Annotated in this window: 52 protein-coding genes and 1 pseudogene; 27 read left to right on the forward strand and 26 right to left on the reverse strand. The window is 70.0% G+C overall.

Features of this window, described 5'->3' with window-relative positions; translation table 11 throughout:
• Positions 1-138 precede the first annotated feature (138 nt).
• The 3 genes and pseudogenes from uvrC to VF612_RS01465 form a co-directional block, all read right to left on the reverse strand.
• Positions 139-2,097, reverse strand: coding sequence for an excinuclease ABC subunit UvrC (uvrC, locus tag VF612_RS01455; protein ID WP_408658071.1), 1,959 nt, complete (start codon positions 2,095-2,097; stop codon positions 139-141).
• A gap of 279 nt (positions 2,098-2,376) precedes the next feature.
• A pseudogene (gene uvrA / locus VF612_RS01460) lies at positions 2,377-5,340 on the reverse strand (excinuclease ABC subunit UvrA); the annotation flags it as partial.
• A gap of 255 nt (positions 5,341-5,595) precedes the next feature.
• Complete coding sequence (locus VF612_RS01465) at positions 5,596-6,273, reverse strand: uracil-DNA glycosylase (RefSeq protein WP_408658072.1); 678 nt, start codon at positions 6,271-6,273, stop codon at positions 5,596-5,598.
• Between the two features lie 73 nt (positions 6,274-6,346).
• Here VF612_RS01465 and VF612_RS01470 point away from each other — a divergent pair, with 73 nt between their 5' ends.
• Both VF612_RS01470 and VF612_RS01475 read left to right on the forward strand, forming a co-directional pair.
• Entirely contained in the window at positions 6,347-7,603 is a 1,257-nt protein-coding gene (locus VF612_RS01470) for a DUF4032 domain-containing protein (RefSeq protein ID WP_408658073.1), read from the forward strand.
• Positions 7,600-8,259 (forward strand): MBL fold metallo-hydrolase, encoded by a 660-nt coding sequence (locus VF612_RS01475; RefSeq protein WP_408658074.1) that lies wholly within the window; start codon positions 7,600-7,602, stop codon positions 8,257-8,259. The genes VF612_RS01470 and VF612_RS01475 overlap by 4 nt, the downstream gene beginning before the upstream one ends.
• A gap of 110 nt (positions 8,260-8,369) precedes the next feature.
• On the opposite strand, the gene VF612_RS01480 is transcribed toward VF612_RS01475, so the two are convergent.
• Positions 8,370-8,711 carry a metallopeptidase family protein gene (locus tag VF612_RS01480; RefSeq protein ID WP_408658075.1) on the reverse strand — a complete coding sequence of 114 codons (342 nt, stop codon included), beginning with the start codon at positions 8,709-8,711 and terminating at the stop codon, positions 8,370-8,372.
• Between the two features lie 157 nt (positions 8,712-8,868).
• On the opposite strand from VF612_RS01480, the gene VF612_RS01485 reads away from it, so the two are divergent.
• Both VF612_RS01485 and VF612_RS01490 read left to right on the forward strand, forming a co-directional pair.
• Entirely contained in the window at positions 8,869-9,054 is a 186-nt protein-coding gene (locus VF612_RS01485; RefSeq protein ID WP_408658076.1) for a hypothetical protein, read from the forward strand.
• Between the two features lie 55 nt (positions 9,055-9,109).
• Positions 9,110-9,496 (forward strand): hypothetical protein, encoded by a 387-nt coding sequence (locus VF612_RS01490; RefSeq protein WP_408658077.1) that lies wholly within the window; start codon positions 9,110-9,112, stop codon positions 9,494-9,496.
• 127 nt (positions 9,497-9,623) lie between these two features.
• On the opposite strand, the gene VF612_RS01495 is transcribed toward VF612_RS01490, so the two are convergent.
• From VF612_RS01495 to VF612_RS01505, 3 genes are all read right to left on the reverse strand, one after another.
• Positions 9,624-10,010, reverse strand: a complete 387-nt coding sequence (locus VF612_RS01495; protein ID WP_408658078.1) for a bleomycin resistance protein — start codon at positions 10,008-10,010, stop codon at positions 9,624-9,626.
• Between the two features lie 262 nt (positions 10,011-10,272).
• Positions 10,273-12,387 carry a hypothetical protein gene (locus tag VF612_RS01500; protein ID WP_408658079.1) on the reverse strand — a complete coding sequence of 705 codons (2,115 nt, stop codon included), beginning with the start codon at positions 12,385-12,387 and terminating at the stop codon, positions 10,273-10,275.
• 407 nt (positions 12,388-12,794) lie between these two features.
• Positions 12,795-13,202 carry a hypothetical protein gene (locus VF612_RS01505; RefSeq protein WP_408658080.1) on the reverse strand — a complete coding sequence of 136 codons (408 nt, stop codon included), beginning with the start codon at positions 13,200-13,202 and terminating at the stop codon, positions 12,795-12,797.
• Here VF612_RS01505 and hrpA point away from each other — a divergent pair, their 5' ends adjacent.
• A complete protein-coding gene (gene hrpA, locus VF612_RS01510) occupies positions 13,203-17,339 on the forward strand; it encodes an ATP-dependent RNA helicase HrpA (RefSeq protein ID WP_408658081.1) in 4,137 nt (1,378 codons plus the stop codon). It begins immediately after the preceding gene.
• On the opposite strand, the gene VF612_RS01515 is transcribed toward hrpA, so the two are convergent.
• A complete protein-coding gene (locus tag VF612_RS01515) occupies positions 17,319-17,975 on the reverse strand; it encodes a flavin reductase family protein (RefSeq protein WP_408658082.1) in 657 nt (218 codons plus the stop codon). The two genes, hrpA and VF612_RS01515, sit on opposite strands and share 21 nt — an antisense overlap.
• 172 nt (positions 17,976-18,147) lie before the next feature.
• Between VF612_RS01515 and VF612_RS01520 the strand changes: the two genes are divergently transcribed.
• The 6 genes from VF612_RS01520 (at position 18,148) to VF612_RS01545 (ending at position 23,854) form a co-directional block, all read left to right on the forward strand.
• Positions 18,148-18,699 (forward strand): nitroreductase family protein, encoded by a 552-nt coding sequence (locus VF612_RS01520; RefSeq protein WP_408658083.1) that lies wholly within the window; start codon positions 18,148-18,150, stop codon positions 18,697-18,699.
• A gap of 59 nt (positions 18,700-18,758) precedes the next feature.
• Entirely contained in the window at positions 18,759-19,961 is a 1,203-nt protein-coding gene (locus tag VF612_RS01525; protein WP_408658120.1) for a homogentisate 1,2-dioxygenase, read from the forward strand.
• A gap of 14 nt (positions 19,962-19,975) precedes the next feature.
• Positions 19,976-20,803 carry a hypothetical protein gene (locus VF612_RS01530; RefSeq protein ID WP_408658084.1) on the forward strand — a complete coding sequence of 276 codons (828 nt, stop codon included), beginning with the start codon at positions 19,976-19,978 and terminating at the stop codon, positions 20,801-20,803.
• Positions 20,800-22,014 carry a fumarylacetoacetase gene (fahA, locus tag VF612_RS01535; protein WP_408658085.1) on the forward strand — a complete coding sequence of 405 codons (1,215 nt, stop codon included), beginning with the start codon at positions 20,800-20,802 and terminating at the stop codon, positions 22,012-22,014. Before VF612_RS01530 ends, fahA begins: the two co-directional genes overlap by 4 nt.
• 105 nt (positions 22,015-22,119) lie before the next feature.
• Positions 22,120-23,520 carry a transaminase gene (locus tag VF612_RS01540; protein WP_408658086.1) on the forward strand — a complete coding sequence of 467 codons (1,401 nt, stop codon included), beginning with the start codon at positions 22,120-22,122 and terminating at the stop codon, positions 23,518-23,520.
• A 46-nt stretch (positions 23,521-23,566) separates the two neighbouring features.
• Entirely contained in the window at positions 23,567-23,854 is a 288-nt protein-coding gene (locus VF612_RS01545; RefSeq protein WP_408658087.1) for an antibiotic biosynthesis monooxygenase family protein, read from the forward strand.
• A 99-nt stretch (positions 23,855-23,953) separates the two neighbouring features.
• Here the strand turns inward: VF612_RS01545 and VF612_RS01550 are convergent, their stop codons facing one another.
• The 3 genes from VF612_RS01550 to VF612_RS01560 all read right to left on the reverse strand — a co-directional run bounded on the left by VF612_RS01550 (position 23,954) and on the right by VF612_RS01560 (position 25,938).
• The gene (locus VF612_RS01550; RefSeq protein ID WP_408658088.1) at positions 23,954-24,397 is read right to left on the reverse strand and encodes a hypothetical protein; all 444 of its coding nucleotides are present in this window, start codon (positions 24,395-24,397) and stop codon (positions 23,954-23,956) included.
• A 419-nt stretch (positions 24,398-24,816) separates the two neighbouring features.
• The gene (locus VF612_RS01555) at positions 24,817-25,389 is read right to left on the reverse strand and encodes a hypothetical protein (protein ID WP_408658089.1); all 573 of its coding nucleotides are present in this window, start codon (positions 25,387-25,389) and stop codon (positions 24,817-24,819) included.
• 123 nt (positions 25,390-25,512) lie between these two features.
• On the reverse strand, positions 25,513-25,938 hold the full coding sequence (locus VF612_RS01560; RefSeq protein WP_408658090.1) for a VOC family protein: 426 nt from the start codon (positions 25,936-25,938) through the stop codon (positions 25,513-25,515).
• 31 nt (positions 25,939-25,969) lie between these two features.
• On the opposite strand from VF612_RS01560, the gene VF612_RS01565 reads away from it, so the two are divergent.
• The 5 genes from VF612_RS01565 to VF612_RS01585 all read left to right on the forward strand — a co-directional run bounded on the left by VF612_RS01565 (position 25,970) and on the right by VF612_RS01585 (position 33,183).
• Positions 25,970-26,875, forward strand: a complete 906-nt coding sequence (locus tag VF612_RS01565; RefSeq protein WP_408658091.1) for a pseudouridine-5'-phosphate glycosidase — start codon at positions 25,970-25,972, stop codon at positions 26,873-26,875.
• Positions 26,872-27,768, forward strand: coding sequence for a carbohydrate kinase family protein (locus tag VF612_RS01570; protein ID WP_408658092.1), 897 nt, complete (start codon positions 26,872-26,874; stop codon positions 27,766-27,768). Before VF612_RS01565 ends, VF612_RS01570 begins: the two co-directional genes overlap by 4 nt.
• A gap of 424 nt (positions 27,769-28,192) precedes the next feature.
• Complete coding sequence (locus tag VF612_RS01575) at positions 28,193-28,375, forward strand: DUF6229 family protein (protein ID WP_408658093.1); 183 nt, start codon at positions 28,193-28,195, stop codon at positions 28,373-28,375.
• Positions 28,376-28,392: 17 nt separating this feature from the next.
• Positions 28,393-31,257 carry a type 2 lanthipeptide synthetase LanM family protein gene (locus VF612_RS01580; RefSeq protein ID WP_408658094.1) on the forward strand — a complete coding sequence of 955 codons (2,865 nt, stop codon included), beginning with the start codon at positions 28,393-28,395 and terminating at the stop codon, positions 31,255-31,257.
• A gap of 9 nt (positions 31,258-31,266) precedes the next feature.
• On the forward strand, positions 31,267-33,183 hold the full coding sequence (locus tag VF612_RS01585) for an ABC transporter ATP-binding protein (RefSeq protein ID WP_408658095.1): 1,917 nt from the start codon (positions 31,267-31,269) through the stop codon (positions 33,181-33,183).
• A gap of 56 nt (positions 33,184-33,239) precedes the next feature.
• Here VF612_RS01585 and VF612_RS01590 read toward each other — a convergent pair whose 3' ends face one another.
• From VF612_RS01590 to VF612_RS01610, 5 genes are all read right to left on the reverse strand, one after another.
• Entirely contained in the window at positions 33,240-33,947 is a 708-nt protein-coding gene (locus tag VF612_RS01590; protein ID WP_408658096.1) for a DUF2993 domain-containing protein, read from the reverse strand.
• Positions 33,944-34,135, reverse strand: coding sequence for a VOC family protein (locus VF612_RS01595; RefSeq protein WP_408658097.1), 192 nt, complete (start codon positions 34,133-34,135; stop codon positions 33,944-33,946). The genes VF612_RS01590 and VF612_RS01595 overlap by 4 nt, the downstream gene beginning before the upstream one ends.
• Positions 34,132-36,279 carry an excinuclease ABC subunit UvrB gene (uvrB, locus tag VF612_RS01600; protein WP_408658098.1) on the reverse strand — a complete coding sequence of 716 codons (2,148 nt, stop codon included), beginning with the start codon at positions 36,277-36,279 and terminating at the stop codon, positions 34,132-34,134. The genes VF612_RS01595 and uvrB overlap by 4 nt, the downstream gene beginning before the upstream one ends.
• Positions 36,280-36,358: 79 nt before the next feature.
• Complete coding sequence (locus VF612_RS01605) at positions 36,359-37,222, reverse strand: PPK2 family polyphosphate kinase (protein ID WP_408658099.1); 864 nt, start codon at positions 37,220-37,222, stop codon at positions 36,359-36,361.
• 42 nt (positions 37,223-37,264) lie between these two features.
• Positions 37,265-37,732, reverse strand: a complete 468-nt coding sequence (locus tag VF612_RS01610) for a GreA/GreB family elongation factor (RefSeq protein WP_408658100.1) — start codon at positions 37,730-37,732, stop codon at positions 37,265-37,267.
• A gap of 182 nt (positions 37,733-37,914) precedes the next feature.
• On the opposite strand from VF612_RS01610, the gene VF612_RS01615 reads away from it, so the two are divergent.
• The 4 genes from VF612_RS01615 to VF612_RS01630 are packed head-to-tail and all read left to right on the forward strand — an operon-like array spanning position 37,915 to position 42,266.
• Entirely contained in the window at positions 37,915-38,745 is an 831-nt protein-coding gene (locus VF612_RS01615; protein WP_408658101.1) for a dihydrofolate reductase family protein, read from the forward strand.
• A gap of 25 nt (positions 38,746-38,770) precedes the next feature.
• A complete protein-coding gene (locus tag VF612_RS01620) occupies positions 38,771-39,847 on the forward strand; it encodes an ATP-dependent DNA ligase (RefSeq protein WP_408658102.1) in 1,077 nt (358 codons plus the stop codon).
• Positions 39,848-39,856: 9 nt separating this feature from the next.
• Complete coding sequence (locus VF612_RS01625; protein ID WP_408658103.1) at positions 39,857-41,425, forward strand: alpha/beta hydrolase; 1,569 nt, start codon at positions 39,857-39,859, stop codon at positions 41,423-41,425.
• Between the two features lie 7 nt (positions 41,426-41,432).
• Positions 41,433-42,266 carry an EamA family transporter gene (locus VF612_RS01630; protein WP_408658104.1) on the forward strand — a complete coding sequence of 278 codons (834 nt, stop codon included), beginning with the start codon at positions 41,433-41,435 and terminating at the stop codon, positions 42,264-42,266.
• Positions 42,267-42,281: 15 nt separating this feature from the next.
• Here the strand turns inward: VF612_RS01630 and VF612_RS01635 are convergent, their stop codons facing one another.
• The 7 genes from VF612_RS01635 to ligD form a co-directional block, all read right to left on the reverse strand.
• Positions 42,282-42,845 (reverse strand): NACHT domain-containing protein, encoded by a 564-nt coding sequence (locus tag VF612_RS01635; RefSeq protein ID WP_408658105.1) that lies wholly within the window; start codon positions 42,843-42,845, stop codon positions 42,282-42,284.
• 673 nt (positions 42,846-43,518) lie between these two features.
• Positions 43,519-43,713 carry a hypothetical protein gene (locus tag VF612_RS01640; protein WP_408658106.1) on the reverse strand — a complete coding sequence of 65 codons (195 nt, stop codon included), beginning with the start codon at positions 43,711-43,713 and terminating at the stop codon, positions 43,519-43,521.
• Positions 43,714-43,957: 244 nt separating this feature from the next.
• Complete coding sequence (locus VF612_RS01645) at positions 43,958-44,494, reverse strand: GNAT family N-acetyltransferase (RefSeq protein WP_408658107.1); 537 nt, start codon at positions 44,492-44,494, stop codon at positions 43,958-43,960.
• Positions 44,491-44,766 (reverse strand): DUF1778 domain-containing protein, encoded by a 276-nt coding sequence (locus VF612_RS01650; RefSeq protein WP_408658108.1) that lies wholly within the window; start codon positions 44,764-44,766, stop codon positions 44,491-44,493. Before VF612_RS01650 ends, VF612_RS01645 begins: the two co-directional genes overlap by 4 nt.
• Before the next feature lie 84 nt (positions 44,767-44,850).
• On the reverse strand, positions 44,851-45,765 hold the full coding sequence (locus VF612_RS01655) for a DUF5996 family protein (RefSeq protein ID WP_408658109.1): 915 nt from the start codon (positions 45,763-45,765) through the stop codon (positions 44,851-44,853).
• 115 nt (positions 45,766-45,880) lie between these two features.
• Positions 45,881-46,363: a hypothetical protein gene (locus tag VF612_RS01660; RefSeq protein WP_408658110.1), complete on the reverse strand. Its 483-nt coding sequence runs from the start codon at positions 46,361-46,363 to the stop codon at positions 45,881-45,883.
• A 61-nt stretch (positions 46,364-46,424) separates the two neighbouring features.
• A complete protein-coding gene (ligD, locus tag VF612_RS01665) occupies positions 46,425-47,462 on the reverse strand; it encodes a non-homologous end-joining DNA ligase (RefSeq protein ID WP_408658111.1) in 1,038 nt (345 codons plus the stop codon).
• 60 nt (positions 47,463-47,522) lie between these two features.
• Between ligD and VF612_RS01670 the strand changes: the two genes are divergently transcribed.
• The 3 genes from VF612_RS01670 to msrB all read left to right on the forward strand — a co-directional run bounded on the left by VF612_RS01670 (position 47,523) and on the right by msrB (position 49,134).
• Positions 47,523-48,314, forward strand: a complete 792-nt coding sequence (locus tag VF612_RS01670) for a maleylpyruvate isomerase family mycothiol-dependent enzyme (protein WP_408658112.1) — start codon at positions 47,523-47,525, stop codon at positions 48,312-48,314.
• Between the two features lie 100 nt (positions 48,315-48,414).
• Entirely contained in the window at positions 48,415-48,651 is a 237-nt protein-coding gene (locus tag VF612_RS01675; RefSeq protein ID WP_408658113.1) for a hypothetical protein, read from the forward strand.
• Between the two features lie 39 nt (positions 48,652-48,690).
• Positions 48,691-49,134, forward strand: a complete 444-nt coding sequence (gene msrB, locus VF612_RS01680; protein ID WP_408658114.1) for a peptide-methionine (R)-S-oxide reductase MsrB — start codon at positions 48,691-48,693, stop codon at positions 49,132-49,134.
• Positions 49,135-49,179: 45 nt separating this feature from the next.
• On the opposite strand, the gene hemQ is transcribed toward msrB, so the two are convergent.
• Genes hemQ through hemE form a run of 3 tightly spaced genes read right to left on the reverse strand, consistent with a single transcriptional unit; the run spans position 49,180 to position 52,342 of the window.
• The gene (gene hemQ, locus VF612_RS01685) at positions 49,180-49,875 is read right to left on the reverse strand and encodes a hydrogen peroxide-dependent heme synthase (protein WP_408658115.1); all 696 of its coding nucleotides are present in this window, start codon (positions 49,873-49,875) and stop codon (positions 49,180-49,182) included.
• Positions 49,876-49,880: 5 nt separating this feature from the next.
• The gene (gene hemG / locus VF612_RS01690) at positions 49,881-51,272 is read right to left on the reverse strand and encodes a protoporphyrinogen oxidase (RefSeq protein WP_408658116.1); all 1,392 of its coding nucleotides are present in this window, start codon (positions 51,270-51,272) and stop codon (positions 49,881-49,883) included.
• A 2-nt stretch (positions 51,273-51,274) separates the two neighbouring features.
• Positions 51,275-52,342, reverse strand: coding sequence for a uroporphyrinogen decarboxylase (gene hemE / locus VF612_RS01695; RefSeq protein ID WP_408658117.1), 1,068 nt, complete (start codon positions 52,340-52,342; stop codon positions 51,275-51,277).
• A gap of 199 nt (positions 52,343-52,541) precedes the next feature.
• Here hemE and VF612_RS01700 point away from each other — a divergent pair, with 199 nt between their 5' ends.
• The 4 genes from VF612_RS01700 to VF612_RS01715 all read left to right on the forward strand — a co-directional run.
• Positions 52,542-53,108, forward strand: coding sequence for a DUF3000 domain-containing protein (locus tag VF612_RS01700; RefSeq protein ID WP_408658121.1), 567 nt, complete (start codon positions 52,542-52,544; stop codon positions 53,106-53,108).
• Complete coding sequence (locus VF612_RS01705) at positions 53,098-54,486, forward strand: ribonuclease D (RefSeq protein WP_408658118.1); 1,389 nt, start codon at positions 53,098-53,100, stop codon at positions 54,484-54,486. Before VF612_RS01700 ends, VF612_RS01705 begins: the two co-directional genes overlap by 11 nt.
• Positions 54,487-54,674: 188 nt before the next feature.
• Positions 54,675-55,865 (forward strand): thiolase family protein, encoded by a 1,191-nt coding sequence (locus VF612_RS01710; RefSeq protein ID WP_408658122.1) that lies wholly within the window; start codon positions 54,675-54,677, stop codon positions 55,863-55,865.
• A 20-nt stretch (positions 55,866-55,885) separates the two neighbouring features.
• Positions 55,886-56,866, forward strand: a 981-nt coding sequence (locus VF612_RS01715) for an enoyl-CoA hydratase/isomerase family protein (RefSeq protein WP_408658119.1), incomplete at its 3' end; no start/stop codon positions are given.

The raw sequence follows: 56,866 nt of genomic DNA on the forward strand, positions 1-56,866 counted from the left end.
GAGCAAAGCATTAGCGTGGGACACGAAGACCTCCGGGTAGAGGAGCGGTTCCTAGACAGCTCCACACCTCACTCGGAGGTCTTCCTCATGTCACGACGCCATGCCGAACAGCGTCACCAACGTCTGTGGTCAATACAGCTAACTGAGTACCTCGCCGGTGGTCATGTTGACCGCAGGCTCGCGGTTCGCGGCGCTGGCGGCCACCGCGTCGGCCACCCGCTGGGCCAGCTCCGGCCCGAAGCCGGGCACCTCGGCGATCTCGTCCACCGAGGCCGCGCGCAGTTTCCGCAGCGAGCCGAACCGGGTCAGCAGCGCCTTGCGACGGGCCGGGCCCAGGCCGGCGATGCCGATCAGCTCGGACTCGGTCATCGACTTCGACCGCTTCTGCCGGTGGAAGGTGATGGCGAACCGGTGCGCCTCGTCGCGGACCCGCTGGAGCAGGTACAGCGCCTCGGAGGCGCGCGGCAGGATCACCGGGAAGTCGTCCTCGGGCACCCACACCTCCTCCAGCCGCTTGGCCAGGCCCACCAGCGTCACGTCGGTGATGCCGAGCTCGACCAGGACGTTCTGGGCGGCCGCCACCTGGGGCGCGCCGCCGTCGACCACCACCAGGTTCGGCGGGTAGGCGAACCGCTTGACCGGCTTCGGCGCGGCCCCGCTCTCCCAGTCCGAGGCGGCGGCGGCCAGCTCGGCGGCCTGCTCCTGCAGCTGCCGGGCGAACCGGCGCCGGATCACCTCGGCGATCCAGTCGGTGTCGCCGCCGGTGCTCTGCATGGTGAACCGCCGGTACTCGCTCTTGCGCGCCAGGCCGTCCTCGAACACCACCATGCTGGCCACCACGTTGGTGCCCTGGACGTGGCTGATGTCGAAGCACTCGATCCGCAAGGGGGCGTCGGGCATGCCGAGGGCGTCCTGCAGCTCGGCCAGCGCCTGCGAGCGCGCGGTCAGGTCACTGGACCGGCGCAGCTTGTACTGCAGGAACGCCTGCTGCGCGTTGCGCTCCACGGTCTGCATCAGGGCGCGCTTGTCGCCGCGCTGGGGCACCCGCAGCGACACCCGGCTGCCGCGCCGCTCGCTGAGCAGCTCCGCCAACGCCTCGTGGTCCTCGGGCAGCTGGGGCACCAGCACCTCGCGCGGCACGACGGCATCCTCCTGACCGTAGAACTGCAGCGCGAACTGCTCCACCAGCTCGCCGATGGATGCCTCCTCGTCCAGCGCGCCGGTCGAGTCGACCACCCAGCCCCGCTGGCCCCGGACCCGCCCGCCCCGGACGTGGAAGACCTGGACGGCCGCCGACAGCTCGTCGGTGGCGAAGGCGACCACGTCGGCGTCGGCGCCGTCGGTCAGCACCACCGCCTGCTTCTCCATGGACCGGCGCAGCGCGCCGAGGTCATCGCGCAGCCGGGCGGCCCGCTCGAACTCGAGGTTGTTGCTGGCCTCGGCCATCTGGCGTTCCAGCCGGCGGATCATGGTGTCGGTCTTGCCGGCCAGGAAGTCGCAGAAGTCCTCGACGATCGCCCGGTGCTCGGCGGCGCTGACCCGTCCGACGCACGGCGCGCTGCACTTGCCGATGTAGCCGAGCAGGCAGGGCCGGCCGATCTGGCCGGCCCGCTTGAACACCCCGGTGGAGCAGGTGCGGGCCGGAAACACCCGCAGCAGCAGGTCGAGGGTCTCGCGGATCGCCCAGGCGTGGGCGTACGGGCCGAAGTACCGGACCCCGGGCTTCTTCGGCCCGCGCATCACCTGCAGCCGCGGGAACTCCTCGTTCAGGGTCACCGCCAGCGACGGGTAGGACTTGTCGTCGCGGTAGCGGACGTTGAACCGGGGATCGAACTCCTTGATCCAGTTGTATTCCAGCTGCAGCGCCTCGACCTCGGTGGTGACGATGGTCCACTCGACGCTGGCAGCCGTGGTGACCATCTGCCGGGTACGCGGGTGCAGGGCGCTGATGTCGGCGAAATAGGAGTTCAGCCGGGAACGCAGGCTCTTCGCCTTGCCCACGTAGACGACGCGGCCGGTGGCATCGCGGAACCGGTACACGCCGGGTTCGACCGGAATCGTGCCCGGAGCCGGACGGTATGAGGACGGGTCAGCCACGGGACAAGCCTAGTGAGCCAGGGGGCAGGACGGCGCTCAGAAGCCGTCGGCGCTCGGCGGCCGGAGGGCGGTCTTCGGGCGGGCCGTCCGGGTGCTCGAAGTCGCCTTGGCCGTGCTGGTTGCCTTGGTCGCGCTGGCGGTCCTGACCGTGCTGGTTGCCTTGACCGTGCTGCTCTTGGCGGCGCTGGTTGCCTTGACCGCTCGGGCAGTCCTGGTCGCGGCAGCAGGCTTGGCCACGGCGGCAGTCTTGGTCACGGCGGCAGGCTTGGTCACGGCAGCCTTGGCCTTCGCCACCGCCTGCTTCGCCGGGGACCCGACTGCCGCTGCGACCGGCTGGCGCACCTTGCGGGCCGGCCCGGCGGACGTAGCGGTCCGCTTCGCCCCGGCCTCGGCTTCCAGCCGGTCGGCGAGGATCTCGGCCAGGAACTGCCCGGTGTAGGAGCCGGAGACCCGGGCCACGTCCTCCGGAGCGCCCTCGGCGATCACCCGGCCGCCGCCCGAGCCGCCCTCGGGCCCCATGTCGATCACCCAGTCGGCGGTCTTGATGACATCGAGGTTGTGCTCGATCACCATCACCGAGTTGCCCTTGTCGACCAGGGAGTGCAGCACGCCCAGCAGCTTGGAGACGTCCTCGAAGTGCAGGCCGGTGGTCGGCTCGTCGAGCACGTAGATGGTGCGGCCGGTGGAGCGCTTCTGCAGCTCGCTGGCCAGCTTCACCCGCTGCGCCTCGCCGCCGGACAGGGTCGGCGCCGGCTGCCCGAGCCGGACGTAGCCGAGCCCGACGTCCACCAGGGTCTCCAGGTGCCGGGCGATCTTGGAGATCGGCCGGAAGAACTCGGCCGCCTCCTCGATCGGCATGTCCAGCACCTCGGAGATGGTCTTGCCCTTGTAGTGCACCTCCAGGGTCTCCCGGTTGTACCGGGCGCCCTTGCACACCTCGCACGGGACGTAGACGTCCGGCAGGAAGTTCATCTCGATCTTGATGGTGCCGTCGCCGGCGCAGTTCTCGCACCGGCCGCCCTTGACGTTGAAGGAGAACCGGCCCTGCTGGTAGCCGCGGACCTTCGCCTCGGTGGTCTCGGAGAACAGCTTGCGGATGTTGTCGAAGACCCCGGTGTAGGTCGCCGGGTTGGACCGCGGGGTGCGCCCGATCGGCGACTGGTCGACGCCGACCACCTTGTCCAGCTGCTCCAGGCCGGTGATCCGCCGGTGCCGTCCGGGCGGCATCTTCGCGCCGTTGATCTTGTTCGCCAGCGTTGAGTACAGGATGTCGTTGACCAGCGTGGACTTGCCCGAGCCGGACACGCCGGTCACGGCGACGAACACCCCGAGCGGGAACCGGACGTCGATGTTGCGCAGGTTGTGCTCGCGGGCGCCCTCGACCACCAGCTCACGGCCGCTGGTGACCGGCCGGCGGATCACCGGCACCTCGATCGCCCGGCGGCCGGCCAGGTAGCTGCCGGTGATCGAGCCCGGGCAGGAGACGAGGTCGTCGTAGGTGCCCGACACCACCACCTGGCCGCCGTGCTCGCCGGCCTGCGGCCCGATGTCGACGATCCAGTCCGCGGCCCGGATGGTGTCCTCGTCGTGCTCGACCACGATCAGGGTGTTGCCGAGGTTGCGCAGCCGGATCAGGGTGTCGATCAGCCGGCGGTTGTCACGCTGGTGCAGGCCGATCGAGGGCTCGTCCAGGACGTAGAGCACCCCCACCAGGCCGGCCCCGATCTGGGTGGCCAACCGGATCCGCTGCGCCTCGCCGCCGGCCAGGGTGGCCGCGGCCCGGTTCAGCGACAGGTAGTCCAGGCCGACGTCGACCAGGAAGCCGAGCCGGGAGTTGACCTCCTTGACCACCCGGACGGCGATCATCTCCTCGCGCTCGGTCAGCCGCAGGCCGGCCAGGAACTTCGCCGCCTCGCCGATCGACAGCGCGCAGACCTCGGCGATGGACTTGCCGGCCACCGTGACCGCCAGCACCTCGGGCTTGAGCCGGGTGCCGCCGCAGGTCGGGCAGTCCACCTCGCGCATGAAGCCCTCGTACTTCTCCCGGCTCCAGTCGCTGTCGGTCTCGGCATGCCGGCGCTCCAGCCACGGCACCACGCCCTCGTAGCTGGCGTAGTACGAGCGCTCGCGGCCGTACCGGTTCTTGTACCGGACGTGGACCTGCTCCGGGCTGCCGTGCAGCACCGCCTTCTGGGCCCGGGCCGGCAGCCGGTCCCACCGGCTCTGCACGCTGAAGCCGAGCTGGGCGGCCAGGCCTTCGAGCAGCCGCAGGAAGTAGTCGTTGTTCTGGCCGTTGGCCCACGGGGCGACGGCGCCGCCGGCCAGGGACTGGGACGGGTCGGGCACCACCAGCTCCGGGTCGACCTCCTTGCGGGTGCCGATGCCGGTGCAGGCGGGGCAGGCGCCGAACGGGGCGTTGAACGAGAAGACCCGGGGCTCCAGCTCGTCGATCGCCAGCGGGTGCTCGTTCGGGCAGGCCAGCCGCTCGGAGAACCGGCGCTCGCGGTGCGGGTCGTCGTCGGGCAGGTCGACGAAGTCCAGGATCACCATGCCGCCGGCCAGCCCCAGCGCGGTCTCCACCGAGTCGGTGATCCGCTGCTTGCTGGTGGCCTTGGCGGTCAGCCGGTCCACCACCACCTCGATGGTGTGCTTCTCCTGCTTCTTCAGGGTCGGCGGCTCGGTGAGCGGGTAGTTGGTGCCGTCCACCCGGACCCGGGAGTAGCCCTTGGTCTGCAGGTCGGCGAACAGGTCGACGTACTCGCCCTTGCGCTCCCGGATCACCGGTGCCAGCACTTGAAAACGAGTACCGGGTTCCATTTCCAGGATGCGGTCGACGATCTGCTGCGGGGTCTGCTTGCTGATCGGCTCGCCGCAGATCGGGCAGTGCGGGTGCCCGATCCGGGCGTAGAGCAGCCGCAGGTAGTCATAGACCTCGGTGATGGTGCCGACGGTGGACCGCGGGTTGCGCGAGGTGGACTTCTGGTCGATCGAGACCGCCGGCGACAGGCCCTCGATGAAGTCGACGTCCGGCTTGTCCATCTGGCCCAGGAACTGCCGGGCGTAGGCCGACAGCGACTCGACGTACCGGCGCTGGCCCTCGGCGAAGATGGTGTCGAAGGCGAGCGAGGACTTGCCCGAGCCGGACAGCCCGGTGAACACGATCATCGCGTCCCGGGGCAGGTCCAGGTGGACGTCCTTGAGGTTGTGCTCGCGGGCGCCACGGACGATCAGACGGTCAGCCACAGTCTTCTTTCTGGTCAGCAGGCGGTGGTGCTCGGCTTCAGGGGATCTTGCGGGACTTGGGTGCAGGGTTGACGTGCAGGGGCTCGACGTACTCGAAGCGGTGGCCGTCACCAACCTGGAAGCGGCTCGCACTGGAAGAGTAATAGCGGGATACGACATCGGCGCTGCCAGTGGCCGGTTGCCGCCGATCGGCCCGTTATGTCAGCGCTGGACGGGCCGCCGGCATTCCCGCTGCGACACCGAACCGCGGGTCGGTCAGTCCAGCCGCCAGTCGACCGGCTCGCCGCCGTGCTCGGCCAGCAGCGCGTTGGCCCGGCTGAACGGGCGGGAGCCGAAGAACCCGCCGCTGGCCGACAGCGGTGACGGGTGCACCGACTTCAGGCAGAAGGCGTCCTCCAGCAGCGGCTCCAGCGACTGCGCCTGCCGTCCCCACAGGATCGCCACCAGCGGCTGGTCCCGGGCGGCCAGCGCCCGCACGGCCTGGTCGGTGACCCGTTCCCAGCCCTTGCCGGCGTGCGAGCCGGACTTGCCCGGCTCCACCGTCAGCACCCGGTTGAGCAGCAGCACGCCCTGCTTGGTCCACGGCGTCAGGTCGCCGTTCGACGGGATCGGCACGTCCAGGTCGTCGCGCAGCTCGCGGTAGATGTTCTGCAGCGAGCGCGGCACCGGCTGCACGTCCGGGGCGACCGAGAACGACAGGCCGACCGGGTGCCCCGGCGTCGGGTACGGGTCCTGGCCCACGATCAGCACCCGCACCTCGTCGAAGGGCTGGCTGAAGGCGCGCAGGACGTTCTCGCCGGCCGGCAGGTAGGACCGGCCCGCGGCGAGCTCTGCCCGCAGGAAGTCCCCCATCGCCCGGATCTCGGCAGCCACCGGCTGCAGCGCCCTGGCCCAGCCGGCTTCGACGATGTCTTCCAGGGGACGCACAGCCATGAGGCACACCGTAGCGCCCGGCGTTCGGCACTACGCTTCGACGGTGTCGTCCGGCACTACGCTTCAGGGTGTCATGGGCAACTACACGATCACCACGCTCGGGACGGCGACCGAGCTTCTCGATCTGCCCTTCGACAAGCCGCTGGAGGAGTGGAACGACCCCCGGCTGGTGCAGGTCCCGCGTGGCATCTCCCGGCACGTGGTGCGCTTCATCCGGGCGCACAACCAGATCTACGCGATCAAGGAGGCCACCGAGCGCTACGTGATGCGCGAGCATCACCTGCTGCGCGAGCTGGCCTTGGCCTCGGTGCCGGTGGTCGATGCCTTCGGCACGGTGGTGGACCGCAGCGATCACGAGGGCCACCGCCTCGACGGGCTGCTGATCACCAAGCACCTGCCCTACTCGCTGCCGTACCGGTCGCTGTTCACCGAGCGGTCGCTGCCCGACCTGCGGTCCCGGCTGCTCGACGCGCTGGCCCAGCTGTTCGTCCGGCTGCACCTGACCGGGTTCTTCTGGGGCGACTGCTCGCTGTCGAACACGCTGTTCCGGCGCGACGCCGGCGCGCTGGCGGCCTACCTGGTGGACGCCGAGACCGGCGAGAGCCACCCGCAGCTGTCCCGGGGCCAGCGGTGGCACGACCTGACCATCGCCACCGAGAACATCGCCGGCGAGCTGATGGACCTGCAGGCCGGTGGCTACCTCTCCGCCGACGACGACCCGATCGAGACGGCCCAGGGCCTGCAGCCGCGCTATGACCAGCTGTGGGCCGAGCTCACCGACGACGAGATCTACCCCACCACCGAGAGCTACCGCATCGAGGAACGGGTCCGGCGGCTGAACTCGCTCGGCTTCGACGTCTCCGAGATCGGCATCCGGACCGAGGACGCCGGCAGCAAGCTGCGGTTCGAGACCCACATCGTGGAGCCCGGGCACCACCAGCGCCGGGTGTACGCCCTGACCGGGCTGCGGGTGCAGGAGAACCAGGCACGGCAGATCCTGTCGGACCTGGCCAGGTTCCGCGCAAAATGGATCGAGGGTGTCGAGCACGACATCCCCGAGGACCTGGCGGCGCGCAAGTGGCTGGACGAGAAGTTCTACGGGGTGCTTTCGATGGTGCCGCCGGAGCTGCGCCGGCGGCTGCCGGACGCGGAGCTGTTCTGGGAGATCGCCGAGCACCGGTGGCTGATGTCCGAGCAGCTCGGCCGGGACGTCGGGCGGCAGGCCGCGGTGGAGGACTACGTCAAGACCGTGCTGTCGAAGCTGCCGGACGCGTCCGTGCGGGTGCTGACCGATCCCATTACTGAGGAGCTCCCGGTGATCCGAGAATGACCTACACGGGTGAGGTTTCGGTGGGTGGCCCGGTCGATGTCCGCGAGCTGACCGGGCTGAGCATCGCCAAGCTGGCGGTCGGGCCGATGTCGAACAACGCATACCTGCTGCGTTGCCGGGCCAGCGGGCAGGCTCTGCTGATCGACGCCGCCGCGGAGCCGCAGCGGCTGCTGGAGCTGGCCCGGCTGGGCGGCCCGGCGGCGGAGGCGGTGCTCACCACCCACCGGCACGCCGACCACTGGCAGGGCTTGGCCGCCGTGGTGGCCCAGACCGGCGCCCGGACGCTGGCCGGGGCTTCCGATGCGGAGGGCATCCCGGTGCCGACCGGCCGGCGGCTGGAGCACGGCGACTGCGTGCACGTCGGCGACGCCGAGCTTTCCGTGATTGTTTTGCGGGGCCACACTCCGGGATCGGTGGCGCTGTACTACCGCGACCCGGACGGCTCGGGGCACCTGTTCACCGGCGACTCGCTGTTCCCCGGCGGGCCGGGGCGGACCACGTCGCCCGCTGACTTCACCTCGCTGATGGACGACCTGGAGCAGCGGATCTTCGACGCTTACGACGACGAGGTGTGGTTCTATCCCGGCCACGGCAACGACTCGACCCTGGGCGCCGAGCGGCCGCACCTGGAGGAGTGGCGCGCCCGCGGCTGGTGAGGCCGGATTCGGCGCTGACGCTGCGCCGCCCCACTGACGCTGCGCCGACTCACTGACGCTGCGCCGACTCACTGATGCTGCGCCGCCTCACCAGCCCAGCTCGTGCAAGCTCACCAGCCCAGCTCGTGCAGGCGATCGTCGTCGATGCCGAAGTGGTGGCCGACTTCGTGGATCACCGTCCGGCGTACCTCCTCCACGACCTCGGCCTCCGTGCCGCAGATGGAGCAGATCGCTTGGTGGTAGATGGTGATCTGGTCGGGCAACGCGCCGGAGTACTGGCTGGTGCGTTCGGTCAGCGGGATTCCGCGGTAGAGCCCCAGCAAGTCCGGCGGGCCGGGGTCGTGCTCGACGACGATCGCCACGTTGCGCATCAGCCGGCCCAGCTCGGGGGGCAACCCGTCCAGCGCTTCACCGACCATCGCCTCGAAGCGGGCGGGATCTACCTCAACCATGCATCCAGTGTGGACCGACGCAGCGGGATCGGAGCTCATCGCGGCGTGTGCAGTGGTGCGGCCCACAGCTCCCCCCGTCCCCTCTTGCCGAAGCCGGCAGCCGCTGGCCTTCGACAACGGGTGCGTTGGGCGGCTGGAGGAGGCGCATACTCCGAGCATGGATGCGACTGAGGAAGAACCAGACGCCATCGAGCCGGCAGCGGACTCGCAGCGGTTCAAGCGGCTGCCTGAGCGCGTGAGAGTGGAAGACACCACAGAGAGCAAGGACACGAACGTCGCACGAGATCCTGAAGGCGGACGCGACACCGACCGCGACTTCATGATCCGTTATTCGGGCGGCTGACGCGGGCCTGCCCCCTGGCGATTGCCGCGTCCGGTTAGACACTGAGGTGACTCGGATGAAGATCGATTCCACGAAACGATGGGTACGAACGGGTGTTCGGATGCGCGCTGGCTGTACCTACCGGCTCACCGCGAGCGGAGCGTGGACCGACCTGGCGATGACGTGTGGCCCCGAGGGCTATGCAAGCCGTGACTATCCCAACAAGATCGCAAGTCGGATCCTTCGAGTTATCGAATGGACACGCCGCGTGCGGCAGGCAAACTGGTTTGCGCTCATCGGTGCCGTTGACTCGGACCGCCGAAGGAAGTTCGTGATCGGACGGGCTTGCTCAGTCACCCCGAGGCGTGACGGCGAATTGCTGTGCTTTGCTAACGATTTCTGGTTCGCGTACCTCAATAATTCTGGCTCAGTGGATCTGGAGATAGAAAGGGTCGAACAGTAGGTCATATCGTGCCGGTGGCCAGGTGTCATCGAAGGTGAAACAGGCCGCGGACGAAGCCCGCCACCAGGCCGAGAACGCCGCAGATCAGCGCGGCCCGGCCGACGATCCAGCCCGCCGGGGCGGATTGTCATGCCCGTGCCGGCCGTTCATAGAGGGTGATCAGGTTGTTGTCCGGGTCCAGGACGGCGAACTCCCGCGTTCCCCAGGGCTTCTCGCTCAACGGCCCGTTGGGGTGGGCCACGCCAACCGCTTGGCAGTGCCGGTAGAGCTCGTCGATGCCGGTCACCTCGATGCGGCAGGAGACGGTGCCGGCCAGGTGGCGTTCGGCGCCCGGGGCGCTGCCGTCGGCCACCCAGACGTGTAGCTCGACCTCATCCCGCCGCAGGATGCCCAGCCCACGGCCCTCGTGCGTCAGCTCCACGAAGCCCAGCGCGTCCTGCAGGAACGCCACCGCCCGCCGCTCGTCGGAGACCGCCAGCGCCGGCACCGCGGCCAGGAACCGAGGCTGGTCCACCTGCCGACCTCCCCGCCTCAGCGCTGAAGGTCAGTATGAGGGTCCAGGCAGCCGGGGCGGAACGGGTAGAGGCAGGTAACGCGGTCAGGCCGATGTCGAACAACGCATACCTGCTGCGCTCGGCGGAGACGGTGCTGACTACCCACCGACCCTGGTTACCGCCCCGTCGTCAGATTGCGTCAGCCGCGCAGCGGGGTGATCCGCAGCGGAGCAGGTGCCGTGACGTGCGCGACACCCGCTCCGCTGCGGACTGTGATCGTGGCTACAGCCCCAGGCAGAACCCGACATCGTCATAGCCGAGGTTGTGGGCATTCGGCCAGCTGTCGACGATCGAGCGGTCATAGACCCACAGCTGCACGACGTAGCCGCACTGCGCCCAGGTGCCGTCCGTCTGCAGCGACCAGGCGCCGGTGGTGACCGGTGACGTGGTCGACAGCGGAACGTGCGCCGGTGCAGGCGGATTCAGGCTCGCCGGCAGTGTGTCGAGTGAGTACGAGCCGAAGTACGGATCGGTCGCGACGAACGTGCCCTGCACGAGATCGCCAGGTGTGGCCTTGTTGCAGGGCGTGCCGCTGCTGAGCGTCAGATCCGCCGTCGGCGCGGTGTTGTCGACCCGGATCGGGAACCACCCGGTGGCCCCGAGCAGGGTGAGCGACGCATCGACCATCTCCAGCCTGATCTCATACGTCCCGTCCACCACCGCATTCCGGGTACGCCATGCGGCGAGCTGACCCATCGGGTTCAGCACGGTCGGCAGGTAGGGGGTGTAGCCGGTCACCGGATCGGGGTTGCGGGTCACCACCGGGAAGAAGCCCGTCACGAAGGGGTCCGTCACCGGGTTTCCCGGACCGAACGTGCCAGCCGGACGCCACATCGCCCGGTAGGAGTAGCCGGCCGCCGCGAACGCGTCGTTGGTGTAGGCGTGCACGGTGACGGCGCCACCGAATGGGCAGGCCCGGTCGAGGAAATCGGCCGCCGAGCCGAACTCGATGAACTTCACGCCCGCCCCGGCGAGAGTGAGCCCGTTGGCGTCGATCGACTGGACCGGAATGCGGCCCAGCGCACGGATCTCGGGATTGTTCGAAACGGGACGTCGGGGCGGGATCTCGATGTGGGTCTCGATCGCGTTCCCCCACCGCGGCATCAGATAGGGATCGGTGGTCGAGGGCGGGGTATTCCACGACAGCACCGCGCGGATTCGCCCGACCCTGGGCTCCTCGCAGGACCCCGCGTGGTCAGCCGTCTTCGCGGGCACACCCACCCAGTAGTGCAGACCGTCAGCGGGCAGCGGGTTGTAGTCGTGCACCAGCACCTTGGCGGTGTCGAGGTAGGTCCACCGGCAGGTGTTGTCGTAGTCCACCCAGAACGAGACGTACTCGACCGAGCCGGGAGCGCATGGCGGGCCGGAGAAGCCGCTCGGCAGCTTGACCTGAAGGGTTCCGACCAGCAAGTCGCGGTTGTAGTCGAGGCCGAGGCAGTTCAGCTGCTCATAGGTGCTATCGCCTTGATTGGACGTGTACTGCTTGAACAGCTCCGCCCAGTCGATGTCCAGGTCCTTCAGTTCGGCGATCGTAGCCAGCAGTTTCTGCTGCGACAGCGATGTCTCAGCGACAGCGTCGGCCAGCATCGGGGTGGCGAACCGGTGCGCCGGAATCTTGTCCGCACGGGCAACCTTCACCGCGTCGGCAAGGGAGAAGGGAGCCGGGTCCGGCTCGGGAATGGGCTGCGGGAGCACCGCCTGCAGATACTTCGGCAGGACCGCCAGATCGACCTCGAGCTGTTCGATCACATCTCGCAGGATCAGCGGTCGGGGCTTGATCTGTACGTGGTGCTCGATCCGGTTGCCCCAGACCGGTAGCCAGTTCGGCTGCCCGGCCGGCGGCATGACCTGCCAGGACAAGATCGCCCGCACGAGCGGTAGGACCGGACGGGCGCATCGTCTGCGCAGCGGCTCGCTGAGCGGAAACGCCACCGTGTAGATCAGTGGTTTGGTCTTCTGCTTGCCGCAGTCGATCGAGTCCGGGAGGTCGTGGGCATTGAACGATCCGAGGCCGACATCGGACCAGGTCGCGCCTTCGTCGTAGGAGATGTAGAAGCGAACCCACTCGGTGCTGCCGGGGCTGCAGAGATCGCCGCCATAGCCGAACGGCAGCTTGATCTGCACGGTCGCTTCGAGCACGTCGACGTCCGGGTTGAGCCCGAGACACGTCGCCTGCTCGAACGAGACGTTGGTGACGATCTTGGAGATGGGCTCGAATCCGGATTCGCTCAGGTTGCCGAAGTAGTTCGGGTTCTCGGCAAGCAGCAGGTGCAGCGACTGCCGCAGCTTCACCAGCTCGTCGGCAGGAAGCTCGCGTTCGCCCTCGTGTTCGGTCATTTGTCCTCCTCGCGGCCAGCCCGGCGCAGGGGCATGTTGCCTAAGCGTCTGGACCGCATGTGGCTAGCTAGGGGGAGTGCGGCGGAGCGGCACGGATACATCAGGACGGCAATCGAGCCATCCGCAACGCCGTCTTGTCTGGCACAAACGATCTTGGCTGCGATCTGACGGTTCTAGCGGAGGTTCGCCGGGCGAAGGGTCTAGGGGCGACAGTCCGCAGCATGCCTCACTTGGCTAACCACACACGCGGCCGATGAAGCGCCAGTGACATCGGACTGTCATGCTCCCGGGTCGCCCTAGCGCCCGCTGAGCATCACAGTCGCCTGGGACCGGCCCAGAAATGGACGGTGCCGCCGGCTGGAACCGCCGGCGGCACCGTATATAGCGCGTTGCGCGCAAAACCTAGATCACTTCTTGCGGGCGACCACCGACACCAGGGTCTGATTGCCGCACTGGGACAGCTCGCGGATCGCCCACCGGCCGTCGAACTCGGTCGAGGACCAGTCGGACTCGGCGTCGTGCGGCTCGGACTCGCCGTTCTTGGGCGTGAAGCCCTTGGCCGACAGGTCGGTCTGCAGCCCCTTCAACACGTCCTTGAAGCCGGTGGCGGTCACGCCGCTGATCACCAGGCCGCCCGCGCCGCGATCCTCAGCGGACGTGACGACCATGCCGGCCGGCAGCGGGAAGGCCGACGGAAAGCCCGCCGGCGGCTGCCCGGCCTTGGCGTCCTTGGCTCCCCTTTCAGTGCCACTTGTCCGGCCTGACCGATCGGCGGCCCGAAACTCGACGGTGGCCGGCACTACCCTGGAAGGCACATGTCCTCGCCTGCCCAGCCGTCCGAGCCGCCCCGGTCATCCCGGTCGCGGCGGTCCCGGTCATCCCGCCGGCCGGCCGGTTCCGACCAGGCCCGCTCTAACCAGGCCCGCTCCGACCAGGTCCGCTCCGGCCAGGCCCGCTCCGACCAGGCCCGCTCCAACCAGGCCCGCTCCGACCAGACCCGCTCCGAGCAGGCCCGCGAGCTGGCCCGCCGGATCGGCGAGCTGGGCCCCCGGGACTCCCACCAGCTGGGCCGCCGGCTGACCGACGCGGGCTCCGATCCCGCCCGGCTGGCGGCGCTGACCGCCGACCTGGAGCGCGCCGAGCACCGGCTGGCCCAGCGCCGGGCCGCCGTCCCCTCGATCAGCTACCCCGCCGACCTTCCGGTCAGCCAGCGCCGGGACGACCTGCTGGCGGCGATCGCCGAGCACCAGGTGGTCGTGGTGGCAGGCGAGACCGGGTCCGGCAAGACCACCCAGCTCCCCAAGCTGTGCCTGGAGCTCGGCCGCGGCGTCAAGGGCATGATCGGGCACACCCAACCCCGCCGGATCGCCGCCCGGGCGGTCGCCGAACGGGTCGCCGACGAATTGGGCACCGAGGTCGGGCAGGCCGTCGGGTTCGCGGTCCGGTTCACCGACCGGGTCAGCGACACCAGCCTGATCAAGCTGATGACCGACGGCATCCTGCTCGCCGAGATCCAGCGGGACCGGATGCTGCGCCAGTACGACACGATCATTCTCGACGAGGCCCACGAGCGCAGCCTCAACATCGACTTCCTGCTGGGCTATCTCAAGCAGCTGCTGCCGCGCCGTCCCGACCTGAAGCTGATCATCACCTCGGCCACCATCGACCCGCAGCGCTTCGCCGAGTACTTCGACGATGCCCCGGTTCTCGAGGTGTCCGGCCGCAGCTACCCGGTCGAGATCAGGTACCGGCCGATCGTCGATCCGGACGTCGAGGACGGGACTGCGGGCTCCAAGGAGGACCGCGACCAGGTCACGGCCATCTGCGACGCCCTCGCGGAGCTGGCCGCCGAGCCGGCCGGGGACGTCCTGGTGTTCCTGTCCGGAGAGCGGGAGATCCGTGACACCGCGGACGCGATCAACGCGATGAAGCTGCCCGGCACCGAGGTGCTGCCGCTGTACGCCCGGCTCTCGGCCGCCGAGCAGCACCGGGTGTTCGCCGGCCACCGCGGCCGGCGGGTGGTGCTGGCCACCAACGTCGCCGAGACGTCGCTGACGGTGCCCGGCATCAAGTACGTGATCGACGCGGGCACCGCCCGGATCTCGCGCTACAGCCATCGCACCAAGGTCCAGCTGCTGCCGATCGAGGCCATCTCCCGGGCATCGGCCACCCAGCGGGCCGGCCGGTGCGGGCGGACCTCCGAGGGCATCTGCATCCGGCTGTACTCGGAGGAGGACTTCCTCGGACGGCCCGAGTTCACCGACCCGGAGATCCTGCGGACCAACCTGGCCTCGGTGATCCTGCAGATGGCCTCGCTGGAGCTGGGCGCGGTGGAGCGGTTCGGCTTCCTCGACCCGCCGGACGCCCGCCAGATCGCCGACGGCATCGGTTTGCTGACCGAGCTCGGCGCGCTGCAGGCGACCGCGCCGGAGCCGGACGGGACGCGGTCGGCGGGAACCCAGCCGGCCCGGAAGTCGGCGCCGTCCCAGCCGAGGCTCACCGAGCTGGGCCGGCGGATCGCCCAGCTGCCGGTGGACCCGCGGCTGGCGCGCATGATCATCGAGGCCGACCGGCGCGGCTGCGTGCGCGACGTGCTGGTGCTGGCCGCGGCGCTGTCCATCCAGGACCCGCGGGAGCGCCCGGCCGAGCACCAGCAGGCAGCCGACCAGCAGCACGCCCGGTTCGCCGACCCGACGTCGGACTTCGCCAGTTATCTCACCCTGTGGCGGCACGTCCGCGAGCAGCAGGAGCAGCTGTCGTCCAGCCAGTTCCGCCGGATGTGCCGGACGGAGTACCTGTCCTACCTGCGGATCCGGGAGTGGCAGGACCTGTTCGGCCAGCTGCGCCAGATCGTCAAGACGATGGGCGTGCGGATCGGTGACCAGCCGGCCGATCCGGAGCAGGTGCACCGCAGCCTGCTGTCGGGCCTGCTGTCCCACGTCGGCCTGAAGGACACCGCCCACCGGGACTACCTCGGCGCCCGCAACGCCCGGTTCGCGATCTTCCCGGGCTCGGCGCTGTTCAAGAAGCAGCCGACGTACGTGATGGCGGCCGAGCTGGTGGAGACGTCCCGGCTGTGGGCTCGGGTGAACGCCGGCATCAAGCCCGAGTGGGCCGAAGAGCTGGCCCCGCACCTGGTCAGGCGCACGTACAGCGAGCCGCACTGGGAGCGCAACCAGGGCGCGGTGATGGCCTTCGAGCGGGTCACCCTGTACGGCGTGCCGCTGGTGGTCGCCCGCAAGGTCGGCTACGCGGCCGTCGATCCCCCGCTGTGCCGGGAGCTGTTCATCAGGCACGCCCTGGTCGAGGGCGACTGGCAGACCCGGCACCATTTCTTCGCCGCCAACCGGGCGCTGGTGGCCGAGGTGCAGGACCTGGAGAACCGGGCCCGCAGGCGCGACATCCTGGTCGACGACGAGTCGGTCTTCGCCTTCTACGACCAGCGGATCCCGGCCTCGGTGGTGTCCGGCCGGCACTTCGACGCCTGGTGGAAGAAGGCCCGGCACCGCCAGCCCGACCTGCTCGACCTGTCCACCAGCCAGCTGGTCCGTCCCGGCGCCGAGGGCATCTCGGCCGAGCAGTTCCCCGACCGCTGGACCTCCGGCGACTTCGAGCTGGAGCTGAGCTACCGCTTCGAGCCGGGCGCGGTCACCGACGGCGTCACGGTCGGGGTGCCGCTGCCGGTGCTGAACGAGGCCACCGCCGCCGGCCTGGACTGGCAGGTGCCGGGGCTGCGCACCGAGCTGGTGGCGGCGATGCTGCGGACGCTGCCCAAGCACCTGCGGCGCTCGGTGGTCCCGGTGCCCGACACCGCGGCGGCGCTGGTGTCGGCGCTGCCCGAGGATCTCGGAGCGGCCCGGCTGACCAAGGTGCTGAGCGCGGAGCTGCGCGAGCTGCGCGGGGTCGACATCGCCGAGGATGCCTGGGACCTGGACAAGCTGCCCGAGCACCTGCGCCCGACGTACCAGGTGCTCGACGAGCAGGGCCGGGTGCTCGGGCAGAGCAAGGACCTGGCCGAGCTGCAGGCCCGGTTCGCCCCGGCCGTCACCGCGACCCTGGAGAGCGTGACCGCCGACCTGGCCCGCGACCGGCTGGCCGACTGGGACTTCGACTCGCTGCCCCGCTCGGTACGGCGGGAGGTGGCCGGCTACCCCGTCACCGGCTATCCGGCGCTGACAGCCGAGGACGGCCAGGTCTCGATCCGGGTGTTCGACACCGAGGCCAAGCAGCGGCGCCAGATGGCGGCCGGCACCCGGCAGCTGCTGATCAACACGACGCCCTCACCGGTCAAGCAGCTGATCCGCGGCCTGAGCCTGCACCAGCGGCTGACCCTGAGCCGGGCGCCGCACGGCTCGCCCGCGGCGCTGCTGGCCGACTGCGTCGCCGCGGCGGTGGACCAGCTGATGGCCGCGGCCGGTGGCCCGCGCTGGGACCGGGCCGGCTTCGCCGAGCTGCGCAGGCAGGTGGCTGCCGAGCTGCCGGCCACCGCCGCCGGGATCGTGGCGACCGTGGAGAAGGCGATGGCCGCGGCGCAGGAGGTGGAGGTGCTGCTCGACACCGTCGCCGCGCCGCTCAAGCCGGTGGCCGCCGACGTCCGCGCGCACCTGGACAGCCTGATCTACCCGGGCTTCGTCACCGACACCGGCGCCGTTCAGCTGCCGCAGCTGCGGCGCTACCTGCGGGCGATGGCGCAGCGGCTCACCGACGCGCCCGGCAACCTGGCGCGCGACCGCGACCGGCAGGCCCAGGTCGAGGTGGTGCTGCGGGACCTGGCTGAGCTCCGGGCGAAGCTGGGTGAGGATGTGCCGGGCCTTGCGGAACTGCGCTGGATGATCGAGGAGCTGCGGGTCAGCCTGTTCGCCCAGAAGCTGGGCACCGCCTATCCGGTGTCAGTCCCGCGGATCCACAGCGCGATGGACGCGCTGGAGGAGTCAGCGGACGTTCTCCACTGACCCGACCGGCTCTGCTGTTGGGACCGGCCCTGCTGTTTCGATGGGCTCTGCTGTTTTGACGGGCTCTGCTGTTTCGACGGGCTCTGCTGTTCCAACAGGCTCGGTCGACTCCATGGCCGCGGTCATGCCCTGGTAGTACCGGCCGCGGAAGAACACCAGCGGCTCGGTGATCTCCCAGTGCACGTTCATCCGCTCGATCTCGGCGATCACCACGGTGTGGTCACCGGCCGCCGACTCACTCTGGACGGTGCACTCCAGCCATCCCAGCGCGTCGTGCAGCAGCGGCGCCCCGTTCTCCCCGACCGACCAGGACGCCTCGCTGAACCGGTCCACGGCCTTGGCGGCGAACTTGCGGCTGACCGCCTCCTGCCCCGCCGACAGGACGTTGATCGCGACCCGGCCGACCGCGCGCAGCGCCGGCCAGGTGGTCGACGACGTCGCCGGGCAGAACAGCACCAGCGGCGGATGCAGGGACAGCGAGGTGAAGGAGTTCATCGCCATGCCCACCGGGCCGTGCTCGGTGTGCGCGGTGATCACCGCCACGCCGGTCGGGTAGTGGCCGAGCACGTGCCGCAGCAGGTCGGCGTCCGGGCCGCGCAGGTCGGGTCGGAAGGCCGGCACCGGGTCGTCGCTCACGAGGCCAGCGTAGCCAGCCGCTGTCTGCGGCACTCATCTCCACCGTGCTCACCGGCGGGCGTGGCGTTGCTCTCAGCCGGGTGGGAACCAGTCGACTTCCGCGCCGGCCGGGTGAGAATCAGCGAGTCGGGCACCGGCCGGGTGCGCACAGAGGACTGAGCAGGGGACATCGATGGAACTGATCGACGCGATCCGGCTCCGGCGCAGCACGGCTCCGGTCACCGGCGCTGCTCCCACTGACGCCGACCTCTACGAGTACCTGGCGCTGGCCGCCCACAGCCCGGACCATGCCAGCCTGCGGCCATGGCGGCTGGTGAGCCTGCGCGGCAGCGACCGGGAACGGCTCGGGGCAGCGCTGGCAACCGGCTTCGGCGATCCGCCGGGCAGTCCCGAAGCGGCCCGGACGGCGGCCAAGGCGCTGCGCGCCCCGCTGCTGCTCAGCATCATCGCCTCCCCCGTCCAGCATCCCAAGGTGCCCGCCTGGGAGCAGCTGGCGGCCACCGCCGCGTTGATCAGCACGCTGCAGCTGGTGCTGTTCGAAGCTGGCTGGACGGCCATGTGGCGGTCCGGGCCAGCGGTCGAGCTGCCCCAGGTCCGGCAGCTGATCGGGGTCGGCGATACCGAGCAGCTGCTGGGCTGGCTCTACATCGGCGGCCGGACCGAGATCGGGCCCGATGCCCGCCCGGACCCCGACGTCAGCGGCAAGATCTCGACGCTGCCGTGATCGGCGCCGGGCGATAACGTCTGTAGGTGCACTGGAGCAGCGACAAGGGAGTCGATCAGATGGCGCACTACCGCAGCGTGGGCACGGTTCCGCACAAGCGGCACACCCAGCACCGGGACCCGGCCGGCAACCTCTACTTCGAGGAGCTGATGGGCGAGGAGGGCTTCTCCTCCGACTCCTCGCTGCTCTACCACCGCAACATCCCGTCCGCGATCACCGATGCCTGCGAGTGGCGGCTGCCCGACCAGCGCCGGATCCCCAACCGCCCGCTGCTGCCCCGGCACCTGGTGCTGCCGGCGCTGTTCGACGACGACACCGCGGCCGACATCGACGCGGTGACCGGCCGGCGGCTGGTGCTGGCCAACGCCGACGTCCGGATCAGCTACGTGCTGGCCGGCAAGGCCTCGCCGTTCTACCGCAACGCGGTGGGTGACGAGTGCGTGTTCGTCCAGACCGGGGCCGCGCGGGTCGAGACCGTGTTCGGAGCGATGGAGGTCGGTCCCGGCGACTACCTGATCATCCCGCGCGGCACCACCCACCGTTGGCTGCCCACCGGCGACCAGCCGGTGCGGCTGTACTGCATCGAGGCCAACTCCCACATCACCCCGCCCAAGCGCTACCTGTCGCGGTTCGGCCAGCTGCTCGAGCACGCCCCGTACTGCGAGCGGGACCTGCGCGGCCCGACCGAGCCGCTGTTCGGCGAGGGCAGCGACGTCCCGGTGTACGTCAAGCACCGCGACCCGACCGCCCCCGGCGGCATCGGCGGCACCGTGCACGTCAACGCCCACCACCCGCTGGACGTGGTCGGCTGGGACGGCTGCCTGTACCCGTACGCGTTCAACATCGCCGACTTCGAGCCGATCACCGGACGGGTGCACCAGCCGCCGCCGGTGCACCAGGTCTTCGAGGCCGACAACTTCGTGATCTGCAACTTCGTGCCCCGCAAGGTCGACTACCACCCGCTGTCGATCCCGGTGCCGTACTACCACTCCAACGTCGACTCCGACGAGGTGATGTTCTACGTGGCCGGGGACTACGAGGCCCGCAAGGGCTCGGGCATCGGCCCGGGCTCGATCTCGCTGCACCCGGGCGGCCACTCGCACGGCCCGCAGCCGGGCGCCTACGAGCGCAGCATCGGCGCCGAGGCCTTCGACGAGCTGGCGGTCATGGTGGACACGTTCCGGCCGCTGGAGCTGGGCGAGGGCGGCCAGGCCGCTGACGACGGCCGCTACGCCTGGAGCTGGTCCGGCGGTCGCGGGTGAGCGGAATTCCGCCTTTGTCGCCCTTGTTTAGCGGCTTGTTCGACGACGCCGCCCTGTTCCCGCCGGGCAATGCCGCGATGCCGGACGCCGTCCGCGGCCATGCCGGCTACCGCCAGGGCTGGTACGCCGGCCTGGTCGCCCGGTTCGTCTGCCCGGCCGGACGGCTGCCCGAGCTCGACGCAGCGCTGGCAGCGGCGGGCCTGGGTTCGCCGGAGATCTCGATGACGGTTCCCGGCGGGCCGGACGGGCTTGCTGCCGCGCTGGCCGCGGCCGGAGAACGCCCCCAGCTGCGGCTCGGGGCGGTGGAGCTGCCGGTCTCCGCTGCCGAGCTGCCCGGGGCGCTCGATGAGCTGGGGCGGGCCGCGCGAGGAGGGATCGACGTGTTCGCCGAGGTCCCGGTCGCCGAGGTGACCACCGACCTCGCGGCGCAGCTGCGGGCCGCGGGCCTCGGGCTGAAGCTGCGCACCGGGGGCGCCACGGCCGCCGCCTTCCCCGCGGCCGGGCCGCTCGGCGCCGCTCTGCAGGCGGCGGTCGCCGCCGGCGTCCGGTTCAAGTGCACCGCGGGGCTGCACAACGCGGTGGCTCATGACGATCCGGCGACCGGCTGGTCCCATCACGGCTTCGTCAACGTCCTGCTCGCGGTGCACGCCGCCCAGACGGGCCGCGCCGCGCCCGCCGAGCTGCTCGCCGACCGGGACGCCGCCGCGCTGGCCGAGCGAGCCCGTACCCTCTCCCCCGCCGAGGTCGCCGACGTGCGGACCCAGTTCGCCTCGATCGGCAGCTGCAGCATCCTCGAACCCCTGACCGACCTGATCGACCTGAAACTGGTGATCGCCGAATGACCGACTGGCTGGGCCTAGCTGCCGACGATCCGTTCGGCATTTCCACGCTGCCCTACGGCGTCGTGCTCATCGACGGCCAGCCGCAGCCGGCCGTCCGGATCGGCGGCTCGGCGCTGCTGTTGCGCCCGGCGGTCCAGGCGCTGCTGCCCGAGCACGCCGACCTGTTCGCCGGGCCGAACCTGGACGCCTTCCTGGCCGCCGGCCCGGACAGCTGGCTGGACGTGCGGACCGCGGTCACCACCTGGCTGATCGACGAGACCTATCGTGGCCAGCTCGAGCCGCTGCTGCGGCCGCTGGCCGGCCTGCCGACCGTGCTGCCGTTCTCGGTGGCCGACTACGTCGACTTCTACGCCTCGGAGAACCACGCCCGCAACGTGGGCCGGATCTTTCGTCCCGACGCCGAGTCGCTGCTGCCGAACTGGAAGCACCTGCCGGTGGGCTACCACGGCCGGGCCGGCACGGTGGTGGTCTCGGGCACCGAGGTCCGCCGCCCGCTGGGGCAGCGCCAGGCCGGTGACGGGGTTGAGTTCGGGCCGTCCCAGCGCCTGGACATCGAGGCTGAGGTCGGCTTCGTAGTGGGCCCCGGCTCGTCGCAGGGCCAGCCGGTGCCGATCGCGGACTTCGACCGGCACGTCTTCGGGGTGGTGCTGCTCAACGACTGGTCCGCCCGTGACATCCAGGCCTGGGAGTACGTGCCGCTGGGCCCGTTCCTGGGCAAGTCGTTCGCCACCTCGATCTCGGCCTGGATCACCCCGCTCGCCGCGCTGCAGACTGCCCGGGTGCCGGCCGTGCCGCGCGACCCGGCGCCGCTGCCGTACCTGGACGACACCGGCGACTCGTGGAACCTGGACCTCAGCATCGAGGTGCGCCTGAACGGCGAGCTCATCTCGCGGCCGCCGTTCGCGACCATGTACTGGACGGCCGCGCAGATGATGGCGCACATGACCGTCAACGGCGCTTCGCTGCGGCCCGGCGACCTGTACGGCTCGGGCACCGTCAGCGGTCCGGAGCCCGACCAGCTGGGCAGCCTGCTGGAGTTGAGCTGGGGCGGCAGCCGGCCGTTCGCACTCGCCGACGGCTCGCAGCGCAGCTACCTGTCCGACGGGGACGAGATCGTGATGACGGCCACCGCTCCGGGACCGGACGGAGCCCGGATCGGCATCTCGGAGGTCCGCGGCCGGATCGTCCCGGCGCTCGACGGACCGGCCTAGGCCCGGGAGCCTTTGCGATGGCCTGGAGTCCCGCGATGGTCCGGAGTCCCGCGATGGCCCGGAGTCCCGCGATGGCCCGGAGCTCCGCGATCGTCTGGAGGCAGCATGGCCGCCCCTGACGGTCCACCGGGTGATCAGCCGGCGATGCCTCGCGACCGGCTGCACCGGCTGATCGCGCGCGAGCGGGAGCGCTACGTCGACAGCCACCCGGCGTCGCTGGCCCTGTTCCGCCAGGCCGGCCACCTGATCGGCCGGGTGCCGATGACCTGGATGAGCAAGTGGTCCGGGGGCTTTCCGCTCTACCTCGACACTGCCGCCGGAGCGACGGTGACCGACGTCGACGGCCACCGCTATGCCGACTTCGCCCTCGGCGACACCGGAGCGATGGCCGGGCACTCAGCACCCGCCGTGACAGCGGCGATCAGCCGCCGGGCCGTGGAGCAGGGCGGTATCACCGCCATGCTGCCGACCGAGGACGCCGAATGGGTCGCCGCCGAGTTGGCCCGGCGATTCGGCCTGCCGCTCTGGTCGTTCTCGCTGTCGGCCACCGATGCCAACCGCTGGGCGATCAGGCTGGCCCGGCTGGTCACCGGGCGGAGCAAGATCCTGGTCTTCTCCTACTGCTACCACGGCAGCGTCGATGAGACCTTCGTGATTCTCGACGAGACCGGCGCCGTCCGGTCGCGGCCGGGAAACGTCGGCCCGGCGGTCGACCCGGTCAGCACCACCCGGGTCGCCCACTTCAATGACCTGGCGTCGGTGCGGGCCGAGCTCGAGCACGGCGACGTCGCGGTGATCGTCACCGAACCCGCGCTGACCAATATCGGCATCGTGCTGCCCGAGCCGGGATTCTTGGACGGGTTGCGCCGGCTGGCCACCGAGCACGGCGCGCTGCTGCTGATCGACGAGACGCACACGCTGTCGGCCGGTCCCGGCGGGATGACCGGGACCGAGCGGCTGCAGCCTGACATCGTGGTGGTCGGCAAGTCGATCGGCGGCGGGATCGCGTGCGGCGCGTACGGGATCACCGCGCAGGTCGGCGCCCGGGTCGCCGAGCACACCCGCTCCGGGGCTGCCGACATCGAGGACGTGGGCGGCGTCGGCGGCACCCTGGCGGGCAATGCCCTGTCGACCGCCGCGATGCGGGCCACCCTGTCCGAGGTGCTGACCGAGCAGGCGTTCGGGTCGATGATCGAGCTGGCGGCCCGGTACACGGCGGGGGTCCAGGCGACCATCGACCGGCACCGGCTGCCGTGGTCGGTCAGCCGACTCGGCGCCCGCGCGGAGTACCGGTTCACCTCGCCCACGCCCCGCACCGGCAACGAGTCCGCGGCAGCCGCTGACCCCGACCTGGACGAGTATCTGCACCTGTACCTGGCCAATCGCGGCGTGCTGCTCACGCCGTTCCACAACATGGCGCTGATGTGCCCGGCGACCGAGGCCGCCGACGTGGAGCTGCACACCGGCCTGTTCGCCGACGCAGTCGCGGACCTGCTCGGCCACTGAGGCAGGTGGCGACACCCGAACCGGAGCGGTCTGCGAGGATCAGGCCATGGTCCTTGAAATCGCAGAGTTCGATGTCCGTCCTGGCGCCGAAGCCGCTTTCGAGGCCGGCTATCGCAGCGCCGTCGGCGCGGTGCGCGAGTCGGCCGGCTTGCTGAGCCTGCGGATGACCCAAGGAGTCGAGACCCCCACTCGGTTCGTGCTGCTGGTGGAGTGGGAATCGCTGCAGGCGCATCAGGCGTTCCGGGACTCCGACCGGTTTCCGGTCTGGCGTGCCGGGATCGGGCCGCACCTGGCCCAGCCGCCGCACGTGGAGCACTTCATCAACGTCGACTGATCCGCGTCCCGGCCGAGGAAACTTCGTCCTATGCCTGATCAGACGTCATAAACAGGGACACCGCGGTGGCGTAGCTCACGCCACCGCAGCCCCCGTCTCCTACTTGGTGATCTCGATCGTCGCGTCGTCCGTCTCTTGGCCACAGGTGCTCTCCATACAGCCATAGAGGTTCGAGGTCGCGATTGCGATTCCCCGTGCATACGGGGAACTGGTGCTTGAGACGACCCTGACCGCTACTCGTTGCAGGCTTCCGGTGCACTCGAACCGGGTGTAGCCGTTCCCACTGACGATCTTGCTGCCGACCCGCTCGTTCACCACGGTCTCCAGGTAGGCGGGGTACCTGGAGTTGCAGGTGACGTCGATGAATAGATCGATGGCGACGCCCCGGGCGACCAGGGTGGCAGGCGACTGCACGGCGAGGTGGAGGTACATGCCGTCGAAATCGTAGGCCAATGCCGGTGCGGCGGGACTGAGCAGCGCGAGCGCGGCTCCTGCGGCCAACGTGCCGCCGAGCACAGCTGCCTTCGTGCGGTTGTTCTTCAATTCGTGCTCCTTTTGCGAGGTCTCCCCCGTCGGTTGGCCGGTGCAGCCGTATCTGATTCGGCAGCGCCCGGGCAGGGCGAACGCCAGCAATGCAGACCGGGTTGAGCGGATCGTGCCGGTCGCACATGCTCGCCGAGCACATCCAGTCCGCGTTCTACATTGCTACTAGCTAAGACGCCTGATGGCCGGCTCGGTTGGAAGTCGCCGGTGTCTTTCCGGTAACGATGCGCCGCCGGCCCACCAGCTCAGGGCCGGCCGGGATGGCGCAGCAGCACCTCGACCCGCCGCACCTGGCCCAGCCGCCGCACGTGAAGCACTTCATCAACGTCCCGACCGAGGAAGCATGTCTCATGCCTGATCAGACGTCACCAACAGAGACACCGCGGTGGCGTAGCTCACGCCACCGCAGCCCCCGTCCCCTACTTGGTGATATTGATCGTCGTGTCGTCCATCTCTTGACCACAGGTGGTCTCGGTGCAGCCGTAGAGGTTCGCGGTCGCGACTGCGATTCCGCGTGCGAACGGCGTTCCGGTGCCTGAGACGACCCTGACCACTACTCGTTGCAGGCTTCCGGTGCACGTCACATAGGTGTAGCCGTGCCCAGTGACGATCCGGTTGCCGACCCGCTCGTTCAGCAGGGTGTCCAGGTAGGCGGAGTTCGTGGAGTTGCAGGTGACGTCGATGGATACATCGACGGCAGCGCCCCGGCCGACCAGGGTGGCAGGCGACTGCACGGCGAGCTGGAGGTACAGGCCGTCGGAATCGTAGGCCGATGCCGGTGCGGCGGGACTGAGCAGCGCGAGCGCGGCTCCTGCGGCCAACGTGCCGCCGAGCACAGCTGCCTTCGTGCGGTTGTTCTTCAATTCGTGCTCCTTTTGGCGAGGTCTCCCCCGTCGGTTGGCCGGTGCAGCCGCATCTGATTCGGCAGCGCCCGGGCAGGGCGAACGCCAGCAATGCAAGGACGGGTTGAGCAGATCGTGCCGGTCGCACATGCTCGCCGAGCACATCCAACCCGCGTTCTACATTGCTACTGACTAAGACGCGCGGTGGACGGCGCGGTTGGCAGCCGCCGGCGTCTTTCCGGTAACGATGCGCCGCCGCCGGCCCCCACCAGCTCAGGACCGGCCGGGATGGCGCAGCAGCACCTCCACCCGGTTGCCGGCCGGGTCGCTGAGCTGGGTCCCGTAGTACTGCAGCCGATCGGACTCCCAGTCCCGCGGCGCCTGCACGACCGGGATGCCGGCCTCCCGCGCCGTGGCATGCACGGCCCGCACGAGCGCCGGCTCGGTGACCGCGAGCGCCAGATGCGCGCCGGTGGTGGCGGCCGTACCGGCGACCAGCCACAGCAGCAGCCGGCCGGCGGCATCGCTGTAGCCGACCGCCGCGACGGCGTTGGTGTCGTCGGAGTCGCCTTCCGGGTCCTCGAAATCGACGGTCGGCGCCAGCCCCAGGCAGCCGAGCAGGGCGTCATATACTGCCCGACTGGCCTGGAAGTCCTCGGCGACGATGGTGACGTGGTCCAGAGTCGTGCTTACCGGCATGACCTCATCTCTACCGGATCGAGAGAACCAAGTGCAGCTGCACCCCGAAGTGACGTCCGCGATCGCGGCGGGACGCCCGGTCGTCGCGCTGGAGAGCACGATCATCAGCCACGGGCTGCCCCGGCCCGGCAATCTCGGCATCGCCCGCGAGATCGAGCAGGCGGTCCGCGACGGTGGCGCCGTGCCGGCCACCGTCGCCGTCGTCGCCGGCCAGCCCCGGATCGGCCTGGACGACGAGGCGTTGCGGGTGGTCGCCGGTTCCGAGGACGTGGCCAAGGTCAGCGTCCGTGACCTGGCCACCATCGCCGCCCGCAACGGCACCGGCGCCACCACGGTGGCCTCGACCGCACACCTGGCCGCACGGGCCGGCATCGCGGTGTTCGCCACCGGCGGCATCGGCGGCGTGCACCGGCAGGCCCGCGAGTCCTGGGACGAGTCGGCCGACCTGGGCACCCTGTCCCGGACCGCGATCACCGTGGTGTGCGCCGGGGTGAAGTCGATCCTGGACGTGGCGGCCACCCTGGAACGGCTGGAGACGCTCAACGTCGGCGTGCTCGGGTACCGCACCGACGCCTTCCCCGGCTTCTACCTCGCCGACTCCGGGCACCGGCTGGACTGGCGGGTCGACTCCGCGGCCGAGGTGGCCGCCGTGATGCGGGCCCGGACGGAGCTGGGCACCGACCGGTTCGGGCTGATCGTGGCCAACCCCATTCCCGCGGCCGACGAGCTGGACCGCGCGTTGCACGACCGAACCCTGGCCGCCGGCCTGGCCGCGCTCAGCCGCGCCGGAATCACCGGCAAGCAGGTGACGCCGTTCCTGCTCGACTACTTCCACCGGGAGACCCACGGCGCCTCGCTGACCGTCAACGTCCGGCTGGTGCTGAACAACGCCCGGGTCGCGGCCGAGATCGCCGCTGCCTACGCGGACCTACGGTGATCCCAGGCGGCGGCCGGGTGGTCTGCCTCGGCGACGTCATGCTCGACATCGCCGCGGTGCTGCCGGCGCCGTTGGCGCTGGCTTCGGACACCCCCGCGCCGATCAGGTTCTCCCACGGCGGCTCGGCGGCCAATACCGCGGCCTGGCTGGCCGTCCTCGGGGTGCCGTGCGTGTTCGCAGGCCGGGTCGGCGACGACCCGTTCGGCCGGGATGCCGTCGCCACGCTGAGCTCCCACGGGGTGATCCCCCGGGTGTCGATCGATCCCGTCACCGCCACCGGGGTGTGCCTGGTGCTGATCGGCCCGGACGGCGAGCGGACCATGGTGCCGTCGGCGGGCGCCAACGCCACCCTCGCCGATGCTGATCTGGGCGCGGATCTGCTGGGCGCCGCCGACCACCTGCACCTGTCGGGGTACGCCCTGCTGACCGAGGGCTCCCGGGCGGCGGGGCTGTTCGCGCTGCGCCAGGCCGGCGCGGTGGGCGCCTCGGTGTCGGTCGACGCCGCGTCGGCGGGGCCGATCCGGACCGTCGGGCCGGAGCGGTTCCTGGGATGGATCCCCGCAGGCGCCCTGCTGCTGGCCAACGCCGACGAGCTGGCCGCCCTCACCGGGACCGATGATCTGGCCGCCGGCGTCGCAGCCCTGGTGGCGCGGGGCCTGGACGTGGTGGTCAAGCGCGGTGGGCAGGGCAGCCTGCTGGCAACCGCGGCCGGGACTTGGCACTGTCCTGCCGAGCCTGCCGAGGTCTTGGACTCCACCGGCGCCGGCGATGCCTTCGCCGCGGGGCTGCTAGCGGCCCGGTGGGGCGGCGCGGAGCTGGTCGAGGCGCTGAGCCAGGCCAACCGGCTCGGGGCCATGGCTGTCGGCAAGCTGGGAGCCCGACCGATTATGTAGCTGTCGCAGGCGGCCGAGGACTGCGACGTACTGGTCGGTTGCTGGGAGCTGGACACCGCCTTTGACCTGGGGCTGGCGCCGCCCGGCCTGCGCCGGGAGAGGTCGCCGCCTACCTGCTCGGCAGCCTTTAAGAGCACGGCCCGGTCAGCGGCGTCGCCCGCAGGCGTTCTTACCTGGGCTGTTGCCTGGCCTCAGCGGCGTGGTCTACCAGCTGCTGCGGATGAACCCCCGACTGCGATGCGGGTCGGTGCTGGTTCCGGGCTTGGCGCTCACGTCCGTCGGCTCACCAAGCTGACGCATCCGGCAGCCGTTATTGATGCGAGTTATTTAGCGGGTATTTCGTATTGTTTATTTGATTTAACTCATTTACCGTGAAAGTTCGGTTCTTCACTCGAAGGGCTGTTTCCCATCAAAAGGAGCTGCTATGAACACCGCACTGCTGACCCGTCCGGAAGACCTGGTAGCCCAGTGGCGTACCAGCGGCGACGACAACCCGGCCGGCCCGTTGTTCACGACCGCCTTCACCGAAGGCGACCTGACCAGCGCTCCGTCGGTCGAGACCATGTGCTCGACGTGCACGGCCTCGAAGACGCGCGAATGCTGCTGAGCCGAGGCTAAGAATCCGTGCACACCGAGGAGGGTGATTTCGACGCCAGCTTTCGCTGCTTGATCGACCCGGCGCTCACTGAATTGGCAGCAGAGCTGAATCACATCACCCTCCTCGGCGCCGCTGAGCGGCAGGCGGTGGTGGCCGGCGCCTCGGCGGCGATCACCGACGCGGTGCGCCGCAAGGTGAGCCGGTTGCTGCTGCTCGAACTCAATGCCGCCCGTGTCACCGGCACCTTGCAGGGCAAGGACAGCGCCGCTCGCTGGTCGGAGTTTCTCGAACGGGCCGCGCACCGGAGCTTCTGGGAATCGCTCACCCCGCATTATCCGACCTTGCTCTCGCGGCTGGACGTTCTGATCCGCGGTCGAGCCGCCGCGGCGTCAGAGTTCGCAGGTCGTTTCGCCGCTGACCGCGGTCGGCTTGGCATGCTGATTCCAGGGGCCGGCGAACTCAGCCGGGCGAGCTTCGGCGCGGGCGACAGCCACCGTGGCGGCCGGTCTGTGATCGTGCTGGAGTTGCATGACCAACGGTTGATCTACAAGCCCCGGGCACTTGGGATCGATTCGGCCATCAGCGCCTTCCTGGGTCAGCTGTACAGCTCGATCCCTGCTGCGGACCGGATCCGGGTTCCCGAGGTGATCCTGTGTGGCGCCTACGGCTGGTCGGAATTCATACCGCACCGTTATTGCGAGTCCGCCGCCGAACTTCGCACCTACTACACCCGCCTGGGTCACTGGCTTGCCCTGGCCAGGTTCTTCGGCACCACAGATCTGCATGCCGAGAATCTCATCGCATGTGGCCCGACGCCGGTGGTGATCGACTGCGAGACGCTATTCACGCCGAGTCAGACGGTCAAGCCAGCCGGAATGGGCGACGCCTTGGACCAGGCAGCGGCTTTGTTGGCCGGCACGGTGCTCCGATCCGGACTGCTGCCCGGCCGAGGGGTGGACCTTGGCTGGCGAGGGGTGGACATCTCGGCCGCCGGCGCGCTGCCGGGCCAGCAACCGACGATGCAGGCCCCGCAGATCGTCGATGCCGGCACAGACCTGGCCCGGCTGGCGATGGCGCCGGTGCCTGGCTCGATCGCCCTGAACCATCCGAGCCCTAGTCCCGACCTGGATCTCTACTGGCCGAACGTGCTGGAAGGGTTTGATGAGCTCACCGGCAGGCTGCTTGCCCTGGACAAGGCCGGGTCCCTGGAACCAGCCTTCGCCGCATTCCGAGACACCGATATCCGAGCGGTGCTCCGTTCGACCGAGGCATATTCCGAGATCGGCCGAATGCTGTGGCACCCGGTGTCCCTACATGACGAGGCCGGCGCAGTGGCACGGGCTACCGCGCTCCTGGCGAAGCAGAGCGAAGTGGCGCCGTGGGCTCCGGGTGATCCGGCGGTGATCGCCGCGGAGGTGGCTGACCTGTTGGTCGGCGACATACCGTTCTTCGCCACCACTCCTGGCACGGGCTGGCTGCGCGGGCCGCGGAACACCGTCTGGGGGCAACCGCACGACGTGCTCGCCGAGACCCTCCAGCGCTGGCGGTCAGCCGACCACCTCATCGAGCGGGAGTTGATCCAGTCCTCGCTGGTCTGCGCCTACATCAACGACGGCTTCACGTCCTCTGGCACCGCGATGTCGGTGGAGCAGCCGGTCACCGATGATCTGAGCACACGTCGGCGACAGCTCGCCGCCGGCATCCTTGACCGTTTACTGCGCACCGCCATACGTGGCGCGGACGGAACCGCGACCTGGATCGCTCCGGTCATGAACGTGACCGGCTGGTCGGTGCAACCGCTCAGCGCAGATGCCTACTCGGGCGCGCCGGGCATTGCGGTGCTGATCGGGAGTTATCTGCACGAGGAGGCTGCTGGCCGAGCGCTGAGGATCGACGGCCTGCCGGAGTTGCTGGCGGCGACCCTGGCCAGCATGCGCGCAGCCGATGACTTCAGGGTTTCCAGTCGGCAGTCGAGCTACCGCACCAGGCCGCAGCCACCAGGACTGTACGTCGGCCTGCACTCGCAGATCTGGGGCTGGTCGCTGCTGGCCGACCTCGGAGCCGTCGATCCGGCTGAGGCCAGCTACCGCGCCGCCAGGCTTGCCGAGCTGCTTCCCGAGGCGCTCACCGAAACCGCTGAGTCTGACCTGCTCAGCGGCCGGGCCGGCGCGGTCATCGGATCCGTTCGAATGGCTGCCCGGACATCGCAGAGCGGCTGGCTTGAGCTGGCCGTCGCCGCTGGTGAGCAACTCGTCGAGTTGGCCGTGCTAGATGACGGCCGGGCTTGCTGGAACTCACCGCTGTGGCCGGTCGGCGTCGGCGGCTTTGCACATGGCGCCACGGGGATCGGCTGGGCGTTGGCGCGGCTGAGCCAGGCCACCAGACGTACCGACTTCGCCGCCATGGCTGAAGCCGCCTTCGCCTACGAGGACTCGCTCTGGGATGCCTCCGAGGGTGGTTGGCGTGATGTGCGGGAGGAGTCAGGCATCGCGACCGCCTGGTGCCACGGCGCGACCGGCATCGGGCTGGCGGCGGCCGATCTGATCAGCTGCGGCTTCGGTGATGCCGCAGGCCACCTCGATGTGGTGCGCCGCGCCGCCGCCGGGTGCTGGGACGGCGGCATGGGCTGGAACCACACCATCTGCCATGGCGATCTGGGCTGTTGGGAATTGCTCGATACCGCCTTCGCCCTCGGGGTGGCTCCGACAGGTATCGACCGGCCGAGTGTCGCCGCCTACATCATCGGCAGCATCGAGAAGTACGGCGCCGCCAGCGGCCTAGCGCGTGCGGCGTTCTGCCCCGGCTTGATGCCTGGACTCGGCGGGGTGGCTTACCAGCTGCTGCGGATGGACCCGGACTGCGAGCTGCCCTCGCTCCTGGTCCCCGCGTAAACCCGGCCGATGACCGACGAGCCGGATGCCACGCTGGCAGACGTCGCACCCCCGTACTGGGCGCTGGACACCGGGGCGACCGCGCCCGGGCTGCCGACGATGCTCCGCCAGCTGCCGCGGTCGACCCGGTCAATCCTGGCGATGGTGTACCGGGCAGCGCCGGGGACGGCGGTGAGCATCCTGGTGTTGCAGCTGCTCTCCGGGGTGGCCTCGGCCTTCGGGCTGTTGACCACGACTGCTGTGCTCGACCAGCTGCTGACCGCTGGCCCGACCTCCGAGCGGGTTGCGGCGGCGACACCGGCGTTGATGGCGGTGGCGGCGCTCTATAGCGCTCGTGGCCTGCTGGATGCGGCAGTGGCGTTGGCCAAGGCGCGGGTCGGCCCTGCGGTGCGCAGGCTGTCGGCAACGAAGCTGATCGAGGTCTCGGTCGGGGTAGAGCTGGCCGCCTTCGATGACGACGCCTTCTACGACCGGCTGCACCGGGCACGCGACCGGGGGCTGGTGCACCTGGACCGGTCGGTCGACAGCCTGCTCGAACTCCTTGCAGCCGCGCTAGCAATGCTCGCCGCCGCCAGCACCCTGCTGATCCTGCACCCCCTACTGGTCGCGGTGCTTGTGCTGAGCATCGCGCCCGAAGCCTGGTCGGTGCTGCGCGCCGCCCGGCTGGGGTATGAGGGGCGGCTGCGAATGACCACGCTCGGCCGCCGGATGTGGATGCTCGGCGAGTTGCTTACCGACCGCGCCGCGGCCACCGAGCTGCGGTCCTACCAGGCAGAGCCATTCGTCCTCGCTGAGTACGGACAGGTCACCCGGTCGCTGTGCGCTGAAGAGGCGCGGGTCGAGGCCGCCCAGGCCCGGTGCCGGGCGGTGGGCCGGGCACTGGCCGGCGCCGGCGCCGCGGCCACCTTCGCGGTGCTGGCGGTGCTGCTGCGCGCCGGGTGGATTCCGCTGGCGGTGGCAGGCGGTTCCGCGATCGCGATCCGGGTAGCCACCGGCGCGCTCGGGCGGGTCGTGGTCGCGGTCAACCAGTTGTTCGAGCAAGGCTTGTACGTCGGCGACTACCAGGACTTTCTCGCCACCGCCGGCCAGCGCACCCCGGGCCGCGACGGGTTAGCGGTGACCGCCGATCCCCGGCAGATCGACCTTGACCGGGTCAGCTTCAGCTACCCCGGCAGCCCGCCCGGCGCCGAGGCGATCCGCGACGTCAGCCTGTGTATCGATGCCGGGCGGACGATCGCGCTGGTCGGTGAGAACGGTTCGGGCAAGAGCACGCTCGCCAAACTCATCGCTGCCCTATATGTGCCCACCTCCGGCGAGATCCGGTGGGACGGCCGGCCACTGACCGAACTCGACAGGTCCGGTGTCGCCGATCAGATCGTGATGGTCTCCCAGAACCCGCTTCGGTGGCCGCACACCGCGCGCGTCAACGTCCGGCTCGGCCGTCATGACCGGCACGATCCGGGCGATGCCGAGCTTCGCCGAGCGGCCGAGCAAGCCCGCGCGGACGAAGTCGTCCAGGCCCTGCCCAACGGATGGCACACCCTGCTGTCCAAGGAGTTCCGGGACGGCCATGAGCTCTCCGGCGGCCAGTGGCAGCGGCTGGCGATCGCGCGCGGCCTGTTCCGCGATGCTCCGGTGCTGATCTGCGACGAGCCGACGGCCCCGCTGGACGCCCGGGCTGAACGCGCGGTGTACGACGCGCTGCGCAGGCTTGCCGACGGCCGGACGATCGTGCTGATCAGCCATCGGCTGGCCAGCGTGCAGCAGGCCGACCTCATCTGCGTGTTGCACCAGGGCAGCATCGTCGAGCGCGGCACACATGCCGAGCTGCTTGCCCGGGGCGGCCGGTACGCCCAGCTCCTCACCTTGCAGGAAGAGCTTTTCCGTTCCGGTCTGGCAGGCTCGAATGCCGGCGCCGCTAGCTGAGCCACATAGCGGGCGCCCTGGTTCAGGGATGTAGCTGAGCGAGGTAGCTGAGCGCTCTAGCTGAGGGTCAGGTCCCGGGCGGTCGCCGCGATCCGCACCCCGTCCTCGCTAGCGACCAGTTGCTGGATTTTCAGATGGAACGGCAGACCGCGTAAGGACAACTTGTTCCTGAAGATGGAACTGAACTGGTCGGTGAGCTGCTCGGGAACCGAGATGCCGGCCTGCGGCACGCCGACCCGTATCCCCGAAAAGGTCAGCTCGTCGCCACCGACCACTCCCACTTGGGCGCTGGCGGTCCCGGTGACGGTCTTGCCGAGCACCTCGACCGAGCTGCTGGCTTGCACCCGGCCACCTCCGGCGTACCCGAGAGTGACGCCGAGCGCCCGGGACAGCTCCTGATAGCTCAGCAGCGCGGTGCCCTCGGCCGTCTGGGCGGTGGCGCCGGAGTACTTGTCGACGGCCCGCACATCATGCAGCCGGGCATCCAGATCGGCCAGCCGGACCCGCTGATCACGGCTGCCGACCGGAAAACCCTGAGCCGTCAGCCGCACGGTCGGATAGCGATTGTCCAGCACCTGGGTCAGGAACGGAAAGCCCTCGATGTCGACCGACGGCCGGCGGGCCAGGTCCTCCGACGACTGCACCCGGGACGCGATCTGCCGCTCGGCCACCAGCAGCCCCACCCGGTCCGCGGCCACCAGCAGCACGGCGAGCACCGCCACCAGGATGAGCAGGCCACGCCAAGGGGATCGGCGACGGCTCACTGCAGACAAGATTCGTCGCCCTCCGGGTCGATGAGCAGGATCCACCGGTTGGTGTTCTCGCTGCGCTCGGCGACCAGTGTGGCGCCTGCGGCCATCGAGCGCTGGGCATGCTCGCCGACGGCGTCGAACGTCACCTGCACGCCGTGCGCAGCCGGTCCGCCGTCTGGCTCCACGGCCGCGGAGCTCACCGAACGCCTGCTGCGTCCATTCCGCGCAGCTCCTTCTTCAACTCGCCGATCTCGTCCCGGAGTCTTGCGGCCACCTCGAACTGGAGCTCGCGGGCAGCGCCGAGCATCTGTTCGTTGAGCTGCTGGATCAGATCCGCCAGCTCCGCACGCGGCAGCGCGGCGACGTCGAGCTTGCCGTCGGCATGCGCGCCCACTCCGACGACGCCCACCGACCCGACCCCGCGGCCGGCCTTGCCCGGTGTCGGGGACTTGCCGCGGGACTGCGACCGGCCCGATCCGCCGGCCGCCAGCAGCTCCTCGGTGTCCTCGGCCTCGCGCACCAGCATGTCGGTGATGTCGGCGATCCGCCTGCGCAGCGGCTGCGGGTCGATGCCGCGCTCGGTGTTGTAGGCGACCTGGATGGCCCGGCGCCGGTTGGTCTCCTCGATCGCCTGCTCCATCGAGCGGGTGACCTTGTCGGCGTACATGTGCACCTGGCCGGACACGTTGCGCGCCGCGCGGCCGATGGTCTGGATGAGCGAGGTGCCCGAGCGCAGGAAGCCCTCCTTGTCGGCGTCGAGGATGGACACCAGCGACACCTCCGGAAGGTCCAGGCCTTCCCGCAGCAGGTTGATGCCGACCAGCACGTCGTACTCGCCCATCCGCAGCTCGCGCAGCAGCTCGATCCGGCGCAGCGTGTCGACCTCGGAGTGCAGGTAGCGCACCCGGACGCCGAGCTCGAGCAGGTAGTCGGTCAGGTCCTCGGCCATCTTCTTGGTGAGCGTGGTGACCAGCACCCGCTCGTTCTTCTCGGCCCGGACCCGGATCTCGTGCAGCAGGTCATCGATCTGCCCCTTGGTGGGCTTGACCACCACCTCGGGGTCGACCAGACCGGTCGGCCGGATCACCTGCTCCACGAACTCGCCACCGGTCTTGGCCAGCTCGTAGCTGCCCGGGGTGGCCGACAGGTACACGGCCTGGCCGATCCGCTCGACGAACTCCTCGAACTTCAGCGGCCGGTTGTCCATCGCGCTGGGCAGCCGGAAGCCGTGGTCGACCAGGGTGCGCTTGCGCGACATGTCGCCCTCGTACATGCCGCCGGTCTGCGGCACGGTCACGTGCGACTCGTCGATCACCAGCAGGAAGTCCTCGGGGAAGTAGTCCAGCAGGCAGTTCGGGGCGCTGCCGGGCTGGCGGCCGTCGATGTGCAGCGAGTAGTTCTCGATGCCGGAGCAGAAGCCGACCTGGCGCATCATCTCGATGTCGTAGCTGGTGCGCATCTTCAAGCGCTGGGCCTCCAGCAGCTTGTTCTGGTTGTTCAGCTCGGCCAGCCGCTCCTCGAGCTCCCTCTCGATGCCCCTGATCGCGCGCTCCATCTTGTCGGGCCCGGCGGCGTAGTGGGTCGCCGGGAAGATGAAGACCTCCTCGACCTCGCGGATCACCTCGCCGGTGAGCGGGTGCAGGTAGTAGAGCCGCTCGATCTCGTCGCCGAACATCTCGACCCGGATGGCCAGCTCCTCATAGACCGGGAACACCTCCACGGTGTCGCCGCGGACCCGGAAGGTGCCGCGGGTGAAGGCCAGGTCGTTGCGGGCGTAGAGCACCCCCACCAGGCCGCGCAGGATCTTCTCCCGCTCGATCTGCTGGCCCACCCGCAGCCGGACCGCGCGGTCGACGTACTCCTGAGGCGTGCCCAGGCCGTAGATGCAGGAGACCGTGGCGACCACCACGACGTCGCGGCGGGTCAGCAGGGACATGGTCGCCGAGTGCCGCAGCCGCTCCACCTCGGAGTTGATCGCCGAGTCCTTCTCGATGTAGGTGTCGGTCTGCGGGACGTAGGCCTCGGGCTGGTAGTAGTCGTAGTAGCTGACGAAGTACTCGACCGCGTTGTTGGGCAGCATCTCGCGCAGCTCGTTGGCCAGCTGGGCGGCCAGGGTCTTGTTCGGCGCCATGATCAGCGCGGGCCGCTGCAGCCGCTCGATCAGCCACGCGGTGGTGGCGGACTTGCCGGTTCCGGTGGCGCCGAGCAGCACCACGTCCCGCTCGCCGGCCCGGATCCGCTTCTCCAGCTCGGCGATCGCGGTGGGCTGATCGCCGGAGGGCGTGAACTCGCTGATGACCTCGAACTTGCCGCTCGAGGGGATGATGTCGCTGGCTACCCGCATACCCTCAAGAGTACGAGCAGCCCCTGACAACGAGGAGCCCGGAACGACCTCCTGTGGACGACGCCGATCGGGTCGCGGCTCAGAAGGGTGGCTGCAGCCGGGCCCGGGCGGCTTCGATGTCGAAGTCGGCCTTGGGGTAGCTGAGCTCCATCCCCAGCAACGCATCGCGGAGCAGCTGGCTGATCGCCCAGTTGCGGTACCACTTGGTATCGCTGGGGACGATGTACCAGGGCGCGTGCTCGGTGGAGGTGGCGGCGATCGCGGCGGCGTAGGCGGCCTGGTAGTCCGACCAGTAGGCCCGCTCGTCGATATCGGCCGGGTTGAACTTCCAGTACTTGGTGGGATCGTCCAGCCGGGCCAGCAGCCGCTTGCGCTGCTCGGTGTAGCTGATGTGCAGGAAGCACTTGAGCAGGACGGTTCCGGACTCCACCAGCTGGCGTTCGAAGGCGTTGATGTCGGCGATCCGCTCGGCCCACGCGGCGTCGTCGATGCTCTGGTGCACCCGGGTGACCAGCACGTCCTCGTAGTGCGAGCGGTTGAACACCCCGATCAGGCCGGCGGGCGGCAGCGCCCGGCGGATCCGCCACAGGAAGTGGTGCGCCGCCTCCTCGGCGGTCGGCTTCTTGAACGAGGTGATGCGCACCCCGGCCGGGCCGACCTGTCCGACCACATGGCTGACCACGCCGTCCTTGCCCGAGGTGTCGGTGCCCTGCAGCACCAGCAGCACCCGCCTCGGGTCGCCGCTCGCCCCACCGGCGTAGAGCATCTCCTGCTGGGCGGCCAGCTCCTCGCCGGTACTGGCCAGCGCCTTGAGCGCCTTGGCCTTCGATCCCGGGGCCAGCGGCCGGCTGCCCGGGTCGTAACCGAGCAGGGTGACCGGTCCGTCCGCGGCCCGCAGGGTCTCTCGCAACGACACGGCCTTGGCTGCTGGCTCTGGCGTCATCAGGTCACCCTACCGGCGGGCAGGTCACCGCGACGGGCGTCCTCAGGCGGCGATCTCGACCAGGGTGACCGTCATGGTCGCGCCGCTGGCGACCCGGTAGGTCAACTCGTCGCCCGGCCGGGCGCCGAGCAGCACCGCGCCCAGCGGGCTGGTCGGGGTGATCACCTCGACGCCCGGGGCGGCCTGTTCGACCAGGCCGATCAGGTACTGCTGGTCCTCGTCGTCGTCGGCGAACCGCAGGGTCACCAGGCTGCCGATCTCGGCGGCCTGGGCGGGCGGGGCCTCGGCGATCGGGGCCTGCAGCTGCACCTGCAGCGCCGCGATCCGGGCGTCGAGCTCGCCCAGCCGGATCAACGCCTCGACGTTGCCCGCGTGGTCGGCAGCGTCGCCGGAGCCGCCCGGCGGGATGCTCTCGATCGCGGTCTGCGCGCGCTGCGCCTGGAGGTCCTCCAGCCTGGCCTGCAAGGCAGCGTGGGCTGACGGTGAGAGAGAAGGCACGATCATCGTCATGGAGGTTCCTTGATGTCGGATTAAGGCTATTGATCGGAATGACTGCCTGAATCTGTAGCAACTCCGGGGGACCAAAAAACGTTCCGGAGTGTGAGCAGCAATTCTCCCGGTGCGGCTCAGGGCTCCTGGGGGCCGTCCGGCGGAGCGCCAGTTCGGACCTCGATTGTGCTGAGATAGCAGCCATGCGCGTTCTGCTCCCGGCGCCCCCAGCGGGTTCGGCCGGCTTCGGTGACTCAGCTGGCTCAGCTGGCTCGGCCGGCTCAGCTGGTGACGGTCCTGTCGACCTGCACGCCTACTACGGCGACGGCTGGCTGCCTACCGGTGGCGTCCGGGTCAACTTCGTGAGCAGCGCCGACGGCGCCGCGGCAGCAGCGGGGCTCTCCCGCGGCCTGCAGACCCCCGGTGACAATGCGGTGTTCGCGGCGCTGCGGGACCTGGCCGACGTCATCCTGGTCGGCGCCGCGACGGCCGCTGCCGAGGGGTACCGCCCGAGCAACCCGTCAGCGGCCCGGCGGGCCATCCGGGAGGGGTTCGGGCTGGCCGCGGCGCCGGCGATCGCGGTGATGACCTCGAGCCTGCAGTTGGACCTGTCCGCCGAGCTGTTCTCCGCGGCCGTCCATGCCCCCACCCTGGTGATCACCGGGTCGGCGGCGCCGATCGCGGACCGCAACGACATCATCGACCTGGCCGGCACCGACACCAAGCTGCAGCTGGTGGAGGCGCCATCCGGCCCGGACGGCGGGGTGGACTTCGCGGCCGCGATCGCCGCGCTGCGCGAGCTCGGCTACCAGCGGATCCTCTGCGAGGGCGGCCCACGGCTGTTCGCCGCGGGGGTGGCCAGCGGCGCCGTCGACGAGCTGTGCCTGACGGTGTCGCCGATGCTCACCGGTCCGGAGGCCCTGAGGATCGTCGCCGGCGAGCCCTGGCCGCCCGGATTCGCCCCCCGACTGGAGCTGACCGGCCTGCTCACCGAGGACAGCGCGCTGTTCTGCCGCTACCTGATCCTCCGCTGACCTGGCGGGCAGGCACACTGTGGCGATGAAGCTGCCCGTCCTGCCTCCGGTGTCGCCCATGCTCGCCAAGTCGGTGACCGCGATCCCGCCCGGCGCCTCCTATGAGCCCAAGTGGGACGGCTTCCGCTCGATCATCTTCCGGGACGGCGCCGAGGTGGAGTTCGGCAGCCGCAACGAGCGGCCGATGACCCGGTACTTCCCCGAGCTGATCGAGGCGGTTCTCGCCCAGCTCCCCGAGCGCTGCGTGATCGACGGCGAGATCGTGGTCGCCACCGGCAACGGGCTGGACTTCGAGGCGCTGCAACAGCGCATCCATCCCGCCGAGTCGCGGGTGCGGCTGCTCAGCACCCAGACCCCCGCCTCGTTCATCGCCTTCGACCTGCTCGCGCTGGGCGACCAGGACTACACCGACCGGCCGTTCACCGAGCGGCGCGCGGCGCTGGAGGACGCGCTGGCCGGCGTCACCGCCCCGATCCACCTGACGCCGGTGACGACCGAGCTGGACGTGGCGCAGCGCTGGTTCAGCGAGTTCGAGGGCGCCGGCCTGGACGGCGTCATAGCCAAGCCGCTGACAGGCAGCTACGAGCCCGACAAGCGGGTGATGTTCAAGATCAAGCACCAGCGCACCGCCGACTGCGTGGTCGCCGGCTACCGGGTGCACAAGAGCGGCCCGGACGTGATCGGCTCCCTGATGCTCGGCCTCTACAACGACGACGGGGTGCTCAACTCGGTCGGGGTGATCGGGGCGTTCCCGATGGAACGGCGCCGCGAGCTGTTCTCCGAGCTGCAGCCGCTGGTGACCACCTTCGACCAGCACCCGTGGAACTGGGCGGCGCACGAGGCGGGCGAGCGGACGCCGCGCCGCAACGAGCAGTCGCGCTGGAACGCCGGCAAGGACCTGTCCTTCGTGCCGCTGCGCCCGGAACGGGTGGTCGAGGTGCGCTATGACCACATGGAGGGCGAGCGATTCCGGCACACCGCCCAGTTCAACCGCTGGCGGCCCGACCGCACCCCGACGTCCTGCACCTACGAGCAGCTCGAGCAGCCGGTGAACTTCCAGCTCAGCGACATCGTCCCCGGGTTGGGCGAGCCGCTCGGTTAGCCTCAAGGGGTGCCTACCCGCCTCGCCACCCGGCTGTCCGCGCTCGCCGTGGGAGTGGCCCTGCTGGCCGGCGCGGCCTGCAGCTCACCCAAGCGGCCCGCCGCACCTGCCACCACCTCCAGCTCCGCGGCCAGCGCGTCGGCCTCGGCCAGCTCGTCAGCGAGCGAGCCGGCCGCCCGCATCGCCTTCTCCGACTGCAGCCAGCAGTTCCAGGCCGCGATCGGCTCGCCCAAGGCCAAGTCCATGCAGTTCGGCTGCGGCAAGCTCCCGGTTCCGCTGGACTACGACGAGCCCGACGGCGACACCGCCGACATCTTCGTGGTCCGGGTCCGCAGCAACCACCAGAGCCAGCGGATCGGCTCGCTGCTGGTGAACCCCGGCGGCCCGGGCGGCTCGGGAGTGAACCTGGCCGCCGGCCTGGTCGGCGCGCTGAGCGACACGGTGTTCGACCACTTCGACCTGGTGGGCTTCGATCCCCGCGGGGTCGGGCTGTCCGAGCCGGTGCAGTGCATCAGCGACCAGCAGAAGGACCGGCTGGCCGCGGCGAACCCGGACGTCCGGACCGCGGCCGGCCGGGCCCAGGCCCGGACCGCCTCCGACGCGGTCGTCAAGGCCTGCGTCGCCAAGTACGGATCCGCCCTGGGCCACTTCAACACCGAAGAGACCGCCCACGACATGGAGCTGATCCGGCAGGCGGTCGGCGACACCAAGCTGAACTACCTCGGCTTCTCCTACGGCACCCGGCTGGGGGCTGCCTACGCCCACCAGTTCCCCACCCGGATCCGGACGGCGGTGCTGGACGGGGCGGTGGACCCGGTCGCCGACGAGCTGACCGTGGACGAGCGGCAGGCCAAGGCCTTCGAGGACGCCTTCGACCAGTTCGCCGCCGACTGCGCAAAGCGGCCGGCCTGCGCGGCGCTGGGCAATCCCCGCTCGGCGGTGCTGTCGCTGATGGCCGCCGCCGACCGGGCGCCGATCCCGGCCGGCGACCGCAAGGCCACCGGCGGCATCGTCCTGATCGGAGTGGCCTCGGCGCTGTATGACCAGTCGCAGTGGGAGGAGCTCGGGCAGGCCCTGATCGCGGCGCGGGACGGCAACGCCACCAAGATCATGACGCTGTCGGACGAGTACCTCGAACGCGATCCGGAGACCGGGCACTACTCCAACATCATGGACGCCAACCTGGCCGTCAACTGCAACGACTCGACCCTGCAGATCACCGACCAGCTGGTTGCCACCATGGCCGCCAGGTGGATCCCGAAGTACCCGATCTTCGGACGCAATGCGGCGGCCTCGCTGTACTCGTGCCACTCCTGGCCCCGCTCGGGGCATCCGTTGCCACCGGCGTCGGCGCCCGGCGCGCCGCCGATCCTGGTGATCGGCACCCTGCACGACCCGGCCACCCCGTTCGCCGCGACCGGGGTGCTGGCCAAGGCGCTCGGCTCCGGAGTGGTGCTGACCTGGAACGGCGAGGGCCACACCGCGTACCCCAAGACCAAGTGCATCACCAGCAAGGTGGACAGCTACCTCGTCACCGGCAAGCCGCCGGCGGCCGGTGAGAGCTGCCCGGCCAGCTGATCTGACGATGGCGGTTCTCTTCGCGCTGCTCGCTGCCGCCGTGTACGGGGTGAGCGACTTCGTCGGCGGGCTGGCGTCCCGCCGGATCCCGGCCATCACGGTGCTGCTGGTGAGCTATCCGATCGGCGCGGTGCTGATGGCCGCTCTGCTGCCGGTGTACGGCGGCCCGATCTCGGCGGGCACCCTGGCCTGGAGCGTGGCCGGCGGCGTGACCGGGCTGGCCGGGGTGGCGCTGCTCTACAGCGCGCTCGGGCAGGCCCCGATGAATGTGATCTCGCCGGTGACCGCGGTGATGTCGGCGGTGGTCCCGGTGGGAGCGGGGGTGCTGCAGGGCGAGCGGCCGCACCTGCTGGCGTGGCTGGGCATCGTGCTCGGCCTGCTGGCGGTGACGCTGATCTCGCGACAGCCCGCCGATCACCCGCACGGGCCGATCGGGTGGCGGCCGCTGGCCATGGCGGTGCTGGCCGGCGTCGGGTTCGGGTCGTACTTCATCTGCCTGGCCGGCACCGACCCGGACTCGGGCATGTGGCCGGTGGTGCTGTCCCGGCTGGTGTCGGCGGTGCTGGTGGTGCCGCTGGCCGCCGTGGCCGCGGGCTTCGTCCGGATGCCGCGGCCGGTGCTGGGGCTGGCGTTGCTGGCCGGCATGCTGGACGCCGTGGCGAACCTGGCCTTCCTGCTGGCCAGCCGGCACGGGTTGCTGTCGCTGTCGAGCGTGATCACCGCGCTCTACCCGGCCGGCACGGTGCTGCTGGCGGTGCTGGTCTTGAAGGAGCGCACCGGCGCAGTCCAGCGGGTCGGGCTGGGGATCGCGGCCGCCGCGGTCGTCCTGCTCACCCGCTGACCGGCAAGTCTCACTTTATCGTCGGTGGCCCAAATAGGAATCGAGCCACATCAATTTAAACCAGGCAGACACGTAACGGGCAACTTGATTATCATCGAACGGCGCTATGGCATAATGGTCGAATAGATCACCGTCAAGGCTAGCTTCTTCATACCCAACTGAGCGCGAGGTTACGACAATCCGCACCCATGGAAAAAGGCTAGCAAAACTATTGAGTAGATCAGTGAACTTCGCTCGGAACGCACTCTCACCGAGTTCGTCTAACCCATCTACAATTACGAAAGGTTTGCGATTAGCTAGCAGGTATTCGATGCCGCCAGGAGGCGGAACCAGGTTATAGGTTCTGCTAGTCTTTTCGAGATAATGCAGAAAGGTTTCAGCATTTTCCGAATCTCGGGCCGTATGGTCGCGCACGACCACCAAAAACGGCACATACCCCTCCGCTTGGAGCAAACGGTCGCTGGCTAAATCGAATGCCAGCTTTGCCGCGAGTGTGCTTTTACCAATTCCGGGATCGCCTAAGATCACGGTTCGTAAGCCTTGAGTAAAAACAGCCCTCGATGCTACGAACTCGTTCACCAGTGACTGCGCGTTTAAGGTACGGAGGCACGTAAAGCTTTTCATATTCGATGCTTACAGCATCTACCGCATTGGCTAGCTTCAATTTCGAGTGGCGCAACTTAACTTGCGCTCGAAGGTCCCTGCTGTATTTGTCGATGGCACCAAGGCTGGTGATGGTTGTGATGAACTCCGAATTACGTACAGACGCTGCTGCTATCTGTGCGGCTATACTCGCACCGTAAGCAGTTGAAACAGCATTTGGAACTACCGATCGAAGGGCTTGTACAGTTTGGTAGATGAGTTCCTCAATCACATCCACGATGTCGTCGGCGATCACTGGGTCGTCAATTCTTCGCGAGATTGAAGGGAAATCTCTATGCGGAGAGCATGACGTAGTTCTTCTTTGTAATTACGAGCATCACATATGAGGGCGCGTAGCATTTGTTGAGTAAATTCTGCGGAATTCACATATTGAGAGATCAACGATACCTCAGAGGTGCCGAGCCGCACCGCGACCCGTAGCAGCTTTATCAGTCAGAGAACCCGCTGTGCCTCAGTCGAGATTTTCCTCAATTGTGCATTGTTATAGGACCTTTTCCAACAGTAGCCAAAACTGGCACAGCCGCTTTTACTGCTATTGCCCCGAGGTCCACTGAACACTCCTGTCAGGTAATCAACTCTGAGGAGGAGTCTATCGACGCTTCATAAACAACTCAGCTAATCCGCGATCGGCACGCCGATGTCGTCGGCCAGCCACCAGTCCGCCACGAAATCCAGAAGTGCTATCGACTGCCTGTTGCATGATCACCGTCGCTTGCGGAGCACGGCTGAGCTGCTCCAGCTCGTGGCGCTCGGACCAGTCCAGCAGCTCGGAGATGTCAAACATCGCCCGTCATTGGCATGCGGGTCCCCAACTCGCCGAACCGCGCCGGCATGGTCGCCATCGTGAAGTCCTCCATCCACACCTCGGGTAGATCCCCTGCTGGGCTGCACCGACACCCAGCCCGGTCGACGCTCGGATCGCGTACACCGAAGCGATGGTGCGCTCCCAGGCGTTCTGGAGGTAGTCGATGACTGCCCGTGTCGCCTCGATAGTCAGCGGAGCCCTAACCGCGAAACCAATGTGATGCTCAGCCCTCAGAGCGCAGTCCTCGCAGCAAGGCCTGTTTGGAATTCAGCGCGGCGCGGGCGTCTTTGATGAGCAGCAGGAGATGAAGGGGATCCGTCGGCGAGGGCTCGAAGTCGAAGCGCAGGTAGAACGCGCGTGCTTGTTCGTGAAGCGCATGGACGAGCAGCGCTCGGACCCCGACGATCTCCGCCGCCGCCACCGAACGGGCTAACGCGTCACGCAGCAGGTTCTTGCCGAGTCCCGAACCCTGCTCCTTGCGATCGACCGCGAGCCGCGACAGCAGGATGACGGGCACCGGATCCGGCATGTTCCGCCGGTATCTCCCCGACAGATCACGGTGCTGGATGCTCGCTGAAGCCAGCGCGTAGTACCCGACGATCCGGCCGTCCTGGCAGGTCACAAAGCAGCGTGACGCCCCTTGCCCATGGTTGACCAGTGCCCGGTTGCGCAGGTATTCATCCAGGCTCGGCTCGCCGCTGTCGAAGGTCGAGCTGTCATCATCTTCGGAGATCGGGCGTGGGCGGGTATAGCCGGTCACGACTCGTCGAAGGCCGACGGGTCGGTGAAGAGCTTCTCCAGTCGCGGCTTGTGGGACACCGGCCGGTCCAAGATCGCGAGGAACTCCGACCACGCTGCATCATCGACCGCGAAGATCCGACGGTCGGCGAGCACATCCCGAGCATGGGCAACCGCGGCGGCGACCGTGAAGTCGGTGATGCTAGTGCCCTCGACCTCGGCAGCATGGCGAATGAGCGCGTCCTGGTCCAAAGAGAGCCGCACTGCGATCCGGGAGTCCTTCGTCACTGACATACGCAGCAGTGTATGCCTATTAGGCGTACACGTCGAGCGCCCTTCTCCCCGTGCTGGGGTCCTTAGTTCCGTCGTGCGGTGTCGTCAGCCAGCCTCGATCGCCGCAGCTCGCGGATGGCGGAGGCTGTCGATGTCCCAACCGGCCCTGTGGGCTCCTGCGAGGTAGGCGCTCTCCAGGAACTCCAGGACGGTGGCTCGCGGATCGCCGCTGGCGCGGGCGTCGTCGTAGCGCAACAGCGCCAGGTGCGAACTGCCGCTCGGAACCCAGCTGGCCGCGGCCGGGCTCAGCGGCTCCTCGGTCAAGCCGGCCGGCTCCGGGGCGGTGTAGCTGTAGAACGCAGGCTCGCCGAACTTGTCGTCGCCGAACCAGAAGCCCGCGCTGATCACCTCGTGCGAGTACGCCTCCCGGGTGACCGGGTCGACGCCGTCGGGCAGCTCGGCCGGGCGGTCGGAGAACCGGGTGACCGCGATATCCATGGTGTGCCAGAAGTGATGCACCGGGCTGGTCTTGGCATAGCTGCGGCCGGCGAACTCCTCCAGCACCAGCGACACCTGCCCGAGGATCTGCCAGTACCGGTTGGCGTGCTCCGGCACGTAGGTGGCGTGTTGCTCATCGACGGCGAACGGCGTGCTGTCGGCCAGGTCGAAGGGCACCGGTTGGGCGATCCGCACCTGGTAGCCGACCGAGGCGAGCGCGTCGAGCAGTCGCCGGTAGAACCCGGCCACCGACAGGTCTGTCAGCGAGAACGACACGTCCTGCCCGGTGCTGCACTCCACCCGCAGCAGGTGCCGCACGAAGTCGAAGTCGATCGTGAAGAAGGTCTCCTCACCCATCGGCCGCGAGGTGAGGCCACGGGCGGTCAGGTGGAACGGGACGTTCCACCAGTGATTGCGCAGCGGGCTCTGATCCAGCCGGACCTTGCCGGCGATCTGCAGGAAGCGGTGCAGCGTCTGCTTGGTGTCCTGCCACTCCTCAAGCGGCATCGGAGGGAACAACATGGCCACTCACTTCCAGCTCGTCGCAAGCAGCTCGTCCGCGCGCACGACAAGCATGCAGGTTATCGGCTGCCGGGCCCTGGAACGGAGGTCAGCCATCCGAGTATCGGAGATCGCGCTAATCGCCTCCTCGCCGCTTGGCCGCGTCGGATGCGAGCAAGACGGCGACGACGGCGACGAAAAGGAGCAGGCCCGCGTCGGCGTGCGGGTCCAGCACGGTCATCGTCACCGGTCGACGCCCTCGGGCCCTGGCATCGGTGGTGACGATGTCCCGGCCGGCATACTCGAGCGCCAAGCGCTGCCGCCAGAAACTGGCCGGGCGCAACGTGAGTTCCCGGCCGTGCCAGTACATCGTCCCGCCGCCGCCGAACGCCCGCGGCAGGTACTCCCCGACGACCATGCCTAAGTGGTCAGTCGCTCGCAGCTGGGACTTCCATATGCCGGATGCGGCGAACGTCCAGCGCCGGTTGCCCGCTTCGGCAACGGTGGACCGCCAACCGGGCCAGTGTCGTCGTACGGTTCCGACATCACCTAGCTGGTAGGCGTTGCGCTCATTCGGCAGCCGGCGCAACTCCAGCTGGATCTGGCTGCTTCCGGGCATCACAGACCCCAATCCTCCTCCTTGAGCCTCGTGCCGAACGCCTGATGGGTTGGCTGCCCGGTCACGGCAGGCGGTCGCCGTGCTCGTCCCAGTGGGCAGCGACCTTCTTCGAAGGCTGCACCCGAGGCGGCTCGCCCTCCATCTTCGGAAAGTTCGGCGGATACGGGGCATCGCCCTGCCCCAGCTCGTGCTCGTCGCGCTCGGACCAGTCCAGCAGCTCGGAGATGTCGAACGGCGTGTCGTCGATGCCGGCGTGCAGGTCGCCCAGCTCGGCGAACCGGCCCGGCATGGTGGCCATCGTGAAGTCCTCCATCCGGACCTCGGGCAGCTCCTCCCAGCTGATCGGGGCCGACACCAGCCCGGTCGAGGCCCGGATCGAGTACGCCGAGGCGATGGTGCGGTCCCGGGCGTTCTGGTTGTAGTCGATGAAGATCTGCTCGCCGCGCTCCTCCTTCCACCACTTGGTGGTCACCAGCTCCGGCACCCGGCGCTCGACCTCGCGGGCGAAGGCCAGCGCCGCCCGGCGGACCTGGGTGAAGCCGTGGTCGGGATGGATCCGCAGGTAGATGTGCAGCCCCCTGGATCCCGAGGTCTTCGGCCAGCCGGTCGCGCCCAGCTCGGCGAGCAGCTCGCGCACCACGCCGGCCACCCGCACCGCGTCGGCGAAGTCGGTTCCCGGCTGCGGGTCCAGGTCGATCCGCAGCTCGTCCGGACGCTCGGTGTCGGCCCGGCGCGAATGCCAGGGATGGAACTCCACGGTGGACATCTGCACCGCCCAGATCACGCTGGCGAGCTCGGTGACGCACAGCTCGTCGGCGGTGCGCCCGGACGGGAAGCGGACCTGCACCGTCTCGACCCACTCCGGGGCGCCCTTGGGCAGCCGCTTCTGGTAGATCCGCTCGCCGCCGGTGCCGTCGGGAAACCGGTGCAGCATGCACGGCCGCTCCCGCAACGCCCGGACGATCCCCTCGCCGACCGCGATGTAGTACCCGGCCAGGTCGAGTTTGGTGGCGCCGGTGGCGGGGAAGTACACCCGGTCCGGATTGGTGATCTTGACGGTCCGGTTCCCCACCTCGAGCTCGGTGAACGGCGATGCCATATCCGAACGGTACTGATATTCAGGTGCGCAGTGTCGGACCCGCCCGCTACTTTCCACCCCGTGACGACGACACCGCACCTGGAGTTCGACCCGCTGGCCGAGATCGCCGAGCACAGCGCGGGGCTGGCGCGCGCCGCCGAGCAGAACCTGGACGCGCCGGTCGAGCACTGTCCCGGCTGGACGGTGGCCGACCTGGTCTGGCACATGACCGAGGTGCACTGGTTCTGGGCGAGCATGGTGGACGGCCTGCTGTCCGAGCCACCAGCGGACGAGGAGGGACCGGACCGGCCGGAGCCGGGCCAGCTGATCAGCCGGTTCACAGCCGGCGCCGAGCATCTGGTGCGGGTGCTGGCCGCCGCCGACCCGGCCGCCTCCTGCTGGACCTGGGCGCCCACCCAGCAGAACGTCGGCTTCGTGATCCGGCACCAGGTGCAGGAGGCAGCGGTGCACCGCTGGGACGCCGAGCACGCGGCCGGCCGGGAGACGGCGCTGGGCACGGCGATGTCGGCCGACGCGATCGATGAGTTCCTGATCTTCTCGATGTGCACGGTGCACGACCCCGCCGATGACCCCCGGCCGAACCTGGACGGCGCGCTGGTGCTGGCCGCCAGCGACGCGGGCCTGGAGTGGACGGTCACCGACGACACCCTGCCCGGCACCGTCACGTTCAGCACCGTCACGTTCAGCACCGGGACGGCCCGGCCCGGCCTGGCCCGGGTGACCGGCACGGCCTCGGACCTGCTGCTGTGGCTCTACGGCCGGGTGCCGCTGCCGGTCACCGCCGGGGCAGCCGGGCAGCCGGCCGCCGAGCAGCTGGTATCCCGCTTCCGGGCGCTGAGCTACACCGACTGACCGCCGCTAGCTGCCCCTGCGCCACAGCAGTCGGCAGGCTCGCGGCCGACACCTGACCCCTAGCCTGACATCGGAGCGGAAAACAAGGCATGCTGTGCAGGTGGATGAAGAACTGCTGCGGCCACCGACCACCGGGCGCCACATCGTCTATCTGGACCCGAAGCTGGACCGTCCGGTGAGCCCTTACTCCCCCGAGGGCGAGATCAGGATGATGGGCGAGTTCGCGGCCGGCTTGAGCCGTCGCGGCGCCGTCTCGCGTCCCATGGCGATCTTGCTGGTGGCGCTCATCCTGGCTCCGATCGTGCTGAGCGTGCTGGCCATCCTCACCAATCTGTAGTCACGCCGCGGTGACGCCTGGCTGCGTATTGTCGAAGGCATGACTACCGACCAGACCACCCCGCGGGTCGTCAAGACCGAAGAGCAATGGCGGGCCGAGCTGACCCCTGCGGAATACGCGGTGCTGCGCAGGGCCGGTACCGAGCGGCCCTACACCGGTGAGTACACCGACAACCATCGGACCGGCGTGTACTCCTGCCGGGCCTGCGGCGCCGAGCTGTTCCGGTCGGACCAGAAGTTCGACTCACACTGCGGCTGGCCCAGCTTCTTCTCCCCGCTGGCCGGTTCCGCCATCGTGGAACGGGTCGACCACGCCCTGGGCATGCGCCGGGTCGAGGTGCTGTGCGCCAACTGCCACAGCCATCTCGGGCACGTCTTCGAAGGCGAGGGCTACGCGACGCCGACCGACCTGCGGTACTGCATCAACTCGATCAGCATGCGATTCGTCGAGACCGAGGCGGACGACTCAGCCGCCTCGACCTGACCGCGCCGGCAGCGACTCAGCCGCCTCGACCTGAGCCGTCGACGGCTACGGCAGCGACTCGACCAGCTCGGCCATGCTGCGCCGGGTGCCGGTGTAGAACGGCACCTCCTCGCGCACGTGCCGCCTGGTCTCCGAACCGCGCAGGTGCCGCATCAGGTCCACGATCCGGTGCAGCTCGTCGGCCTCGAACGCCAGGATCCACTCGAAGTCGTTCAGCGCGAAAGACGCGACCGTGTTGGCCCGGACGTCGGGGTAGTCGCGGGCCATCTTGCCGTGCTCGGCCAGCAGCGCGCGCCGCTCCCGGTCCTCCAGCAGGTACCACTCGTAGGAGCGCACGAACGGGTAGACGCAGACGAACCGGCGAGGCTCCTCCTCGGCCAGGAACGCCGGGATGTGGCTCTTGTTGAACTCCGCCGGCCGGTGCAGCGCCATCACCGACCAGACCGGCTGCAGGTGCCCGCCGAGGCGGGTGCGCCGGAACCTGCTGTAGGCCGTCTGCAGCTGTTCGGCGGTCTCGGCATGCCACCAGATCAGCAGCTCGGCGTCGGCCCGCAGCGCCGAGACGTCGTAGGTCCCCCGGACGGTGACATCGGCGCCGGCCAGGTCGGCGAAGAGCTCCTCGACCTCGGCGGCCAGCTCCGGCCGGGGCGCCTCGCCCAGCGGCCGGCTGACCGAGAACACCGACCAGGCGGTGTAGCGGATGACATCGTTGAGCTCGCGAGCCTGCTTGCCGTCGACCATGCCTGTCATTCTCCTGACAGCCGCAGACCGGACAGCACCCGGTCGGCGGCAATGTGAGCTGATCGGATGCAGGCCGGAATGCCCACCCCGTCATAGCTGGCCCCGCACACCGCGAGGCCCGGGACGCGGTGCACGTCGGCCCTGATCCGGGCCACGCGCTGCCGGTGGCCGACGGCGTACTGCGGCAGGGCGCCACCCCAGCGCTGGACATGGCTGTCGACCGGCTGAGCCGTCACCCCGGTGATCCCGGCCAGCTCCCGGCGCACCACTGCCACCAGCTCGGCGTCGGCGCGCTGCAGCACCTGCTCCTCGCCGGCCCGTCCCAGCGAGGCACGCAGCAGCAGGACGCCCGACTCCGCGCCCACCCCCGGCCACTTCTGGGACGAGAACGTCATCGCCTTCACCGCCAGGCCCTCCACGGCGGGCACCAGGATGCCGCTGCCGGCGGGCAGCGCTCCCGGTGGCAGGCCGGCGAAGGCCAGCGTCACGATGGCCGTGCTGGCCGTCTCGATGGAGCGCAGCTCCGCCGCCGCGACCGGGGCCAGCTGGGCCAGCAGCGCCGCCGCCTTGCCGGCCGGTGTCGCCACCACCACCGCGTCCGCCGCCAGCCGCCGGCCGCTGGGCGCCGAACCGAGCGCCAGCTCGAATCCGGTCGCGGTCCGGCACAGCTCGCGGACCGGCGTCGACAACCGCACCTCGAAGCCGCCGCCCGCCGCCAGCTGCTCGGGCAGCCGGGCCAGGCCACCGGCCAGGCTGGTGAACACCGGCCCGGACGCGGGCGCGCCGACCACCGTCCCGGCTGCCACCAGCAGCGAGGCGCCGTCGCTCAGCCTGCTGGCCAGCGCCGGGATCGTCGCCTGCAACGACAGCTGCCTGGCCTGCCCGGCGTAGACGCCGCCGAGCAGCGGATCGACCAGCCGGTCCACCACCTCGTCGCCGAACCGCCGGCCCACCAGCTCACCCACCGAGATGTCCTCGGTCAGCGGCGGGTACGGCCCGCGGGCCGGCTCGTCCTCGATCGCCGCCACCGCCCGCGCGCTCAGCACCCCGCTGGCCCGGACCGCCTCGACGTCACCGGGCACCCCGATCAGCGTCCGGGCGGGCAGGCGGTGGTTGGCGCCCCCGCTGCGCAGCAGCGCCGCCGTGGTCAGCGGCGAGATCAGCTCCGATTCCAAGCCGGCCTCGACCGCCGCCCGGACGCCCTCGGGACGGCGCGCCAGCATCGCCTCGGCGCCGACGTCGACCCAGGCGCCGGCCACCTGGACGCGGCGCAGCTTGCCGCCGACCCGGTCGGCCCCTTCCAGCAGCACCACCTCGACGTCCGGCCGGGCGCACGAGATCCCGGCGGCGGCGCTCAACCCCGCGACACCGCCGCCGATGACGGCAATCCTGGGCATCGCTACAGCGAATGAACGAGCTCGACGACCCGGGTCAGCACGTCGGGATCGGTGTCGGGCAGCACGCCATGGCCGAGGTTGAAGATGTGGCCGGGGGCCCGGCGGCCCTCCTCGACTATCCGGCGGACCGCGCGCTCGATCACCGGCCAGTCCGCCAGCAGCACCGCCGGGTCGAGGTTGCCCTGGACCGCGGTGGCGCCGCCGATCCGCCGGGCGGCGACGTCGAGCGGGATGCGCCAGTCCACGCCGACCACCGAGGCGCCTGCCGAGCGCATCAGATCGAGCAGCTCGCCGGTGCCCACCCCGAAATGGATCTTCGGGATCCGGTGGCCGGCCAGCTCGGCGAACACCGCCTGCGAGTGCGGCAGCACGTACTCGGCGTAATCGGCGGCCGAGAGCCCGCCGACCCAGGAGTCGAAGAGCTGGATCGCCGACGCGCCCGCCTCGATCTGCACCCGCAGGAAGGTCGCCGAGATCTCGGCCAGCCGGCCCAGCAGGGCGTGCCAGACGGCCGGCTCGGAGTACATCAGCGCCTTCGTCCGGGCATGCTCCTTGGACGGCCCGCCCTCGATCAGGTAGCTGGCCAGGGTGTAGGGGGCCCCGGCGAAGCCGATCAGCGGCACGTCGCCCAGCTCGGCGACCAGCTGGCGCACCGAGAGCGCGATGTCGGCGACATCGGCCTCCTCCAGCCGGCGCAGCGCCGCCACGTCGGCGGCGGTGCGCACCGGATGGGCCACCACCGGTCCGGTGCCCGCGACGATCTCGATGTCGAGGCCGACGGCCACCAGCGGCACCACGATGTCGGAGAAGAAGATGGCCGCGTCCACGCCATGCCGGCGGACCGGCTGTAGGGTGATCTCGGTGACCAGGTCCGGCGTGCGGCAGGACTGCAGCATCGACGTCCCCTGCCTGAGCTTGCGGTACTCGGGCAGCGAGCGGCCGGCCTGGCGCATGAACCAGACGGGTGGGTGGGCGACCTGCTCGCCGGCCGCCGCGCGTGCCAGCAGCGAACCGGTGGCCCGGCCGCCGGGCGGCTGCGCGTCGCTGGTCTCCAGGGGGGTGGTAGTCATCGCCTCCATGGTCGCACGCGGACCCGGGCGCGGCGCGCCTCACGCCGTGCGGTTGGCCACCATGCGAAGTTCTCTTCGCGCACCTGGCGAATGCGCGCACACTGGTACTCGGAAGGGGACCCGCACGCTCATGTTGCCCGACTCTGGCTTGTCCGCGGCCGGCCAGCCCGCTGTCGAGAGCAGCGTGGACGCCGACGCGGTGCCGAGCAGCGCCCCAGAACCATTTCGCACCGCGATCAGCACCCTGCTGACCACCACGGTACGGCCGCAGGCCAGGGTCGAGCGGATCCGGCCCCCGCAGCGGCTGGCGCCCTGGACCTTCGCCGTCGCGGTGGACATCGTCCCCACCGGGAGCAGCTCTGCCAGCGGTCCCGAACCGGCCACCGGGCGCCTGGTGGTGCTCTATGACCCGGACGGCAGCGAGGCCTGGGACGGCGAGATCCGGTTGGTGGCCTACGCCCAGGCCGACCTGGCCCCGGACATGGCCGGCGATCCGCTGCTGCCGGCGGTGGGCTGGAGCTGGCTGACCGAGGCGCTGGAGCAGCGGTCGGCGGCGCACACCGCCGTCGGCGGCACCGTCACCCAGACCACCTCCACCCGGTTCGGGGACGTGCACGGCCCGACCAGTACCACCCAGCTCGAGCTGCGCGGCTCGTGGACCGCCACCTCCACCGACCTGTCGCCTCACCTGTTGGCCTTCGTCGACCTGCTGTGCGTCGCCGCCGGCCTGCCACCGGAAGGCGTGGCCGTTCTCGGTGACCGCTGACGGGACGGATTCCGAGCGCGGGGACAGCCCGCCGGATCTGGACGGCTCCCCCGAACCGGGGTCGGCCGAGCCGCCGGCGCTGTTGCTGCGGACCCCGCGGGAGGGCACCCCCCGCCCGGTCACCACGCCCGCCGAACTCGCCGAGGCGGCAGCGGGGCTCGCGGCCGGGCACGGCCCGGTGGCCATCGACGCCGAGCGCGCCTCGGGCTATCGCTACAGCCAGCGGGCGTACCTGGTGCAGCTGCGCCGGGCCGGTTACGGCACCGTGCTGATCGACCCGATCCCGTTGCCGGATCTCAGCCCGATCGACCAGGCGCTGGCCGACGCGGAATGGATCCTGCACGCCGCCTCGCAGGACCTGCCGTGCCTGGCCGAGGTGGGCATGCGCCCGCGCCGGCTGTTCGACACCGAGCTGGCGGGCCGGCTGCTGGGCTCCGAACGGGTGGCGCTGGGCACCATGGTCGAGCAATACCTGGGCATCTCGCTGGAGAAGGGCCACTCCGCGGCGGACTGGTCGACCCGGCCGCTGCCGCCGGACTGGCTGAACTACGCCGCCCTGGACGTCGAGCTGCTGATCGAGCTGCGCGAGGTGCTGGTGGCCGAGCTGGAACGGACCGGCAAGCTCGGCTGGGCCGAGCAGGAGTTCGCGGCCGTGCTCAACGCCGACCCGGCAGCTCCGCGCAGCGACCCGTGGCGCCGGACGTCCGGCATCCACAACCTGCGCAACCGCCGGCAGCTGGCCATGGTCCGGTCGCTGTGGCAGGCCCGGGACCGGCTGGCTGCCGAGCGCGACGTCGCCCCCGGCCGGACGCTGCCCGACGCCGCCATCCTGGCCGCGGTGAAGGCCAACCCGAAGGACGTGGCCGACCTGGGGAAGGTCACCATCTTCAACGGGCCGCGGCAGCGCCGGCTGGTCGGCTACTGGTTCAGCGCGCTCGCCGAGGGCCGCGACACCCCCGAGGACCAGCTGCCGCCGCTGGCGCAGGTCAGCGCCGATCCGGACGCGATGCCCTCCCCCGCGCGCTGGCGCGAGAAGGACCCGGCGGCGGCCCGGCGGCTGGCGGCCTGCAAGCAGGTGGTCACCGACCTCGCCGCCGAGCACCAGCTGCTCAGCCAGAACCTGCTGGCCGGGGACGTGATCCGCCGGCTGGCCTGGCGCTCGGTCTCGCCGGTGACCGAGGAGAACGTCCGGGCCCGGCTGGTGGAGCTGGGCGCCCGGCCGTGGCAGGTCGAGCTGCTGGCAGACCGGCTGCGTGCCGCCTTGCTTGCCCCGCCGTCCGCGCCCGCGGCGTCCGAGGTCCCGGCCTCCGGGCCAGCGGCGTCCGAGATCCCGGCGTCCGGGCCGCCGGAACCAGCAGCGGACGAGCCAGCCGGCTGAGCCACCGCGCGTCAGCCAGATCACAGCAACCCGCCGGAGCGCAGCCGTCCGCCGGCCGGTAAAGTTACCCATCGGTAACACTGTCGACCGGCACGCTTCAGGAGCCCGTTGTGACCGCACCCGCCACCGCACCCGCCACTGAGCCTGTTTCAGCTCCGCAGCGCCGCGGTCCCCGCCCGGTTCGTGAGGTGGTGTTCGTCGACGGCGCCCGCACCCCGTTCAGCAAGGCCGGCAAGGGCATGTACGCCGAGACCCGCGCCGACGACCTGATCGTCGCCGTGATCCGGGAGCTGCTGCGCCGGCATCCGGAGATCCCGCCGGAGCGGATCGACGAGGTGGCGATCGCGGCCAGCACCCAGATCGGCGACCAGGGCCTGACCATCGGCCGGGTCGCCGGCATGCTCGCCGGGCTGCCCAAGTCGGTGCCCGGCTACGCCATCGACCGGATGTGCGCCGGCGGCATGACCGCGGTCACCACGATCGCCGGCTCCATCGCCTTCGGCGCCTACGACCTGGCCATCGCCGGCGGCGTGGAGCACATGGGCCGCCATCCGATGGGCGAGGCCGCCGATCCCAACCCCCGGTTCCTGGCCGACAAGCTGGTCTCTCTCGACGCCCTGTCGATGGGCGCGACCGCGGAGAACCTGCACGACCGGTTTCCGCACCTGACCAAGGACCGCGCCGACCGCTACGCCCTGCGCAGCCAGGAGAAGGTCGCCAAGGCCTATGCCGAGGGCAAGATCCAGCCCGATCTGGTGTCGGTCGCGATCCGGTCCGCCGAGCAGGGCTGGGGGCTGGCGACCAAGGACGAGCCACCCCGCCCGGGCACCACGCTGGAGAGCCTGGCCGCCCTCAAGACCCCGTTCCGCCCGCACGGGCGGGTCACCGCCGGCAACGCCGCCGGTCTCAACGACGGCGCCACCGCCTGCATCCTGGCCAGCGCCGAGACCGCTGACGAGCTGGGGCTGCCGGTGCGGATGCGCCTGGTCGGCTACGGCTTCGCCGGCGTCGACCCCGAGCTGATGGGGGTCGGGCCCATCCCGTCCACGGAGCGGGCGCTGGCCAGCACCGGGCTGAGCATCGACGACATCGGGCTGTTCGAGCTGAACGAGGCCTTCGCCGTCCAGGTGCTGGCCTTCCTGGACCACTACGGCATCGACGACGACGACCCGCGGGTCAACCCGTACGGCGGCGCGATCGCCCTCGGCCACCCGCTGGCCTCCTCCGGCGTCCGGCTGATGACCCAGCTGGCCCGCCAGTTCGCCGAGCACCCCGAGGTGCGCTACGGCCTGACCGCGATGTGCGTCGGGTTCGGCCAGGGCGCCTCGGTGATCTGGGAGAACCCCCACCACGCAGCGGCGGACGGAGCGGACCTGTGAGCCAGCCTGTGAGCCAGCCTGTGAGCCAGCCCGGAAACGCCCCGGCCCCCACCCCGGAATTCCCCGACGAGGTCATCACCCGGGCCCTGGTCCGCTACGTCGAGGTTCCCGGCCTGGCCGGCGAGTTCGCGCTGATCACCCTCGACAACGGCCACGACCACACCCGGCCGTCCAGCTTCGGCCCCGCCGGCCTGCGCTCACTCGACGAGGCGCTGGACCAGATCGCGGCCCGTTGTCCGAAGGTCGCCGCCGTCGGCGTCACCGGCAAGCCGTTCATCTTCGCCGCCGGCGCCGACATCTCCGGGATCGGCCTGGTCACCGAACGCGCCCAGGCGCTGGCGATCGCGCAGGAGGGCCACCGGGTCTTCGCCCGGATCCGCGACCTCGACGTCCCCACCTTCGCGTTCCTCAACGGCGCGGCGCTGGGCGGCGGCCTGGAGCTGGCGCTGCACTGCGACTACCGCACCCTGTCCAGCTCGGCCGCGGCGATCGCCTTTCCCGAGTGCTTCCTCGGCCTGGTGCCGGGCTGGGGCGGGACCCAGCTGCTGCCCAACCTGATCGGCGCCGACAAGGCCGTCCGGGTGATCATCGAGAACGCGCTGAACCAGAACAGGATGCTGACCGCGAAGCAGGCTGCCGACCTCGGCATCGCCGACGTCCTGCTGGACTCGGCCGACTTCCTCGCCGAATCGCTGCGGTGGGCCGCGAAGGTCATCGACGGCTCCACGCCGGTCCAGCGGCCCGAGGTGGACCGCGGCGCCGGCTGGGACGCGGCGCTGGCCAAGGGCAGGGCAGCGGCGGACGCCCGGCTGCACGGCAGCGCGCCGGCGCCCTACCGCGCGCTGGAGCTGATCGAGCTGGCCCGGACCGCGGGCTTCGACACCGGCGCCGCCGCCGAGGACGAGGCGCTGGCCGACCTGATCATGAGCGACGAGCTGCGCAGCGGCCTGTACGCCTTCGACCTGGTGAACAAGCGGGCCAAGCGGCCGGCCGGCGCCCCG

The organism is Jatrophihabitans sp., assembly GCF_036388195.1.
In the GTDB taxonomy this organism is placed as follows: domain Bacteria; phylum Actinomycetota; class Actinomycetes; order Mycobacteriales; family Jatrophihabitantaceae; genus Jatrophihabitans_A.

Excerpts from the sequence above, each read along its gene's own strand:
- VF612_RS01660 (WP_408658110.1), bottom strand. The coding sequence starts at position 46,363 with ATGCCCGGAAGCAGCCAGATCCAGCTGGAGTTGCGCCGGCTGCCGAAT.
- VF612_RS01630 (WP_408658104.1), top strand. The coding sequence starts at position 41,433 with ATGGCGGTTCTCTTCGCGCTGCTCGCTGCCGCCGTGTACGGGGTGAGC.
- VF612_RS01520 (WP_408658083.1), top strand. The coding sequence starts at position 18,148 with ATGGAACTGATCGACGCGATCCGGCTCCGGCGCAGCACGGCTCCGGTC.
- VF612_RS01605 (WP_408658099.1), bottom strand. The coding sequence starts at position 37,222 with ATGACGCCAGAGCCAGCAGCCAAGGCCGTGTCGTTGCGAGAGACCCTG.
- VF612_RS01490 (WP_408658077.1), top strand. The coding sequence starts at position 9,110 with ATGAAGATCGATTCCACGAAACGATGGGTACGAACGGGTGTTCGGATG.
- VF612_RS01610 (WP_408658100.1), bottom strand. The coding sequence starts at position 37,732 with ATGACGATGATCGTGCCTTCTCTCTCACCGTCAGCCCACGCTGCCTTG.
- VF612_RS01540 (WP_408658086.1), top strand. The coding sequence starts at position 22,120 with ATGGCCGCCCCTGACGGTCCACCGGGTGATCAGCCGGCGATGCCTCGC.
- hemE (WP_408658117.1), bottom strand. The coding sequence starts at position 52,342 with ATGACTACCACCCCCCTGGAGACCAGCGACGCGCAGCCGCCCGGCGGC.
- VF612_RS01620 (WP_408658102.1), top strand. The coding sequence starts at position 38,771 with ATGAAGCTGCCCGTCCTGCCTCCGGTGTCGCCCATGCTCGCCAAGTCG.
- VF612_RS01585 (WP_408658095.1), top strand. The coding sequence starts at position 31,267 with ATGACCGACGAGCCGGATGCCACGCTGGCAGACGTCGCACCCCCGTAC.
- hemQ (WP_408658115.1), bottom strand. The coding sequence starts at position 49,875 with ATGGTCGACGGCAAGCAGGCTCGCGAGCTCAACGATGTCATCCGCTAC.
- VF612_RS01555 (WP_408658089.1), bottom strand. The coding sequence starts at position 25,389 with ATGTGCGACCGGCACGATCTGCTCAACCCGTCCTTGCATTGCTGGCGT.
- VF612_RS01480 (WP_408658075.1), bottom strand. The coding sequence starts at position 8,711 with ATGGTTGAGGTAGATCCCGCCCGCTTCGAGGCGATGGTCGGTGAAGCG.
- VF612_RS01470 (WP_408658073.1), top strand. The coding sequence starts at position 6,347 with ATGGGCAACTACACGATCACCACGCTCGGGACGGCGACCGAGCTTCTC.
- uvrB (WP_408658098.1), bottom strand. The coding sequence starts at position 36,279 with ATGCGGGTAGCCAGCGACATCATCCCCTCGAGCGGCAAGTTCGAGGTC.
- fahA (WP_408658085.1), top strand. The coding sequence starts at position 20,800 with ATGACCGACTGGCTGGGCCTAGCTGCCGACGATCCGTTCGGCATTTCC.
- VF612_RS01475 (WP_408658074.1), top strand. The coding sequence starts at position 7,600 with ATGACCTACACGGGTGAGGTTTCGGTGGGTGGCCCGGTCGATGTCCGC.
- msrB (WP_408658114.1), top strand. The coding sequence starts at position 48,691 with ATGACTACCGACCAGACCACCCCGCGGGTCGTCAAGACCGAAGAGCAA.
- hemG (WP_408658116.1), bottom strand. The coding sequence starts at position 51,272 with ATGCCCAGGATTGCCGTCATCGGCGGCGGTGTCGCGGGGTTGAGCGCC.
- VF612_RS01485 (WP_408658076.1), top strand. The coding sequence starts at position 8,869 with ATGGATGCGACTGAGGAAGAACCAGACGCCATCGAGCCGGCAGCGGAC.
- hrpA (WP_408658081.1), top strand. The coding sequence starts at position 13,203 with ATGTCCTCGCCTGCCCAGCCGTCCGAGCCGCCCCGGTCATCCCGGTCG.
- VF612_RS01615 (WP_408658101.1), top strand. The coding sequence starts at position 37,915 with ATGCGCGTTCTGCTCCCGGCGCCCCCAGCGGGTTCGGCCGGCTTCGGT.
- VF612_RS01650 (WP_408658108.1), bottom strand. The coding sequence starts at position 44,766 with ATGTCAGTGACGAAGGACTCCCGGATCGCAGTGCGGCTCTCTTTGGAC.
- VF612_RS01525 (WP_408658120.1), top strand. The coding sequence starts at position 18,759 with ATGGCGCACTACCGCAGCGTGGGCACGGTTCCGCACAAGCGGCACACC.
- VF612_RS01500 (WP_408658079.1), bottom strand. The coding sequence starts at position 12,387 with ATGACCGAACACGAGGGCGAACGCGAGCTTCCTGCCGACGAGCTGGTG.
- VF612_RS01640 (WP_408658106.1), bottom strand. The coding sequence starts at position 43,713 with ATGTTTGACATCTCCGAGCTGCTGGACTGGTCCGAGCGCCACGAGCTG.
- VF612_RS01545 (WP_408658087.1), top strand. The coding sequence starts at position 23,567 with ATGGTCCTTGAAATCGCAGAGTTCGATGTCCGTCCTGGCGCCGAAGCC.
- VF612_RS01560 (WP_408658090.1), bottom strand. The coding sequence starts at position 25,938 with ATGCCGGTAAGCACGACTCTGGACCACGTCACCATCGTCGCCGAGGAC.
- VF612_RS01575 (WP_408658093.1), top strand. The coding sequence starts at position 28,193 with ATGAACACCGCACTGCTGACCCGTCCGGAAGACCTGGTAGCCCAGTGG.
- VF612_RS01655 (WP_408658109.1), bottom strand. The coding sequence starts at position 45,765 with ATGTTGTTCCCTCCGATGCCGCTTGAGGAGTGGCAGGACACCAAGCAG.
- VF612_RS01465 (WP_408658072.1), bottom strand. The coding sequence starts at position 6,273 with ATGGCTGTGCGTCCCCTGGAAGACATCGTCGAAGCCGGCTGGGCCAGG.
- ligD (WP_408658111.1), bottom strand. The coding sequence starts at position 47,462 with ATGGCATCGCCGTTCACCGAGCTCGAGGTGGGGAACCGGACCGTCAAG.